Origin of the sequence: Novosphingobium resinovorum, from assembly GCF_001742225.1 — a bacterium.
GTDB lineage: Bacteria > Pseudomonadota > Alphaproteobacteria > Sphingomonadales > Sphingomonadaceae > Novosphingobium > Novosphingobium resinovorum_A.
The window spans coordinates 115,343-173,013 of sequence record NZ_CP017075.1 but is presented as its reverse complement, the minus strand read 5'-3'; the positions used below and the strand labels follow the sequence as shown (position 1 = coordinate 173,013).

Genomic DNA, 57,671 nt, shown 5'->3' with positions numbered 1-57,671 from the left:
ACAGCATAACAGTGGGGCACAGCGCGGCCATGTTCATGGCATCGTGCCCGGCGCCCGACACCAGACGACGCACCGGCTGCCCGGCGGCTGCGAGCGCATCGTCCATCAGGTCCATCAGCGCGGGATCGCTGGGGCTGGCGGCAAGGTCGTGGATCAGGCTGACGGCCAGTTCCAGCGCCCGCGCCTCGGCGATTTCTCCGATCCGCGCGAGGATAGCCTCGGCCACCGCGTCGCGCCGTTCTTCCGCGCCCGAGCGAACGTCGATGGTGAAGCGGACCTCGCCGGGGATGACGTTGGGGGCGCCAGGCAGCGCCTCCAGCACGCCGACGGTGGCGACGACGTCGGAGTTGTCCGCGCGGGCGATCTGCTCCACCGCCAGCACCATCGCCGCCGCACCCGCCAGCGCATCGCGGCGCAGGCGCATCGTCGCGGTCCCCGCGTGCCCGGCCATGCCCTTGACGGTGACGCGGTAGCGCAGCTGCGCGGCGATGCCGGTGACGGTGCCGACCGCGAGGCCGTCCGCCTCCAGCACCGGCCCCTGCTCGATATGTGCTTCGAGGTAAGCCAACGTGGTATCGGGCGAGCGGGCGGCAGTGAGATAGTCGGGCGTCGTCACCAGCGCCTCGGCCAGCGTCACGCCCGCCGTATCCGTGATATCGAGCGCGGCGGCATCGAGGGTCCCGGCCACCGCACGGCTCGTCAGCATCGCGGCGGGAAAGCGCGATCCTTCCTCGTCGCCGAAGGCATAGACCTCGATCGGGAACGGCAGTCGGCGCCCTTCGGCATGGAGCGCGGCGACCGCCTCGATGCCGAGCATGATGCCCAGCGGGCCGTCGTAAGGCCCTGCGTCACGCACGGAATCGAGGTGGCTGCCGATCACCAGCGCCGGGGCATGGCCGAGGTGGCCGTCATAGCGGCCCACCAGATTGGCGGCGGCGTCGACGTGGACGCGCATGCCTGCGGCCTCCATCCACCGGGCCAATTGCTCCTGCGCGGCGGCATAGGCCGGAGTGAGGTAGGCGCGGAACAAGCCGCCCTCCATGTCGCTGTAGGGCGCTATCCGCAAGGCATCGCACCGTGCGACAGCGCGGGTGCCACCGGGGATGTCGAGGGCGGTCATGCGATTGTCTCGGCATGGAGGAGAAGACAGTGCCCGGGCTTCGACAAGCTCGGCCTGAGCGGCTTGGAGGAAATGCCGACAGGTTTGACATACTCCGCCCAAATCCCGCTCAGGCTGAGCTTGTCGAAGCCCCCAAGGCGAAGCGCAAAGCTCACCATCCGGCTGCCTCGCCATCGCTGCGGGGGTCGGATGCGCCCTCGAACGAACCGCCTGCAAGGCGCACCACCGCACCCGCATGCCCCATCGTCGCGGTCAGGCCACCGACGCGCTCGACGTCGTGGCCAGCATCGGTGAGCTGCGCGTAAAGCCCCTCGTCGAAACCGTCCTCCAGCTTGAGCGAGGTCGTGACGTCCCCCCAGGTCCGGCCGAGCAGCCAGCGCGGGGCGTTGATGGCGTCCTGCAGGTCCATGCCGAAGCGGGCATAGCGCGTGAACAGCGCCGCCTGCGTCTGCGGCTGGCCCTCGCCGCCCATCGTGCCATAGGCCATGACGCGCCCGTCCTCGAACACCGCCAGTGCCGGGTTGAGGGTATGGAACGGCTTGCGGCCGGGTTTCAGGGCATTCCAGCCGGACTCGGCAAGGCGGAACGAACTGCCCCGGTTCTGCCAGGTGATCCCGGTCTGCGGCAGCACGAGGCCCGAGCCGAACTCGAAATAGGTGGACTGGATGCACGACACCACCCGGCCCTCGGCATCGGCGGCGCCGAACCAGCAGGTATCGCCCCACTGCGGCGGCTGCGGCCATTCCAGCGCCTTCGCCGGGTCGATCCGCGCGGCGAGTTCGTCCAGCGCGGCGGGGTCGGAGAGCAGCGCCTGAAAGTCGAAGTCCGTATACGCCGGGTCGCCGACATGCACGTCGCGCATCAGGAATGCCTGCTTGGTCGCCTCGACAAGGCCATGGACGTGGTCGAAGCCTTCGGGGGCATCGGCCTTGAGCCGGTCGAACAATGCCAGGATCAGCAGCGAGGCAAAGCCCTGCGTCGGCGGCGTCGCGTTGTAGAGCGTCGCACCGCCGACGCGCGTATGCAGCGGGTCCGGCCAGGTCGCCGTGTGCGCGGCGAGGTCTGCGGCGGAAACCGGGCTGCCTAGCGCCTCCAGATCGGCGGCGATCAAAGCGGCCAGTTCGCCGGTGTAGAAGTCCTGCAGCCCGTTCGCGGCCAGCTTGCGCAAGGTCTCCGCCAACGCGGGGAGACGCAGCGTGTCGCCCTCGGCCAACGGGCGGCCTTCCGGCTCGAAGGTCGCGGCGTAGGCGCCGGGCTGTCCGCGCAGTTCGTCGCCCTTCCCTGCCGCGATGGCCGCGCCGCCCTTCGTCACCGTCATGCCGTTCTCGGCATGGGTGATCGCATCGCGCAGCAGCCGCTCAAGCGGCAAGGTGCAGTAATCTGCCTCCAGCGCCGCCGCCCAGCCGGAGATCGTCCCCGCCACCGTATTCGCCGCCAGAGGCCCGCGCGTCGGCACCGCCTCCAACCCGGCATAGAGCGACAGGTCGGCCGTCGCCGCCGCGCCGCCGCAGCCGTGGATCGAGTGCACGGTGCCGTCCGGCTCGCGGATCACCCAGAAGCCGTCGCCGCCGATCGCGGTCATGTGCGGGTAGACGACGGCCAGCGTCGCGGCGATGGCGACGCAGGCCTCCACCGCACTGCCGCCGTGGGCAAGCACGTCGCGGCCCGCCTGCGCGGCGAGGAAGTGCGGCGCGGTGGCGATGCCGTTGCGGGCGGTTACGGTCTGCATAGAACCTCTCAGTCCGGAAGCGCCGCCACGAAGGCGCGCACCACGTGGGCGGAGTTCACCGAGGCGAGGCGCTCGTAGGTGTCCTCCATGTTCTTGTGCTTGTCGCCGCCCGCAAGGTCCGACAAGGATCGGAACACGATTGTCGGCACCTGGTTGGCATAGGCGACTTGGGCCACCGCCCCGCTCTCCATGTCGAGCACGCGGGCGTGCCAGGCCTTGTAGAGATATTCGCGGAACTCGGCATTGTCGGCATAGACCCCCGCGCTGACGCCCGTGCCGCCGACGACGACCTTGGGCGGCTTGGCGAGACACAGTTCGCTGCCGGGAAGCTGGTGCTCCGAAGGCGGTACGCAGCGTTCCATCGCGATCGTCGGCGCGACTTTGCGCGCCAAATCCAGCAATGCCGGGTCCATAGCGAAGGTGAAGAACCGCTTCGACGGGGTAGCGGCATTGGGCACCGTAACCCCGCGCGGGAAGATGAAGTTCCAGTTGCCCGGTGCCTCGGGCGAGACGGCCTCAGGCGACTTCCAGCCCTTGCGGCCTGCCTTGCGCGCGAAGTTGACTTCCAGATACTGGCCCCAGTCTTCCGCCACGATGACGTCGCCGATCGTCAGTGACGGATCGACACCGCCCGCGATGCCTGAAAAGACGATGCGCTTCACGGTGAAGCGGTCAATCACCAGCTGGGTGTTCATCGCCGCGTTCACCATCGACACGCCGCTCTGCATCAGCAGCACCGGTTTGCCCTCCAGCGTACCGGTCAGGTAAGTCGCCCCGTTGAGGCTATGTTCCTTCTGCTCGCTCACGGCATGGACCAGCGCGTTCCATTCGGGCTGATAGGCCGTCATCACCAAGGTACGGGGGGTGAGGTCCAGCCGCTCGTCCGCCAGCGCAGGCGAAGCGAGGCACGGGGCGACGAGGGCAAGAGCCGAGGCGATGACGCCGCGCATCAGGCGCCGCCCATCCACACGAAGCGGGCGACGAACAGCAGCGCCAAGACCAGCAGGAAGCCGTCCTTCTTCGTGATCGTCCCGCGTACGATCTTGAGCACGGCGTGGGCGGTGATGCCGAAGGCAAGCCCATTGGCGATCGAAAACGTCAGCGGGATCATCGCCACCGTCAGGAACGCGGGGATCGCCGCCAGCGGGTCCTCCCATTCCACTTCGGTCAGCGGCAGCAGCATCAGGCCGCCGACGATGATGAGCGCGGGCGCGGTGGCGGCCAGCGGGATCACCTGCGCGTAAGGCGCGACGAACATCATTGCCAGGAACAGGACGCCGGTCACCACCGAGGTCAGGCCGGTGCGCCCGCCCACTTGCACGCCCGCGGCGCTCTCGACATAGCTGGTGACGGTGCTGGTGCCCGCCATCGAGCCGACCATCGTGGCGACAGCGTCGGTCACGAGGATGCGATTGAGGCCCGGAATGCGGCCCGCCGCGTCCATCAGCCCGGCGCGCTTGGTGACGGCGACGAGGGTGCCGATATTGTCGAACAGGTCGACGAAGAGGAAGACGAACAGGATTTCCAGCAGGCCGAGGCCATGCTTGCCGGAAAGCCCGAAGACGCCCGCAAGATCGAGCTGGAACGCGGTCCCGGTCAGCGCGGAGAGCGAGTAAGGCTCGGGGCTGATCGAGACCATGCCCGCGATCCAGCCGACCACGGTGGTGGCAAGGATGCCGATCAGCATCGCCCCGCGCACGTTCCACACCGACAACGCGCCGATGACCAGCAGGCCGAACAGCGCCAGCGCCGCTCCGGGCGCCTTCAGGTCGCCAAGCGCCACGAACGTCGCCGGGTTGGCGACCACGATGCCGGAATCCTTGAGGCCGATGAAGCCGATGAACAGACCGATGCCGCCCGCCACCGCCGCGAAGAGGTACTGCGGGATCGAGGTGACGATCAGCTGGCGGATGCCCGTCAGCGTCAGCAGCAGGAATGCCACGCCCGAGATGAACACGCAGCCCAGCGCCACCGGCCAGGGCACGCCCATCTGCTGCACGACGGTGAAGCTGAAGTAGGCATTCAGCCCCATGCCCGGCGCCAGCGCCAGCGGGGTGTTGGCCACGAAGCCCATCAGGATCGAGGCGAAGGCCGCCGCAAAGCACGTCGCCGCCGCCACCGAGGCGACCGGCATGCCCGCGCTGCCCAGGATCGCCGGGTTGACCAGCACGATGTAGGCCATTGTCAGGAACGTGGTCATGCCCGCCAGCACTTCCGTGCGCGCGGTGGTGCCGCGCGCGGTCAGCGAGAAGTAGCGGTCCAGTTTGCCCGAAGGCACGACCTCCGGTGCATCGATGGTGGTTGCGGTCTGCGTCACGCCTGTTACCCCCTCGCCGCCACAGGCGGCGTAAAATCAATAATACGCGCCGCCCCCAGCGGCATGGAAAATCCGATCGTCCCGTTCGCTTCGAGCATGGCGGCGAAGGCGAACAGGTCGGGCTCTCGCCCTGGTCCGCCGATCAGTTGCAGGCCGATCGGCAGCATGCCCGGCCGGTAGAGCGGAACCGCCAGCGACGGCAATGCCGTGAAGGTGATCGGCTGGGTATGAATGCCCAGATCCGCCCGCGCCGGAGACGGCGCGCCATCGATCAGGATGCGCGGATCGGCGATCGGCGGCGCGAAAGTCGGCGTCGCCGGGGCGAGCAGCACGTCGTAATCGGCCACCAGTGCCTCGATCCGGGCGCGGTATTCGGCGCGGAATGCCTGCGCCTCCTCGTAAAGCGCATCGGGCAGCAGGGCACCGGCCAGCAGGCGGTCGCGGACCTGCGGGTCGAAACCCATCGCATTCACCGCCAGCGCCTGGCGGTGAAGCGTGCCGCCCTCATAGGCGGTGATGATGAAGGCGGCAGAGCGCGCGCGAGCAATCTCGGGCAGTTCGATCAGCGGTGCATCGGGGGCGATGGCATCGATGGCGGCAAGCTGCTCGCCTTGCGCGTTCTCGCGGAAACGGCCGCCGAGGCGGGCGATGCGAAACTCGCTGCGGCTTGCGGGCTCGCGCCCTGCGAGTACCTGCCAGACCAGCGCCATATCCTCCACCGAGCGAGTGAAGGGGCCGATGTCGTCGAAGCTCTCGGCGAAGGGGAACACGCCGCCCAGCGGCAGGCCCTCATGCGTGGGCTTCAGGCCATAGAGACCGCACAAACTGGCGGGCACGCGGATCGAGCCGTTGGTGTCCGATCCCAGCGCGAAAGCGAGCAGCCCGGCCGCGACGACCGCAGCCGAGCCGCCCGAGGAACCGCCTGCGAGGCGGGAGGAATCGTGAGGATTGCGGGTCGTGCCGTAAGCCGCGTTGATCGTCGCGAAGCCGTAGGCGAACTCGTCCATGTTGAGAGTGGCGAGGCAGATCGCGCCCGCAGCCTTGAGCCTGGCCACTGTCTCGGCGTCGGACGTGGCGGGGGCGGCATCGACGTAGATCGTGGAGCCTGCCGTGGTCGGCAGCCCTGCGAGGTCGAACAAATCCTTCACACCATAGAGCACGCCCGCCAGCGGCCCCGGATCGCGCCCGGCAGCCACCATCGCATCGACCGCGTCGGCCTCGGCACGAGCACGGTCGTGCAGGACGCGGGTGACGGCTACATGCTCGTCGGCGACCAGGGCGATCAGCACTTCTTCCACCATGGCGCGGGCACTGAGCGTCCCGGCGCGCACGGCAGTGGCGGTTTGTGCGATCGTCCTCATGCCGGTTCGCCGCGCATCGTGCGGACATGGCGCGCCAGCAGCGCGAGGTTGGCGGCAACGCCAGGGGCACACTCGGGCAGGATCGGCAAGGCGCGCGCGACAGCCGCGGTGGCGATCTCCGCTTCGCCCTGCGGTACTTCAGGACGGGGGGAATTGGCGGGATGTTCGGCCATGGTCTCGCGCGGTCGGAAGGGTCAGGAAGGTGCGCCACGCGACCGTCAAAGTCCACGCCCCGCACCCGGGTCCTAACTGCCTTGCCAGACCTGCGCGATCAAACGCAATGATCGGAACGGATCGTTGCAAAAATGAGAGCGGGGTTCTGTATCGACGGGGCTTCGACAGGCTCAGCCTGAGCGGGTGGAGAGAGAACTTCCAAATTTCGCTCAGGCTGAGCTTGTCGAAGCCCCAGCCGGTCACACCATCGTTTCGGGCCGCACCACGCGGTCGAACGTCGCTTCGTCCACCAGCCCCAGTTCCAGCGCCGCCTGCTTGAGCGTCTGGCCCTCGGCATGCGCGTGCTTGGCGATCTTGGCGGCGTTGTCGTAGCCGATCTCGGGTGCCAGCGCGGTCACCAGCATCAGCGAGCGGTCGAGCAGTTCGGCGATCCGCGCACGGTTCGGCTCGATGCCGTCGACGCAGCGCTCGGCGAAGCTGACCATGCCGACCGAAAGCAGGTCGATCGAGCGGATCACCGCCGCGCCGATCAGCGGCTTGAACACGTTGAGTTCGAACGCGCCCTGCAGGCCGCCGATGGTCGCCGCCTGATGATTGCCGATGACTTGCGCGGACACCATCGTCAGCATCTCGCACTGGGTCGGGTTGACCTTGCCCGGCATGATCGAGCTGCCCGGCTCGTTGGCGGGCAGATCCAGCTCGCCAAGGCCGGAGCGCGGGCCCGAGCCCAGCCAGCGCACGTCGTTGGCGATCTTGGTCAGCGCTACCGCCAGCGTCGAGAGCGTGGAGGACAAGTGCACCAGCGGATCGTTGGAGGCGAGCGCCTCGAACTTGTTCTCGGCAGTGCGGAACGGCAGACCGGTGAGGCTGGCGAGTTCGGCCGCCACGTCGACGTCGAAGCCCGGCACCGCGTTCAGCCCGGTGCCGACCGCCGTACCGCCCTGCGCCAGCGCGCTCACTTCGCCCGAGACGGCCGGTTCGATGCGGCCGCGCGCAAGGTGAAGCTGCTGGACGTAGCCGGAGAATTCCTGCCCCAGCGTCACCGGCGTCGCGTCCTGCAAGTGCGTGCGGCCGATCTTGACGATGTCCTTCCACGCTTCCGACTTGGCCTGAAGCGAGGCGTGCAGCTGCGCCAGCGCGGGGTAGAGCTTGTCGTTCGCCGCGCGCGCCGCCGCCACATGCAGCGCGGTGGGGAAGCTATCGTTCGAGGACTGGCCCATGTTCACATGGTCGTTGGGATGGACCGGCGACTTGCCACCGCGCGTACCGGTCAGGATCTCGTTGGCGCGGCCCGCGATCACCTCGTTGACGTTCATGTTGGACTGCGTGCCCGAGCCGGTCTGCCAGATCACCAGCGGGAACTGGTCGTCGAGCTTGCCCGAGACGACTTCCTGCGCGGCGCTCTCGATGGCGTCGGCCACTTTCGCGTCGAGCCCGTGCTTGCGATTCACCCGCGCCGCCGCCTGCTTCACCAGCGCCAGGGCATGGACGATGGCGATCGGCATGCGCTCGGTTTCGCCGAAGGGGAAGTTCTCGATCGAGCGCTGGGTCTGCGCGCCCCAGTAGGCGCTGGCGGGTACGTCGATTTCACCGATGCTGTCGGATTCGCGGCGGGTTTCCATGGCTTCGAGACCTCCTTCGCTCATACAATGTCGTCAGCGGGTTAGATAAGGCACAAGTTCATCATGTCCATCGCTATTGCGACTTAGTTGCATATATTCACATGCAATCTCTGCAAGCCTGCTGCGTCCCACGCGCTTGACTGGCCAAGCAATTTGGCCGACCTCTGCGGTTCCCCCGAATACAGGATACCCCATGACCAAACGCCTTCTCGCCGGCCGCGAAGTCGCCGCCATCGGCCTCGGCTGCATGAACATCGCCTGGGCCTACGGCGAGGCGCCCGACCGCGCGGATGCGGTTTCGCTATTCCGCCATGCCCTGGACGCCGGTTGCGACCATTTCGACACCGCGAATATCTACGGCATGGGCGTCAGCGAGGAGACCCTGCGCGAGGCGATCATGGACCGGCGCGACGAATTCTTCCTCGCCACCAAGACCGGCATCGTGCTCGAAGGCGAGCGTCGCGGCACCGACTGCCGCCCGGAGAGCATCGCCGCCTCGATCGACGCCAGCCTCAAGCGGCTGGGCACCGACCATGTCGACCTGTTCTACATGCACCGGCTCGACCGCGACACGCCTATCGCGGATTCGGTCGGCGCGATGGCGCGGCTGATCGAGGCAGGCAAGATCGGGGCCTACGGCGTCTCCGAATGGTCGAGCGCCCATATCCGCGAGGCCCATGCAGTGCACCCGATGGCGGCGGTGCAGACCGAATATTCGCTCTGGACCCGCAACGTCGAACTGGGCGCGCTGGACACCACGCGCGAACTCGGCATCGCGCTGGTCGCGTTCTCCCCGGTCGGACGCGGCGCGCTGTGCGGCGAGATCACCGCGCCCGAGCAGCTGGGCGGCAAGGACATCCGCCTGAGCATGCCGCGCTTCTCGGCAGAGCACTGGCCGGCCAACCTCGCGCTGATCGAGCAGCTTGCCGCCCTCGCCGCAGAAGCCGGGGCGACGCCCGCGCAGCTGTCGCTGGCCTGGGTACTGGCGCAGGGCGAGCACCTGCATGCGATCCCCGGCACCCGTTCGATCGCGCACTTCGACCAGAACCACGGGACGATGACGCTGGACATCGCGCCGGAGGTGATCGCGCGCGCCGGAGAGATCATCAACCAGCAGACGGTCAGCGGTCACCGCTACTCGCCGACCATGAATGCCTCGATCGACACCGAGGATTATTGAGGCGGGCGCAGTCTTTCCCGATGGGGCTTCGACAAGCTCAGCCTGAGCGGATTGGAAGGTTTACACCAATTCCGCTCACCCTGAGCTTGTCGAAGGGTCTGCTCACCCCAGCGGCTTCATCTCGCGGATCAGGTCGATCAGCAGGCGAAGGCCCCTCGGCACCTGGCGCCGGCTGGAATAATAGATGAAGTAACCCGGCCCCGGCGAGGCCCACTCCTGCAGCACCGCGCGCAACGAGCCGTGGGCCAGCAGCGGGGCGATCGCCGGTTCCGCCGCGTACATCAGCCCCATGCCGCTCAGGGCCAACGCGCGGCTGACGCTGCCGTTGTCGACGATGATGCCGCCGGGCACCGCCAGCGCGAGGGACTCCTCGCCCCGGTCGAAATCCCAATTGTACATCCGCCCGTTGCCGAGCCGCAGGCGGATGCACTGGTGCTGCATCAGGTCGTCGGGATGCTGCGGCTCGCCGTGCTTTGCGAAGTAGGCGGGCGCGCCTGCCACCACCCAGCGGAAATCGGGTGAAAGGCGCTGGGCGATCATGTCCTCGGGCACGGTGCCGCCAAAGCGTATCCCTGCGTCGAAGCCCGCCTCGATCACGTCCACCATCGTGTTGTCCACGCTGATATCGAGTTCCACGTCGGGATAGCGCGTGACGAATTCGGGCAGCACCGGCGCCAGCATCCGCATCGCCGCCTCGTCCGGGACGTTGAGGCGCACGCGGCCGGTGGGGGCATCGCGGTGGAGGTTGAGCAGATCCTCGGCCTCGTGGATCGCGGCGAAGGGGTCGCGGATCGCGGCCTGCAGGTCCTCGCCCGCCGCCGTCAGCGTGACCGAGCGGTTGGTGCGGTTGACGAGCCGGACCTTGAGCCGCTCCTCCAGCCCGCGCAGCGAATGGCTGAGCGCCGAGGCGCTGACGCCCAGTTCGGTCGCCGCCTTCCGGAAGTTGCGGTGCCGCGCGATGGCGAGGAAATACGAAAGGTCGGCAAGATCGGAACGCCGGAAGGGCATTTATGCGGTAATCCCGAATACGAGGAGGGCGGCATTCTAGGACCGGAAGTCGCCCGCTGCCAAATTTTCTCATCTTTCCCGTCATTGCGAGCGAAGCGAAGCAACCCAGGGCAGCACTACGCCGCCCTGGGTTGCTTCGCTTCGCTCGCAATGACGAAGAGTGGCTGAATGACTGACCGGCTGACGCCGGTAGGATCATGCGGCGGGGCTGAAGCCATCCTTGTGGGTATGCTTTTCGAGATACCGCATGATGATGTCATCGGTGATGTTGCCGGAGGTAGTCGAGAAGTAGCCGCGTTGCCAGAAGCGTTGCCCCCAATACCGCTTGCGGATGTGCTCGAACTCCTGCTGGATTTTCCGTGACGATCGCCCCTTGGCACGGCGGACGAAATCGCTGACGGAAACGTGCGGCGGGATTTCGACGAACATGTGCACGTGGTCCTTCGACAGTGCCCCATTGATGATCGTCACGCCCATCTCGGCGCAAACTTGCCTGATAATTTCCCGGACCCGCAGGCGCACGTCGCCATGGAGCACCTTGAAGCGATACTTGGGTGCCCAGACGAGATGATAGCGATGATGGAATGTCGTGTGACAACCGCTCTTGTAGCGCATAGCCTGTAACCTCGGGAAAAACGGAAGACTTACGCCCTTCAGGCGGTCTTCCGTTTTTCCCGAGGTTACAGGCTTGCACGCGAGTCTACGGCTGAAGCCAGTATCCGACTGGAAGTCGGAGGGGTTCCTCCCCGAAAGAGGACTCTAAAGGCTCAGACCACTTCGCCCAGCTTGTCGAGGTGCTTGTCCAGCGTGATGGGATAATCGCGCACGCGCACGCCGGTGGCGTTGTAGATCGCGTTCGCCACCGCCGCGCCGACGCCGCACAGGCCCAGTTCGCCCACGCCCTTGGCCTTCATGGGAGAGACCTTGTCGTCCGCCTCGTCGAGGAACACGACCTCCTGATGCGGAATGTCGGCATGGACCGGCACTTCGTACCCGGCGAGGTCGTGGTTGACGAAGAAGCCGAAGCGCTTGTCGACCGCCAGTTCCTCCATCAGCGCGCCGCCCACGCCCATGGTCATCGCCCCGATGACCTGGCTGCGCGCCGCCGTGGGGTTGAGGATGCGCCCCGCCGCGCAGACCGCCAGCATGCGCCGCACGCGCGTCTCGCCGGTGTAGCGATCGACGGCCACCTCGACGAAGTGCGCGCCGAAGGTGGACTGCTGGAACTTCTTGCCTAGATCGCCGAACTCGATCGAGTCTTCCACCACGATCTCGCCGCCCTTGGCCGCAGCAGCAATGTCCGCGACGCGGTTGCCGACATGGACCTGTCCGTTCTCGAACACTGCCTCGCCCGGCCCGAGGCCCAGCTTGCTGACGATCGCCTCGCGCAGCTTGACGCAAGCCGCGTAGAGCCCCGCCGTCGAGGAGTTCGCCCCCCACTGCCCGCCCGATCCGGCCGAGACCGGGAACGAGGAATCGCCCAGCTTCACCGTCACCTTGGCAAGCGGTACGCCCAGCATCTCGGCCGCGGTCTGCGCCATGATGGTGTAAGTGCCGGTGCCGATGTCGGTCATGTCGGTCTCGACCGTGACCTGCCCCGAGGGGCTGAGCCGGACGCGCGCGCCGGACTTCATGTTAAGGTTGTTGCGGAACGCCGCCGCCACGCCCATGCCGATCAGCCAGCGGCCGTCCTGAACCTGGCCCGGAGCCTTGCGCCGCGCCCAGCCGAAGCGCTCGGCGCCCTCCTCCAGACAGCGCACGAGGTTGCGCTGCGAGAACGGGCGCTCGGGCTTTTCGGGATCGACCTGGGTATCGTTGATGACGCGCAGCTTCACCGGGTCCATGCCCAGCTTCTCGGCCAGTTCGTCGACGGCGATTTCCAGCGCCATCAGGCCGGGCGCCTCGCCCGGCGCGCGCATGGCGTTGGCTTCGGGCAGGTCGAGAACGGCGAGACGCAGCGCGGTCATGCGGTTTGCACCCGCGTAGAGCAGCTTGGTCTGCTGCGTGGCGCTTTCCGGGCCGCCGCCTTCGAGATCGCCCGACCAGCTTTCGTGACCGATGGCGGTCAGCTTGCCGTCCTTCGTCGCGCCGAGGCGGATGCGCTGGATCGTCGCGGGGCGGTGCGTGGTGTTGTTGCCCATGAACGGACGCGGCAGCGCGACCTTGACCGGACGCTTCGCCGCCTTCGCACCCAACGAGGCCATGAGCACGTCCGAGCGCAGGAACAGCTTACCGCCGAAACCGCCGCCGATATAAGGCGCAATCAGGCGGACGTTCTCAGGGGGAATCTGCAGCGTGCGGGCAAGATCGCCCGCGCCCCACGCGACCATCTGGTTGGCGCTCCAGACGGTGAGCTTGTCGCCCTCCCACGCGGCGATGGTGGCATGCGGCTCCATCATCGCGTGGCTCTGGTCGGGCGTGGTGTACATCTGGTCGAGCTGCACCGGCGCGGCGGCGAAGGCTCCCGCGAAGTCACCCACGGCGGTCGGCGCGTCGGAGCCGGTGGCGTCCGGCGCATCCACCTTGGCGGCGGCGAGGTCGAAGGCGCCGCCGTCGCGCGCATAATCGACGTCGATCAGCGCGGCGGCGGAGCGGGCCTGCTCGAAGGTTTCGGCGACGACCACGGCGATCGCCTGATGGTAGTGCTGGATCTTCGGCCCGCCGAGCAGCATCGCGGTGTTGAAGTTGCCCTTGGCGATCTTGCCCGCGTTGCGGTGCGTGACCACGGCGACCACCCCCGGCGCGCGTTCGGCGCGCGAGGTGTCCATCGAGCGTATCGTGCCCTTCGCCACCGCCGAGCCGACGACGTAGCCGTAAGCCGGTTTCCCCGGCAGTTCCTGATGCTCGTAGGCATAAGGCGCGTGGCCGGTGACCTTGAGCGGGCCGTCGATGCGCGTGGTGGGCTTGCCGACGACCTTCATGCGGTCGATCGGGTTGGTCCCTGCGGGGGTATCGAACTTCATGCTTTTGCCTCCGCAAGAACCGCCGCGATGGTGCGCTGGGCGAGGGTCAGCTTGAATGCATTGTCCTCGCGCGGGGTGGCCCCGGCGAAGAGTCGGTCGGCGACGGCCTTCGAGCCCTTGGGCAGCAAGGCGTCGGCTTCCTCGACACGCCACGGCTTGGGCGCGACACCGCCGAGCGCCACGGCGCCCTTCCCGTCCTTGCCGATCACCGCCGCGACGGAGACGAGCGCGAAGGCGTAGGACGCACGGTCGCGGACCTTGCGGTAGATATGCGTGCCGCCCCTGGGCTTGGGGAGCGCGACGGAGATGATCATCTCGCCCTTCTCCAGCGCGGTTTCCACGTGCGGGGTCTGGCCCGGCAGCGTGTGGAAGTCGGCGATGGGAATGGCGCGGGTGGTGCCGTCGGGGCGGATCGTCTCGACCGAGGCATCGAGCACGCGCATCGCCACCGCCATGTCGCTGGGATGCGTGGCGATACAGGCGTCGCTGGTGCCGATCACGCCGAGCGGACGACTGAAACCGCCGATCGCCGCGCAGCCCGAGCCGGGCTTGCGCTTGTTGCAGGGCATGTTGACGTCGTAGAAATACGGGCAGCGGGTGCGCTGGAGCAGGTTGCCCGCCGTCGTCGCCTTGTTGCGCAGCTGGCCCGAAGCGCCCGCAACGAGCGCGCGGGTGAGCACGCCGTAGTCCTTGCGCACGCGCGCGTCGGCGGCGAGGTCGGTGTTGCGGACCAGCGCACCGATGCGCAGGCCGCCGCCGTCTATAGGCTCGATCTTGTCCATACCGAGACCGTTGACGTCGATCAGGTGCGTCGGCGTCTCGATCTCCAGCTTCATCAGGTCGAGCAGGTTGGTGCCACCCGCGATGAAGCGCGCGCCCGGCGTCGCGGCGACTTTCGCAGCCGCATCCTGCGCGCTCGTGGCGCGCTCATAGGTGAACGGCCTCATGCCTTCACTCCTGCGACCTGAGCCATGGCTTCGGCGATGTTGGAGTAAGCGCCGCAGCGGCAGATGTTGCCGCTCATGCGCTCGCGCATCTCGGTCGTCGTCATCGGCGAGGGCTTGGAGACGTCGGCCGTGACGTGGCTGGGCACGCCGGCGCGGATCTCCTCGAGCACCGCGACGGCCGAGCAGATCTGGCCCGGTGTGCAGTAGCCGCACTGGTAGCCGTCATGCTCGACGAAGGCGGCCTGCATCGGGTGCAGGTTGTCGGGGCTGCCGAGGCCTTCGATGGTGGTCACCTCGTCGCCCTCGTGCATCACCGCCAGGGTCAGGCACGAGTTGATGCGGCGGCCGTTGACGATGACCGTGCAGGCGCCGCACTGGCCGTGGTCGCAGCCCTTCTTGGTGCCGGTCAGCTTCACATACTCGCGCAGGGCATCGAGCAGCGTGGTGCGGGTGTCCAGCTCCAGCCGGGTCACCTTGCCGTTGATCTTGAGGCTGACGGCGGCATGCGGCGGCGCGGCGGTCTGAGCCTGTGCCATCGCCACGTTGCCCGGGCCGAGCGAACCGGCGATCGCCGCGCCCGTCGCACTGGTCTTGAGAACGTCGCGCCGAGAGATCGCTCCGTATCCTTCCGTCATGGGTGATGCTTTCTTTTAAGAGACGACCACGGCAAAACCGCAGCCGATTCACGCCTTCCTTGCCCAAGGCGCGCCCTATGTGACCATCAACCCACTCTGCCCGGATAAGTTGCCCGGCGCTACGGCGTCACGATTGCATGCGATGTTGAGTAATGTTCATCACTGTGCACAGCATAACTATACACAGCAGGATATAGTACCGTCCCGCATGTCGATGTTGGATTACATCTCTTCTCGTCATTGCGAGCGCAGCGAAGCAATCCAGAGCGGCGCAAGACTGCCCTCGATTGCTTCGCTGCGCTCGCAATGACGATGCAGGCTCTAGGCCGTGGCCACGCGGTCCAGCGGATTTTCGCGGCGGGTGTCGGGCAGCATCAGCGCCGCCACCAGCGACACCACGCAGAACGCAGTGACGTACCAGTAGAAGCCGTGCTCCATGCCGATCTGCTTGAAGGCGAAGGCCACGTTCTCCGCTGTGCCGCCGAACAGCGCGTTGGCCACACCATAGGCAAGGCCCACGCCCAGCGCGCGGACATGGACGGGGAACAGCTCCGCCTTGAACAGCCCGCTGACGGAGGTGTAGAAACTGCAGATCGTCAGCCCCGCCGCGATCAGCAGGAACGCGGTGACGGGGCTTTTCGTCACCGCCAGCGCGCTGAACAGCGGCACCGTGAACACCACGCCCAGCGCGGCGAAGGCGACGATGTTGTTGCGCCGCCCGATCCGGTCGGAGAGCAGGCCCATCAGCGGCTGCTGGATCATGAACACGATCAGCACCGCCGTCATCATCAGCGTCGCCGTCTCCTTGGCCATGCCGACGGTCAGGACGAGGAACTTCTGCATATAGGTGGTGAAGGAATAGAACATCAGGCTGCCGCCCGCCGTCAGCGCCGCAACGATCAGGAAGGCGCGGGTCGAGTGGCGGAATAGTTCCGCTAGGCTTCCAGCCTCGGCGCCTTCACGGTCCCTGGCGTCTGCGGTCTCGTGCATGTGATCGCGCAACAGCACGATGCACCCGGCGGCGACGGCACCGATCAGGAAGCCGATGCGCCAGCCCCACGCCTTCATCCCGGCATCGCCCAGGAGCTGCTGAAGCAGCAGGATCACCAGCGTCGCGGTCAGCTGCCCGCCGATCAGCGTGACGTACTGGAACGAGGACCAGAACCCGCGTCGCTTCGGCCCGGCGATCTCGGAGAGATACGTAGCCGCCGTGCCGTACTGCCCGCCGGTCGAGAAGCCCTGCAGCATGCGTCCCAGCAGCAGCAGCGCCGGAGCCGCGACGCCGATCGTCGCGTATGTCGGAAGCGACGCGATCAGCAGCGCCCCCGCACCCATCATCAGCACCGAGACGACCATCGCCTTCTGGCGCCCGTGCCGGTCGGCATAGCGCCCGAAGAACCATCCCCCGATCGGCCGCATCAGGAAGCCCACCGCGAAGATGCCGCTGGTCGCCATGACCTGCACCAGCGCGTCGCTCTTGGGGAAGAACTCGGAGGAGAAATAGAGCGCGGTGAAGGCGTAGACGTAGAAGTCGTACCACTCGATCAGATTGCCCGCAGAGCCCGCGACGATGGCCTTGAGGCGCATCCTGTCCGTCAGTTGCGGCGCTTCGGGGGTGGGTTCGATCGTGAGGGGGTGCGACATCCAAAACCTTTCATCATCCAGAACCGCTGGCAGGTTGTACCGAGGGGGCTTCGCCAAGCTCAGCCTGAGCGGAATTGGGAATTTACACTACCCCCGCTCACCCTGAGCCTGTCGAAGGGTCAGGCACAATTTGTCGAAGCCCCATCAGATCGGCAACGCCGTCGTCGCCTTGATCTCCGACAGCGCGACCGTCGAGGTAATTTCCTGAACGCCGGGAAGCTGGGACAGCTTCTCGAAGAAGAAGCGCTCATAGGCGCTGATGTCCTCGGCGACCACCCGGATCATGAAATCGACCGAGCCCAGCAGCACGTAGCAGTCCAGAACCTCCGGATATTCGCGGATCTTGGCGGCGAATTCGTCGAGGTTGGCGCGGCCGTGGGCGTTCAGCTTCACCTGCACGAAGACATGCGCGTTGAGGCCGACCTTGTGCCGATCGACGATCGCCACGCGGCGCTGGATGAAGCCCTCGCGCTCCAGCCGGTCGATCCGCCGCCAGCAGGGCGAGGGGGACAGCCCCACCCGCTCGGCGATCTGCGCCGTGGTCTGATTCGCGTCGCGCTGCAGTTCGCGGAGAATTTTTCGCTCATATGGATCAAGCTCGGTCATTTTCACCGAATATCACGGCACACCCGACTTCGTCGCGTCGAATTTTCCGTAAATCACTCCAAATGAGGTCAGAACGCTCTCGCCTGCAGCGGCATAATGCAGGGGCTAACACCACTCCCGCATGGAGCCTTGACGATGGTTGCCCAGACCCGGCGCATGATGCCGCCGATCGAATATGTCCGCCTGTCCGACGAAGCCGCCGGTCTTGACGGCATCATCGCCATCCACTCCACCGCGCGCGGGCCTGCGGCGGGCGGCTGCCGCCTGTGGACATACGACGACCCCGAAGCCGCCATGCGCGACGCCTTCCGACTGGCCGAGGGCATGAGCTACAAGAACGCCATGGCCCACCTGCCGCTCGGCGGCGGCAAGGCCGTGCTACGCCGCCCCGCCGGTGACTTCGACCGTCGCGCGCTGTTCGAGGCATTCGGCGAGGCGGTCGAGAAGCTCGATGGCCGCTACGTCACTGCCGAGGACGTCGGCACCGGCGTCGCCGACATGGAGTGCGTGGCGCGCCATACCCGCCATGTCGCGGGCCGCACCGCGCTGCCGGGCCTTGCCGGCGGCGATCCCTCGCCCTGGACCGCGCTCGGCGTGTTCGAGGCGATGAAGGCGGCGGTCGAGTTCCGCTACGGAAGCGGCCTTGCGGGCGTGACGGTGGCGATCTCCGGCGTCGGCAATGTCGGCGCGGGGCTGGCGCGGCTGCTCCACGGCGCGGGCGCGAAGCTGGTGGTTGCCGACATCGACCCGCTGCGCTGCGCGCGTCTCGCCGAGGAAACCGGCGCGCGGATCATGGGGATCGCGGGCATCGCCGCCGTGGAGGCCGAAGTCTTCGCGCCCTGCGCGCTGGGCGGTGCGCTCGATGACGCGACGGTCGAGGCATTGCACGCAAAGGTCGTGTGCGGTGCGGCCAACAACCAGCTTGCCGCGCCGCATGTCGCGGACCTGCTGATGGAGCGCGGCATTGCCTATGCCCCGGACTATGTCGCCAACGCGGGCGGCATCATCAACGTCGCGGCCGAATACCTCGGCGAGAGCGAAAGCGAAGTGCGCGGCCGGGTCATGGCGATTGGTCCGCGCATGCGCGAACTGCTGGATACCGCCGCCAGCGACGGCCTGCCGCCGCCGGTCGTGGCCGATCGCATGGCCGAGGAACTGATGCGGCCGGAGACGGTAGCTGCTTAATAGAGGCCCACCCTTGCCCCCTCCCGCAAGCGGGAGGGGAATGAGAGGTCACTCTCGTTTACACGTCGTCATTCCCGCGAAGGCGGGAACCCAACTGATGACAGAGCCTGTTGCACCGGCATCAGATGGGTCCCCGCCTTCGCGGGGATGACGGATTTTAGAACGAGGGGGTGGGCAACCCCCACCCCTCCCCCATCAGAACGCCGCGTCTTCCAGCGCCATCATCGAGGCCTTGCCCGCCTTGATCGCCAGGAACGCTGCCGTCGCCTGCGGCAGGATGCGGTCGAAGTAGAACTGCACCGTCGCCAGCTTCGCCTTGTAAAAGCCCGCGTCCTCGCTGCCTTCGCCCAGCCTGTCCCGCGCGATCAGCGCCGACTTCGCGAAGCAGTAGGCCATCGCCACTAGCCCCATCAGCCGCAGGTAATCAGTCGCCGCAGCGCCTGCTTCCTCGGGATCCTTCATGCCCTTCTGCGCGATGGTGCCGGTGGAAAGCTGCAGCGCACCGAACGCCTTCTCCAGCGCGGCGATCATCGGACCGAACTGCGCATCCGCCTTGTTCGCTTCCACGAAGGCCGACACCGGATGGAAGAAGCTGCGCAGATAGCGCCCCATGTGCGCGGGCATCTTGCGGCCCACCAGATCGAGCGCCTGGATGCCGTTAGTGCCCTCATAGATCATCGCGATGCGCGCGTCGCGGGCGTACTGCTCCACGCCGCTCTCGGCGATGTAGCCGTGGCCGCCGTAGACCTGCACCGCCAGATTGGCGCTCTCGTGGCCGAGGTCGGTGAACAGCGCCTTCACCACCGGGGTCATCAGCGCGATGAAGTCCTCGGCGTTCTGCTTCACCGCCGGGTCGGTCGCGTGCTTCTCGGCATCGAGCGCGCGGCTGACCCAGCCGCCCAGCGCGCGGCAGCCTTCGTTGTAGGCGCGCATCGTCATGAGCATGCGGCGCACGTCGGGGTGGACGATGATCGGATCGGCCGGGCCGTTCGGGTTCTTCACGCCCGACAGCGAGCGCCCCTGCAGGCGGTCCTTCGCGTAGTAGACCGCCGACTGATAGGCCGCCTCGCCCACGCCAAGGCCCTGCACACCCACCGAGACGCGCTCGGTGTTCATCATCTTGAACATGGCCTCCATGCCCTTGCCCGGCTTGCCGACGATCCAGCCGGTGGAATCGTCGAAGTTGAGCTGGCAGGTGGCCGAAGCCTTGAGCCCCATCTTGTGCTCGATCGCCGCCACCGAGACGCCGTTCGACGGACCCGGGGTGCCGTCGTCCTTGGGCAGATACTTGGGCACCAGGAACAGGCTGATCCCCTTCACGCCCTCGGGCGCATTGGGCAGGCGCGCGAGGACGAGGTGGACGATGTTGGGCGTCAGGTCATGCTCGCCCGCCGAGATGAAGATCTTGGCGCCGGTCAGCTTGTAGGAGCCATCCTCCTGCGGCACCGCCTTGGTGCGCAGCATGCCGAGGTCGGTGCCGCAGTGCGGCTCGGTCAGGCACATCGTGCCCGACCATTCGCCCGAGACCATCTTCGGCAGGTAGAACTGCTTCAGATCCTCGCTGGCGTAAGCCTCGATCGCGGTCGTGCCGCCGTGCGTCAGGCCGGGATAGAGGCTGAACGAGAGGTTGGCCGAGCAGATCATCTCCTCGGTCATCTTGTTCACCGCTTCGGGAAGGCCCTGCCCACCCCACTCGGGGTCCGACGCGAGCGCGCACCAGCCGCCGTCGCGGAACATTTCGTAGGCTTCCTTGAAGCCCTTGGGGGTGCGGACCACGCCGTTTTCCAGCACGCAGCCCTCGATGTCGCCGGAGCGGTTGAGCGGCAGCAGAACTTCCTGCGCCACCTTCGCCGCCTCTTCGAGCACGGCATCGACGAGGTCGGGGCTGAATTCCTCCAGCGCCTCCAGATTGCCGAAGCCGTCGTCCTGATGGAGTTCGTGGATCACGAACCGCATGTCGCGCAGGGGCGCCTCATAGACTTGCATGTGTCACTCTCCTCGGGCGGCGCGGTGGCCGCCCTGTTATCTTAATTGCGCAGCGGCTTGCCGGTTTCGAGCATGTGCTCCACCCGGGCGATCGAGCGCGGACTCCGGACCAGCCGCATGAACGCCTCGCGCTCCAGCTTGAGCAGTTCCTGTTCGCTCACCACATCGACCAGATCGGCCTCGCCGCCGGTCAGCACCGTCGCCAGCGCATCGGAGACGACCATGTCGTAGTCAGTGGCCTTGCCCTGCTTGTGGAAGCCCTCGGCCGCCATCGACAGCGCGGTGCGGCCACTCTCGCCGGGCAGGCGGAAGTGCGGGGCCTCGCGCGGTTTGTAGCCCTCGACCAGCGACAACGCCTTCTGCTTGGCGTCGTAGAGCAGGCGATCGCGGTTCATGGTGATCGCGTCGTCGGCGCGCAGGAACAGCATCTCCTTCGCCTGCGCCGCAGACTTCGACACCGAGGCGGTGGAGACCGTCTCGAACACCTTGGCGACGGCGGGCATCGGGCCCTTCGGCATCATGGGATTGCTCTGCCAGCGGTCGAGCAGTTCGCCATTGCCGCCCCAGCCCGGGACAAGGCCGACACCGCATTCGACGAGGCCCATGTACAACTCGGCATGGGCCTGGATCGCATCGCAATGGAGCAAAATCTCGCACCCGCCGCCCAGCGCCATGCCCGCCGGCGCGCCGACCACGGGGAACGGCGCGTACTTCAGGCCCTTGTACGCCATCTGCCCACCGGCGACGAGCTTCTCGATCTCGCTCCACGCGGCGATGTTCACCGCGAAGATCGCGAGGCCGAGGTTGGCGCCCGCCGAGAAGTTGTCGGCGTCGGTGTAGACGACCAGAGCCTTGTACTTCGATGCCACCAGCGGGATCGCCTCGACGATCAGCTTCATGACCTCGCCGTCGAGCGCGTTCATCTTGCCGGTGAATTCGAGGGCGGTGACACCGTCGCCGATGTCCCACAGCGCGGCGGACGCATTCTTAAGCAGCGGTTTGCCTGCCAGCTTCACGTCGGCGAGGCTGAGGACGCCTTGGGGGCGTTTAATGTCCCCGTAGGTGCCGTTGAGTGCCAGTGCCTGTCGCACCCCGTTTTCGATGCGATAGAACGGCCTGTCGCCCGCCACCTTGAGGATTTCAGGGACAGGTTTTCCTTCGGATTCAAGGCGCTGCGCCAGCCAGGCGGCGCCCAGCTTGTCGATCATCTCGAACGGCCCGGCCTTCCAGTTGTAGCCGAGCTTCATCGCATCGTCGATCGCCACCACATCGTCCGCCGCCGACGGAATCAGCGAAGCCGCATAAGCCAGCGTCCCGCCCAAAACCGCCCAGGCGTATTCGCCGATCGGCCCCTTGGTCTCGACCAGCGCACGAAGGTCGCCGCGGGCCGCCTTGCCCGAGGGACCGGCAGCGCGGATGGTCTCGCGGTACTCGCCGGTAGCAAGGTCGATGGCCTCCTTACGGCGGCTCATCTCCTTGTTAAGTCTGTAGAATCCACCCTTGCCCTTGCGTCCGATATAGCCGTCGGCGATCATCTTTTCGATAAGCGGATGGCTGCGCGCGATGGCGTGGTAGGGGTCGTCCTTGGGCAGCGTCGAGGTCAGGCTGGCCTGCAGATGCGGCATCAGATCGATGCCGACGAGATCGACGAGGCCGAAGATCCCGGTCTTGGGCACGCCCATGGGCTTACCCGCAACGGCATCGGCCAGTTCGACGCTCAAGCCCTGATCGAAGGCCGCGTTGAGGCCCAGCTGGATCCAGTAAGTGCCTATGCGATTGGCAATAAATCCCGGCGTGTCCTTGGCCTTCACCACCGTCTTGCCCATCGCCACGTCAGCGAATTGCTCGACCTTAGCGGCGACACCGGCATCGGTATCCGGCCCGGTGACGATCTCCAGCAGCCGCATGTAGCGCGGCGGGTTGAAGAAGTGGGTGATGAGGAAGTCGCGCCTGAACGCCTCGGAACGGCCATCGACCAGCTGCGCCAGCGGGATCGTCGAGGTGTTGGACGACACCGCCGTCCCCTCGCGCTTCACCGCCTCCAGTTTGGCATAAAGGCCCTGCTTGATGTCGAGGCGTTCGATGACGGCCTCGATCACCCAGTCGCATTCGGCAATCTTTTCAAGGTGATCCTCGATGTTGCCGGTCTCGACGAGCTTCGCGGCAGCCTTGCTCATGAAAGGCGCGGGCTCGGTCTTGAGCATCTTCGCCACCGCGCCTTCGGCCACGGCATTGCGGTTGCCGCTTTCCTTGGGCACGATGTCGAGCAGCAGCACCGGCACGCCCGCATTCGCGACCTGCGCGGCGATCCCGGCACCCATGGTGCCCGCGCCGATGACGCAGACTTTCTTGATCGGCTGGCTCATTCCACGGCCTCCAGAACGGTGGCGATGCCCTGACCGCCGCCGATGCACTGGCTGGCGAGCGCGTACTTGCCGCCCTCGCGCTTGAGCAGCGATGCCGCCTTGCCGACGATGCGCGCACCGGTCGCGCCAAGCGGGTGGCCGATGGCGATCGCGCCGCCGTCGATGTTCACCTTGGCGGTGTCGAGGTTCAGGTCCTTGATGCAGGCAAGTGCCTGGGACGCAAAGGCTTCGTTGAGTTCCACGACGTCGAGGTCGCTGGCGGAAATCCCCGCGCGCTCCAGCGCCTTCTGGCTCGAGAGGATCGGGCCGAGGCCCATAGTCTCGGGCGCGCAGCCGGAGATCGCGACCGACTTGATGCGGGCGAGGATCGGCAGTCCGTGAGCACGCGCGTATTCCTCGGTGGTCACCAGCACCGCGCTGGCGCCGTCGGTCAGCGGGGAGGAGGTGCCCGCCGTCACCGAACCGTTGGCATCGAACGCGGGCTTCAGGCCAGCAAGGGCTTCGGCGGTGGTTTCGGGGCGGATCGTACCGTCTTCGCTGACGGTGCCACCCTTGGTTTCGATGGGCACGATCTCATCGGCCAGCTTGCCTGCTTCGCGCGCGGCGGCGGCCTTCTTCTGGCTCTCGACGGCGAGCGCTTCCTGTTCGCCGCGCGAAATCTGATACTGGGTGGCGACGTTTTCGGCCGTCTCGCCCATGCCGATATAAGCGGCGGTCGACTTAGCCAGCGCCGGGTTCGGCAGCGGGTTGAAGCCGCTCATCGGCACCCGGCTCATCGATTCGATACCGGCGCAGATGAATACCTCGCCAGCCCCTACGGCGATCTGGCCCATGGCGATGTGAATCGCGCTCATCGAGGAGCCGCAGAAACGGTTCACCGTCATCCCGCCGACCGACTGCGGCAGTCCCGCAATCTGGCCGATCAGGCGCGCGACGTTAAGCCCCTGCTCTCCCTCGGGAAAAGCGCAGCCGACGATGATGTCCTCGATATCGGCGGGCTCCACGCCGGTCTTGGAAATCAGCCCCCGGATCACCTGCGCGGCGAGGTCGTCGGGGCGGACGCGGGCGAGTGCGCCCTTGTTGGCCAGGTGAAACGGCGAACGGGCGTAGCCCGCGATCACGACGCTTTGCATGCATTCCTCTCCATGGGCGGACCCGGCCGGCTTGAGTGCCGAATCCATAGCGATCCTCGTTCTCCCGAACGTCTTCCCTTAAGGTGCGAATCTTTCCCTATACGTCAAGCAAATTTTGGGATATGCCGAGTCCATCCGGTCGGGATCGGTCGTCACCTGCGAAGTCAGGGGCACGGTTCCAGCAGAGAAATCCGGGCGAGAGAGATGGAGAGGTCGCAAATGCACTTCCTTAAACTTACAACGCTGGCGTTGGGTTCCAGCGCTGCGATCGTCGCCGCATCGCCGGTGCTGGCGGCGGATCCGGGCGCGCTGGCCGGCTCGTGGCGTACGCCTGCCAAGCACGGCGTGGTCGAGATCGAACGCTGCGGCGGTTCGATCTGCGGCAAGCTGGTGTCTTCCGAGAACATCCTGAAGAACCCGGAACTCAAGGACATCAACAACAAGGACGCGTCCAAGCGCGACCGCCGCCTCAAGGGACTGCAGATCCTCGGCGGCTTCAAGCAGGACGGCAACGCCTGGTCGGGCGGGACGATCTACAACCCGGAAGACGGCGGCACCTACAAGGCCACGATCACCCCGGCGGGCGCGGACACCCTCAAGCTCAAGGGCTGCATCGTCTGGCCGCTATGCAAAACCCAGACATGGACGCGGATCAAGTAGGCCGCGCGGCAGTTAAGTAGCTGCCAAAAAGCAATTACCTAGGGAGAGTACCGAATGCATACCAAGTACAACCGCATCTTCCTTGCGAGCGCGGCCAGCGTCGTCGCCTTCGCGTGGAGCGGATCGGCGAGCGCGCAGGCGTTCTACCTTCAGGAGCAGTCCGTCCGCGGACAGGGCCGCGCCTTCTCGGGCGAGGCGGCTGATACCGGCGTCGATTCCCTCTGGTGGAACCCGGCTTCGATCGCGGGCATGCAGGGCGGCGAGGCATCCGTGCGCGCCAGCGCGATCCTGCCGCGCGGCAAGGTCGTGGACAACGGCACCGTGATCGTGCGCCCGCTGCAGGCCCCGGCCTCGGTCGGCGGCAATCCGGTGGCGAAGAACCCGATCGATAACGGCTACCTGCCTTCGGGAGCGATCGCCTATGGGTTCGGCCGCGTGGCGGTGGGCCTGTCGCTGACGGCACCCTATTCGTTCACCACCGACTACGACGCCGACAGCTGGGCGCGCTACAGCGCCGACAAGACCAAGCTGCGCACTTACGACATCCAGCCCTCGATCGCGGTGGAACTGGCCAAGGGCCTCTACATCGGCGGCGCGGCGAACATCGAGTACGTCGATGCGACGCTGGGCAACTACCTCCCCAACCTGTCGCCGCTGCTCGCGGACGGGCACCAGACGCTCAAGGGCAACGGCTGGGATGTGGGCTGGTCGGCCGGTGTGCAGTACCATGACGGCCCGGTCTCGCTGGGCTTTGCCTACAAGTCCTCGATCAAGCACAAGCTGGATGGCACGGTGACGCTCGAAGGGCTGGCCGGTCCGCTCGCAGCGCAGAACGGCACGATCGACGCCAAGGCTTCGTTCAGCACGCCGTGGATGTTCATCGGCAGCGCCCGCGCGCAGATGAGCAAGAGCCTGACCCTCAACGCGCAGGTCGTGCGCATGGGCTGGAGCGAGTTCGACACCATCGACATCGGCGCGCCGATCAACCAGTCGATCCCCGAGAACTACCGCAACAGCTGGACCTGGGCGATCGGCGCCGATTATCAGGTCAACCCGCAGTGGGTCCTGCGCACCGGCTTCCAGCGCGGCATCACCCCGACGCAGGACGGCAACCGCGACGCGCGCGTGCCGGACAGCAACCGCTGGAACTTCTCGGCAGGCACCAGCTATTCGCCGAGCCCGGCCTTCACCATCGACGCGGCGGCCTCGTACATCACCTTCAAGGATGCGCCGATCGACCGCATCACCGCTGCCTACGCAGGCACGGCGGTGCAGACCCCGGTGATCACCAACGGCGAGTTGAAGGACGCTTCCGCTCTCGTATTCTCCCTTGGCGCAAGGATGCACTTCTAATGATCGACGCGGCGACGATCGGCGGGGTCGCTCCCGCCACTGCCTCCTCAACGACGGACGAGATGCCGCCGATCGCGCCGCGTCTTCTGACCGACCTGCTCGACCATGCCGTGGATGCCCACGGGCCATGGCCGGCGGTCGATTTCATGGGCCGCAAGTGGACATATTCGGAAATCGGCGCGCTTGCGAAGCGTGCCGCCCGCGGCCTGCAGGACCTTGGTGTCACCAAGGGCACCCGTGTCGGCCTGTGCCTGCCCAATACGCCTTATTACGTGGTCGCTTACTTCGCGGTGCTGCGGATCGGTGCGGTCGTGGTGAACTTCAACCCGCTCTACACCGAGCGCGAGATGGCGCATCAGGTCACCGACTCCGGCTGCGAGGTGATGATCGCCACCGACCTCGCGCTCTGCCTGCCCAAGCTGGAGCCGCTGGTGGGCAAGACCTGCCTCAAGCGCGTGGTCGTCTGCCCCTTCGCCGACGCCCTGCCCGCGATCAAGCGCCGCGCCTTCCTGCTCTTCAAGCGCCACGACATCGCGCATGAGCCGCACGACTTGCGCTATGCGCGCTGGGCCAACCTGATCGCCCGCGATGCAGAGCCGGACCCGGTCGAACGCCATCCCAACGACCTCGCGGTGCTGCAGTACACTGGCGGCACCACCGGTGTGCCCAAGGGCGCGATGCTCAGCCACGCGAACCTGGCCGCCAACTCGGCGCAGATGATCGCGCATGTCGGCCACATGCCCGAGCATCAGGAGCGCACGCTGGGTGTCTTGCCCCTGTTCCACGTCTTCGCGCTGACGACGGTGCTGAACTACTCGGTCGACACGGCGGCGGAGATGATCCTGCTGCCCCGCTTCGAGATGAAGTCCTTCCTCGCCACCGCCAAGCGCACGAAGCCGACGCAGTTCTTCGGGGTGCCCACGCTCTACACCGCGCTCAACCACCAACAGCTTCACGGCGAGTTCGACAACGTGCGCGTCTGCATCTCCGGCGGCGCGCCGCTGCCGCTGGAGGTTCGCCGCGAGTTCGAGGAGAAGACCGGGGTGAACGTCGTCGAGGGCTACGGCCTCTCCGAAGCCAGCCCGATCATCGCCTGCAACCCGCTGGAAGGGCTGGTCAAGGACAACGCCTGCGGCCCCGCCTTCCCCGGCACCGCGCTGGAAATCCGCGATCCCTCCGACCCCACCCGCCTTTGCGCGCCCGGCGAAAAGGGCGAAGTCTGCGCGCGCGGCCCGCAGATCATGCAGGGCTACTGGGGCCGTCCCGAGGACACCGAGAAGACCTTCATCTACGGTGCCCTGCGCACCGGCGACATCGGCTATCTGGATGAGGACGGCTATCTGTTCCTCGTCGACCGGATCAAGGACGTGATCCTCTGCGGGGGCTATAATGTCTATCCGCGCATCATCGAGGAAGCGCTTTACGAGCATCCGATGGTCGCCGAGGCGGTCGTGATCGGCATCCCCGATGCCTATCGCGGGCAGGCTCCCAAGGCATTCGTAGTGCTGCACGGGGGGGACATCCTGGATCAGGAGACATTGCTGGACTTCCTGCGTGAACGGCTGAACAAGATCGAGATGCCCGCCTCGATCGAGTTCCGGGATTCGCTCCCCAAGACCATGGTAGGCAAGCTGTCCAAAAAAGACCTCGTCGCGGAAGAAGCTGCCAAGCGTGAGGGCCAAAACTCTGGCCAAGGCTCGGGCGGAACCACAGCTTGAGCGCCGCGCCCGCTCCCGAACCGCCGCAACTTCTGGGCATCCAGGAAGCCGCAACCCTGCTCGGCGTGACGATGCGCACCTTGCGCTTCTATGAGGACAAGGGCCTGATCGCGCCGCAGAGGGTCGGCACCACCCGCATCTATTCGCGGCGCGAGGTCGGGCGGATGCAACTGATCCTGCGCGGCAAGCGGCTCGGTTTCTCGATCCGGGAGATCAAGGAGTTCCTCGATCTCTACGACGTCGATCCCGAGCATCACGAACAGGTCCGCGCCCTCAAGTCCAAGGTCGGCGAGCGTATCGCCGACTTGCGCAAGCAGAAGCGGGCGATCGACCAGACACTGGAGGAACTGCTCTCGATCGAGCGGCAGGCCCTTGCGTGGCTCGAGGGCTCGCCGCTAAGGCCCGTCGATGATTGACCCTGCTGCTGCCGTCGCCGAACTGCGCGCCCTCCTCGAAGTCGAGGAGATCGACACCGACCTGTTCCGCGGCGGCGCCTCGGAGGAACGGCCCGGCCGCGTGTTCGGCGGCCTCGTCGTGGCGCAGGCGCTGGCGGCCGCCGCACGCGATCTGGCGGGCAGCGATCGGCAGGCCCATTCGCTCCACGCCTATTTCCTGCGTGCCGGGGACACGACGCGGCCGATCATCTACCGCGTGCTGCGCGACTTCGACGGCGGCAGCTTCGCCAACCGGCGCGTCGTGGCGATGCAGGGCGGCAAGCCGATCCTCAACCTGGCGGCCTCGTTCCATCGGCGCGAGGACGGCTTCGCCCACGCCGCCGCCATGACGCAAGTGCCCTCGCCCGAGCAGTGCCCGGACCTCGTCACGGCACTCGCGGCGACGGGCCAGAAATTCCCGCAGGCCATGCTCGACCGCCTCGCCGCGTTCGAGATCCGGCCCGGCCCGCCTGCCGTGCAGGGCTCGGATACCCCTCACCAGTTCCTGTGGTTCAAGCTGGCCGCGCCGATCGACAGCGACGAAGTGCTCAGGCGCGTCGTGCTGACTTACGCCAGCGACTTCGCACTCGTTTCCACGGCGATCCTGCCCCATTCGAAGGCCATTTTCTCGCCCGGCATGCAGGTCGCCAGCCTCGACCATGCGGTGTGGTTCCATTCCACTCCGCCGGTGGACGACTGGCTGCTCTATGCGATGGACAGCCCCTGGGCCGGTCACGCGAGGGGCTTTGCGCGCGGCGCGCTTTACGACCGGGCGGGAACGCTGGTCGCCAGCGTGGCGCAGGAAGGACTCTGCCGCGCCGTCCCTACTCAGGAACCGACCGCGTAGACCCCGAGGATCTGGTCGGCGACTTCATCGAGGGTGAGGCGCCCCGGCCGATACCACTCGCTCGCCGAATTGAGCGTGGCGAGCAGCAGGATGCGATAGATCGCCGGGTCGCGCCCCGGCTGCGGCGGCAGGGCATTGACGAGGTCCGCGAACAGTAGCTCGAACGCATCGCGCCGCGCGACCAGTTGCACGCGCACGGAGTCTGGCACCGCGCGAAAGTCGTTCATCAGCGGCATCGTCAGGGAGGCCGGGTCGAGCTGGATCGCCAGCAGCACCCGGCACGCCCTGGCCAGCCGCGCAGCGGGCTCCTCCACCCCTTCGATCGCCGCGCGGATGCGGTCTTCCGCCGCCTGCAGCGCCGCATCGTGGATGCGCACGAAAAGCGCGTCCTTGCTCTTGATGTAGTGGTAGAGCGAGCCGCCCAGCAGGCCCACCCGCTCGCCGATGTCGCGGATGCTGGTCGCGGCATAGCCCCGCTCGGCGAAGAGGGCGGCGGCGGCGGCCACGACCTCGTCCTCGCGCGACGGGTTCGACTTGTCGGGATGGCGTGCGTTCATTCGGCCTGCGTTGGCGCGCGGCCGACCGATCGGCAAGGGAATTCAAGGGTCACTGCGCCACCACCTTGATTGTAACGATCGTTTGGTACATTGACACCCAAAGCCGCGCAAGCGCGCAAGGACCACCGTGGAGACGATCATGCCCTCGACCTACCAGCCCCCCGTCGCGACGATGCGTTTCCTGCTGGAGCACGTGCTCGATTTCGACGCGCAGATGGCCGCGCTGCCGGGACTGGAGGAAGTGACGAGCGAACTGGCAGGCGAAGTGCTGACGATGGCAGGCCGCATGTGCACCGAACGCCTAGCCCCGCTGAACCTGCCGGGTGACGCGGCGGGCACGAAGCTCGTCGATGGCAATGTCGTGACCGCACCGGGCTTCGCGGAGGCTTATGCGGAATTCGTCGAGGCGGGCTGGCCCGGCCTCGCAGGCGATCCCGAGTTCGGCGGACAGGGCCTGCCGCGCACAGTGCAGATCATGCTCGACGAGATGGTGTCCGCCGCCAACTTGTCCTTCGGCCTGTTCCCCGGCCTTACCCGGGGCGCGGCGGAAGCGCTTGCCGCACACGGCTCGGACGAACTCAAGGCCACGTACCTCGGCAAGCTCGTTACCGGCGAGTGGTGCGGGGCGATGGCGCTGACCGAGGCTTCGGCGGGCACCGACCTCGGCCTGCTGCGCACCCGCGCCGAGCCACGCGGCGACGGCAGCTATGCGGTGACCGGGACCAAGATCTTCATATCCTCGGGCGACCAGGATTTCGGCAACAACATCGTCCACCTCGTCCTCGCCCGCCTGCCCGATGCTCCGGCCGGAGTGAAGGGGATCAGCCTGCTGCTCGTCCCCAAGTTCCTGCCCGGAGCCAGCGGCGCCTTCGACGAACGCAATGCGATGTCGGTCGGCGCGCTCGAGCACAAGATGGGCATCCATGCCCAGCCCACTTGCGTCATGAACTACGACGGCGCGACCGGCTGGCTGGTCGGCGAGGCTGGGCGCGGGCTCAACGCGATGTTTACGATGATGAATGCCGAACGCCTGTTCGTTGGCATCCAGGGGCTCGGCCTTGCCGATGCGGCGACGCAGAACGCGGTCGCCTATGCCCGCGAGCGCCTGCAAGGCCGCGCCGCTGACGGCCGCCCCGGCCCCGTGCCGATCATCGCCCATGCCGACGTGCGCAAGATGCTGCTCGCCTGCCGCGCCTTCGTCGAGCCCGCGCGTGCCCTCGCCGCATGGACCGCGATCCGCATGGACAGCGCCGACCGCCACCCGGACGCCGCGACGCGCGATGCGGCCTCCGCAGACGTCGCCCTGCTGACGCCGGTGGTGAAGGCCGCCTTCACCGACTTCGGCTTCGAGACGACGGTGCTGGCGCAGCAGGTCTTCGGCGGCCACGGCTACATCCACGAAGCCGGGATGGAGCAGTTCGTCCGCGACGCACGCATCACCCAGATCTACGAGGGCACCAACGGCGTCCAGGCCATGGACCTCGTCTCGCGCAAGGTCACGCTGAACGGCGGCGCCCCCTTGCGCGCCTACCTCGACGGAATCGCGGCCGACATCGACAAAAGCGACTCAGGCGACCTCGCCGTGCAGATGCGCGCCGCCCTCGCCATGCTGGAAGAAGCCAGCGCCACCATCGCGGCCGCATCGGGCGATGCCGATGCCCTCGGCGCGGCGGCCACGGAGTACCTCAACCTCTTCGCGCTGGTGTCGCTGGGCTGGATGTGGGTCCGCATCCTCGCCGCCGCCCCGGCGCTGGAGGATGCGCACAGCCGCGACACCTACGCCGCCCTCGCCGCCTACTACGCGAGCTACGTGCTGCCCCGCGCAGGTCTGCACGCGGCCCGCATCGTCGCCGGTCCCGCCACGGTCATGGCGCTCGACGAAGCGCTGTTCTGAAAGCCTTTTCCCTGCCCCTCTCCGCTCGTCCCGCCGCCCGCGCGGCGTGACGCATAGGCTTGGCATCGTCTCCGCGAGGCAACCACTGCGCCTCGCAGGCTTTATGATGACAAAAGCACATACGGAGCACGGATGATAATGGGCGGGACACGGCTTGGCTGAACCGAAGAGCGACATGCAAAGCCGGCGCTCCGATGCGATCCGCATCGCGCGCGTCATCTGCATCGCGGGCATCGTCTACGTCCACGCCTGGACGGGACTCTCCGGCTACGAACTCGATCTGGCGCGCGGGACTCCGCAGGAGACCTTGCGCTGGGTCCTGATGGAAGGGTTCGGCCGCAGCGCGGTGCCGCTGCTGGGACTGATCTCCGGCTGGCTGGTCGCGGGCTCCTCGCGCACCCGTCACTGGGGACCGCACGTCGCCCGCAAGGCGCGCACGATCCTGCTGCCGATGGTGCTGTGGAACGCGCTGGCGGTGCTGCTGGTATCGGGCGCGGCATGGCAGTTCGGGCTCGCCGCGCCTATGCCGCAATCGGTGCGCTGGCTGGTCGAGGAACTGTTCATCGTCACCCGCCCGCCCGACATCAACGTGCAGATGCCGTTCCTGCGCGACCTGTTCCTGTGCATGGTGCTGGCCCCGCTGCTGGTGCGGTTGCCGTCGAAGGCGCTGGCTCTGCTCGCGCTGGCGGCGGGAATCTGCCACGTACTGGGCATCGGCCCTCCGGTGATCCTGCGCGCCTCGATCCTGATGTTCTTCACCATCGGCATCATCGCCCGCCGTGCCAACCTCGCCGAGCGCGTGGCCGCATGGCCAGCCGTCGTCGCGCTCGCGCCCTTCGTGGTGCTGATGCCGCTGCATCTCTACGTCTCGATCGGCGATGCCCGGCCGTTCGACGATGCCTCGACGGCGGCGGTGGACCTGGCCGCGCGCGTTGCCGCATCGCTGGCGGTGTGGTGGCTGGCATGGCGCCTCGTCGCCACTCGCGCCGCGCCGCTACTGCGCCGGATCGAACCGTACATGTTCTTCTATTTCTGCGCGCACCTGATCCTGATCTGGCTGCTGGGGCCGGTCGTCGGCAAGCTGACCGGAAAGCTCGGCTCGCCGCTCTATCCGGTCTACCTGATCGGCCAGCCGTTCCTGATCCTCGGCGCGGTGGTGGCCATCGCCAAGGGGTTGCTCATGGTGGCGCCGGGTCTGGCGGGGACGCTGAGCGGCGGGCGACTGAAGCGCACCTGACCCTCACATCCGCGAGAACAGCGGGATCGGCGCGAAGACGAGCGAGATCAGACCCCACAGGCTGAGCGCGATCATCACCCCGCCGATCCACTGCGTCAGATCGCGCGAGGAGGCACGCCGCGTCACCAGCGCCCCGATCGGCGCGGCTACGATCCCGCCGATCAGCAGGCCCGACGCCGCGATCGAGAACGACTGCAGGCCCAGCGTGCCGATGAAGGCCGACAGCACCGTCACCGTCACGAAGAACTCGGCGGCGTTGACGGTGCCCACCGCCACGCGCGGGGTCATCCCCTGCGCGATCAGGCTGCCCGTCGTCACCGGCCCCCAGGCACCGCCGAAGGAATCGAGGAACCCGGCGACGAAGCCCAGCGGCCCCACCGCGCGCATCCGGCGATAGGCCTGCGCCCGCCGCGCTCCGCGCCAGATCAGGTAGATGCCGACCGCCGCCAGATAGACCAGCAGCACCGGCCGCAGGATCGAGAGGCTGAGGTGCGAGAGCGCCCACACGCCTGTCAGCCCTCCGGCGATGCCCGGAATGACGAGGCGCGCGAAGAGCATCCAGTCGACGTTGCGCTGCAGGGCATGGGCCGCGCCGGAGACGCCGCTGGTGAAGCTCTCGACCGCGTGCGTCACCGATGACGCGGCGGCGGGCGGCAGGCCTAGCAGGATCAGCAGCGAGTTGCCGATCACCCCGAAGCCCATGCCGACCGCGCTGTCCACCAGCTGCGCCAGGAACCCGGCGACGATGAACGGCGCCAGCGCCGCCCAGGGAATCGCGGAAAAGTCGATCATCCGTTGCTCCTGCGTCGGCGCGCGGAGCCGGCTCCGAACCGTCCGGCCGGGGAAGTCAGCAGGAACAGCACCGGGAAGATGAGCGCGAGGACGGAGAGCACCCCGCTCACCACCGCCTCGGCCCCGGCGAGCCAGGGCATGACCGCCGCCCAGATCGCGACGGCCAGAACCACCATCAGCGTGCGTTCATGCGCCCGGTCGTTAAGGCCGGTGAGGTCCACCTTGGCGCGCCCCTCGAACAGGCTGCGAAGGCCAATCCCGGTCGGGCTGCGGCGATCCACCAGCGGACGCGGAAACGAGCCATGGACGAGGCAGCCGATCCCCGCCGCCACCATGCGCAAGCCCACCGCGCTGGCGAAAGGCCGGAACTCGGCGTTGCGGTCGCTAAGCGCGCGCAGGCCGGTGCGGCCGCCGAAGATCATGTCGGCCAGCGCAGTGCTCTCGGCCGGGGCAGGCTTGCTTTCCTGCACGGCGGCCTGCGTAGAGATCACCCATTCGAGGATCGCCGTCGGCACGTCGAGCCCGGTCGCCCGCTCCAGCCCCTGGAAGCCGGGGGCGGAATTGGCCTCGCAGATGCGGTAGCCGTCCTCGTCGAACAGGATGTCGATGCCGGTGATGTCGAGTTCCAGAACGTCGGCCGCCTGCACCGCCAGTTCCGCCATCTCCTGCGGCGGGTTGTAGGCGACGCCGACGCCGCCGAGCGAGACGTTGGACTTGAACCCGCCGGTCAGCGAGCGGCGCTCCATCGCCGCGATCACCCGCCCGCCGACCACCAGCACGCGCACGTCACGGCCATGGCTGGCGCGTACGTAGTGCTGGAGGATGAAATCCGCCTTGGCCTCGGCGCTTTCAAGCAGGCCCGCCAGATCCTCGAACTGGCTGCGGTCCTCGCACTTGAGGACGCCCGCGCCGCGCGTACCCTTGAGCGTCTTGACGATGACCGGAAAGCCCAGTTCCCGCTCGACCAGATCGACGTCGATGGGGAACGTGCCCAGCATCGTGCGCGGGATCGGCAACCCTGCACGGTTCAGCGTCTGCAGGGTGTGCAGCTTGTCGGACACCGTCTCGATCGTTGCCGGGCCGTTGACCAGCCGCACCCCGCGCCGCTCGAAGTGGCGCAGCAGGGCCAACGTGAAGTAGTCCGTCTCCGCGCCCGTCCGGCAGATGACGAAGTCGGGCTTCTCGATCTCGCGCCCCTGATACTTGATCGCCCAGTCGCCGACGGTGCCGACCACCAGTTCGAAGCTGTGGGGCTGGAGGACGTGCAGTTCGATGCCGAGCGCGCCTGCAGCCTCCTGGAAACGGAAGACTTCGGGCACCTCGGGAATCGACGGGTCGAGTTGATGCTGAAAGAGAATCCAGCCGCGCAATGCGATATGCTCCCCGGTTTTGGCGGTAATGCGAAAGTTGCAGATGGCCTTCGCGCGTGCGTTCGGCCGGGTGTCAGGTCACAGAATGGCATTGGCCCGTCTTGGTTGCAAATCCATGGCAGCGCCGCGCCTCGATCCTCACCCGACATTGCCGAAAAAGCAGCAGCGGCAAGCATGGTTTACGGCCCATCCACCTTTTGTTTAGGAGATTGGCGTAACTTCCTCGCGCAAGGGGGTTCCGGGTTCTTCATGTCGGTCGATGCGCAAACCATGTTGCTGCTTTCGAACGCAATTGCGTTTGTGGCCGCGACGTTTCTTCTTATCGAATGGCGGTCCCTGCGCGAGCGGTTCCTCCTGAGCTTCGCGCTCGGGTTCCTCTGCATCGTCGTGGGTTGCACCCTTGCGCCCCTGCGCCAGAGCGGGGATTTCCTCCTCGGCGTCTGGCTGTCGAACTCGATGGTCCCGCTGGCCCACTTCATGTTCCTGCTCGGCGCTGCATCTTTCGCCCAGCGCAGGCTGAGCCCTGCCTGGTTCGCCGCCCCGTTGCTCTGCTCGGCACTGATGGCCATCCCCGGGCTCGGCGACCGCGATCAGGTCATGTCGCTGTTCAACGCCGCATTCGTGGCGGTGTTCTGCCTCAGAGCCGCCGGCGTGCTGCTGGAGGCGCGCCGCACTACGGGTTCGGAAACCCGTACTTTGGTTGCAACCTTCGTTGTCCACGGCTCCTTCTACGCGGTGAAGGCGGGCTGCGCGTTCGTGCCCGGCGCCTTCGTCGATTTGTCCTCCTACTCCGGCGTGCTGATTCCGATCTCGCTGTTCGAGGGGATCCTCGTCGAAGTCGCCCTCGCGATGTCGATCGCAGGCGCGCTGCGCCGCCGCCGCGAGGAACGCGCCACACGCCTTGCCGAAAGCGACCCCCTCACCGGCCTGCTCAATCGCCGCGGCTTCGAGGCCCGCACCCGCGACGTGCAGCAGCAGGGCGGCTCGCTGCTGCTTATCGACATCGACAATTTCAAGACGATCAACGACTGCTTCGGCCATCAGGACGGCGATCGCCTGCTCGTCGATCTCTCGGCTTTCCTGGCGGTGCGCCTGCCCGCATCGGCGGTGACCGCACGCCTCGGCGGTGACGAATTCGTGGTGCTGCTGCCCCGCATCGACGAAGGGCGCAGCCTGAGGCTGGCCGAGGATCTCTGCACCGGATTCGCAATTCGGCAGGGGGCGGACAACTGCGGCACCCTGAGCATAGGCTGCGCGCCTGTCCTCCCGGGCGTGCAGGACTTGTCTCCGGCGATGCGGCAGGCCGACCGGGGCCTTTACGAAGCGAAAAGCAAGGGACGCAACCGCGCCTGCCTCGCCCCCTGTTTCTCCGGTTCGGAGGCACGGGCCGGGATTCTCCCTTATCCCATCGCCGCTTCAGGATAAGTGCTCGCCTTCCATTGACCGGGAACCGTCCTGCGCGCGATGTGTTGTCGTGCGCACGGAAGGGGTGGTCGGCCCGGCGCGAAGGGATCGGTTAGGGGCATGACGCGTAGCGAAGCGAACGGCGACGGGTTCATGGGACTCGAAGGCGATCTCGCGCGCCGCATCGCCGCGCACGACTGGTCCTCCACCCCGATCGGGCCGATCGAAAGATGGCCGGTAAGCCTGCGCCATACCGTCGCGATGATGCTGCCATCGCGCGTGCCGCTGGTGCTGCTATGGGGCCCCAAGGGCGTCATGCTCTACAACGACGCCTATGCGGAGTTCGCGGGCGGGCGCGATAGCCGCCTGCTCGGGTCCAACGTCCTGGACGGTTGGGAGGAAGTCGCCGAATTCAACGCCAACGTCATGAAAATCGGCCTGGCGGGCGGGACGCTGAGTTACCGCGACCACATGCTGACGCTGCATCGCCACGGCAAGCCCGAGCAGATCTGGCTGAATCTGGATTATTCACCGGTCCCCGGCGACGACGGCACGCCCGCAGGCGTAATGGCCGTCGTATTTGAGATCACCGAAGCGCACCATGCCCGCGAAGCTCTGGAGGAAAGCGAGACCAAGCTGCGCTTCCTCGACGATCTTGCGCAGGCGATCACGGATTGCCGCGGGGCAGGCGAAATCCTGGCGATCACCACCCGCATGACGGCGCAGCATCTCGGCCTGGCCAACTGCGCCTATGCCGACATGGACGCCGACGAGGACGGCTTCACCATTCGCGGCAACTGGCATGCCGACGGTGCGCGCTCGATCGTCGGGCATTATCGACTGGCGGATTTCGGCGCGCTCGCCGTGCGCGAGTTGCATGCCGGGCGGCCGCTGATCATCAACGACAACGCCAGGGAAATCGCGCCCGAGGAGGCCAGGACCTTCCAGGACATCGGCATCGCGGCGACCATCTGCATGCCGCTGATCAAGGAAGGCCGCCTCACCGCGCTGATGGCCATCCATGACAGCCGGGCCCACCACTGGACCCCTTACGAACTGGGCATCATCCGCGAGGTAACGGAGCGGTCCTGGGCGCATGTCCAGCGCGTCGGTGCGGAAGGGCAACTGCGCGAGCGCGAGGCCTACAATCGCCAGATTCTCGACGGCGCGATCGACTATGGCATCGTCGCCACCGATCTCGACGGACGCATCACGCTGTGGAACGCCGGCGCGGCGGCGATGCTCGGCTGGAGCGAGGCGGAAATGCTCGGCCAGCCGATCGACATGTTCTTCACCCCCGAGGACCGGGCGAACGGGCGACCTGCCGCCAAGCGCCGGGAAGCGCTCGACACCGGCCGCGCTCACGATGCCCGCTGGCATCTGCGCAAGACCGGCGGGCGTTTCTGGGGGCTGAGCGAGATGACCCCGCTGCGCGACGGCGATGGTCGGCCGACAGGCTTCGTCAAGCTCATGCGGGACCGCACCTTCGAGCACGACGCGCAGGAAGCCCTGCGCCTCAGCGCCGAGCAGTTGAGCCGCGCACAGGTCGCAGGCGGCGTGGGTCTGTTCTCCGTCGACATCGTCGCCAACACGATAACCGGGACCGACGAGTTCTACCGCCTGTTCGGCGCGCCGCAGACCGGTGCGGTGAGCGCCGGGGTGCTCGAAAGCATCATCATTCCCGAGGACCGCCACCTTTCGTCCAACCATGCCCGGCGCAATTCGGCGGATGCGGCGCTCGACGTCGAATATCGCATCCGTCGTCCCGATACCGGCGAAGAGCGCGTGATCGCGCGCAAGTCCGAGTTCGAATTCGACACCGCCGGCAAGCCGGTGCGGATGATCGGCGCCGTGCGCGACGTGACCGAGCGCAAGCGCACCCAGCTGGCGCTGGAAAAGAGCGAAGCTCAGTTCAGCGCCCTCGCCCAGAACCTGCCCACGCAAGTCTGGACCGCGCGGGCCGACGGTAAGATGGAATGGTTCAACGAACGCGCCTACGCCTATTCCGGGGAGCCCCGGGGCAGCCTCGACGGCGATGGCTGGACTCGGCTGGTGCACCCGGAAGACCGCGAGACCGCCATAGCGCGCTGGGCGCAGGCCGTCGCGACGGGCGAGGTCTACGACACCGAACTGCGCCTGCGCGACTGCGAAGGGCTCTATCGCTGGCACCTCTCGCGCGCCATGCCGCTCAAAGACGCGCATGGCACGATCTCGGCGTGGATCGGCACTAATACCGAGATCGAGGCGCAGAAGCAGGCCGAGGCCGCCTTCGCGCAGGACCGCGACCGCCTCTGGACGATCAGCCGCGACCTCATGCTGGTCTGCGACTTCGAGGGCGTGATCACCGCGGTGAACCCCTCCGGCGAGCGGCTGCTGGGCTGGCATGAAGGGGAAATGCTCGGGCAGCGCATCGCCTCCTTCGTCCACCCCGACGACCTCGAGGCGACCGCCGCCGAAGTCGCCAAGCTCGCCAGCGGACGCCGCACGATCGCGTTCGAGAACCGCTATCGCACCAGGGACGGCGACTTCCGCCTGATCGCCTGGACCGCCGTGCCCGACGACCGCCGCATCCACGCAATCGGGCGCGACATCACCGAGCAGCGCGCCATCGAGGAGGCCCTTCGCCAGAGCCAGAAGATGGAGGCCGTCGGCCAGCTGACCGGCGGCATCGCGCACGACTTCAACAACCTGCTACAGGGCATCACCGGCAGCCTCGACATGATGCACGCCCGGCTCGCGCAGGGCCGCACGCAGGACCTCGAGCGCTGGCTGGGCGGCGCGCGCACTTCGGCCGAGCGGGCAGCGGCTCTGACCCATCGCCTGCTCGCCTTCTCGCGCCGCCAGCCGCTCGACCCGCGCCCGGTGCGCAGCAATCCGCTGATCGCCTCGATGGAGGACATGCTGCGCCGTACGCTCGGCGAGCATATCGAGCTCGGCTTCGTGCTGGCGGGCGGGCTATGGCTGACGCGCTGCGATCCCAACCAGCTGGAAAGCGCCATCCTCAACCTCGTCATCAACGCGCGCGATGCCATGCCGCAGGGCGGCAAGCTGACCATCGAGACCTGCAACGCCCACCTCGACGACCGCTACGCCGCGCGCGAGCGCGACGTGGAGCCAGGCGAATACGTGTGCATCGCCATCAGCGACACCGGCGTCGGCATGAGCCGCGACACCGCCGCGCGCGCCTTCGAGCCGTTCTTCACCACCAAGCCTATGGGCCAGGGCACCGGCCTTGGCCTGTCGATGATCTACGGCTTCGCGCGCCAGTCCGAAGGCTATGCGCGGATCTATTCCGAGGAAGGCGTCGGCACCACCATCAAGTTGTTCCTCCCCCGCCATCTCGGCACCGACGCCGCGGCCACGGACGCCCGCGAACCGCTGGCGCTGCCTACCGCACGCGATGGCGAAGTGGTGCTGGTGGTGGAGGACGAACCGGTCGTACGCGCACTGATCCTCGAAGTGCTCGACGGCCTCGGCTACCGGGCGATCGAGGCTGCCGACGGTCCCGCCGGACTTGCCATCCTGGAGTCGGACGAGCGCCTCGACCTGCTCGTCACCGACATCGGCCTGCCGGGGCTCAACGGCCGTCAGGTCGCCGACGCGGGGCGCGCCTGTCGGCCGGGTCTGAAAGTGCTGTTCATGACCGGCTATGCCGAGAACGCGGCACTGGCTTCGGGCTTCCTCGAACCGGGCATGGCGATGATTACCAAGCCGTTCGCGATGGACATGCTCGCCGGACGGATACGCGAAATCATCGAGAGCTGAATGGCCGCTTGATCACGCCGCAATCGGCTGGCAATAGCTTTGCCGCGCAAGGCGTTGTCGCGAACGCAATTTCCAGAGTGGCACCATGCCTGACGAGACGCCTCGATTCGACGGAATGCGGGTTTTGGTTGCCGAGGACGAGTTTCTCGTATCGATGCTGCTCGAGGAAATGCTGACGGACCTCGGCTGCGAGGTCGTCGGACCTTTCGCGACCCTCTCCGCCGCGCTCGAAACCGCCTGCGCCGGCGAATACGATGTTGCCGTGATAGACCTCAATCTTGCGGGCGAGAAAGCAGACCCGATCATCGCCGAACTCGCATCCCGCGAGGTGCCGGTCGCCATCGCCAGCGGCGGTTTCGAGCCCGACCTTGAGCATCGCCCCACGGTGCGGCTGGACAAACCCTACAGCGCTACCCAGCTGGAGCAGGCGATGGCGACCCTGCACGCCGCGCTGCAGGGAAGCGACTGACGCCTCTCAGACGTTGGTGAGCACGAACGGGATCGTGACGTAGCCCCGCACCGCAGTCGCCGCACCGTTGCTCATCATCGGCGACCAGCGCCAGTGCTTCACTGCGCGCAGCGCCGCTCCGTCGAGCCGGGAACTGCCGCTGCTCGATACGACCTGGATATCCTTCACGGTCCCGTCGCTGCCGACCAGCAGCAGTAGCTTCACCGTGCCCTGCTCATGCGTGCGCCGCGCATCGACCGGGTAAGTCGGCGGCTTGGCGAACAGCACCTTGCTCGAAAGGTCGCCGCCTTCCAGCGTCGTCGCGGCTGGCGGCGCCACCGAGGGCGGCGCGCTTACCTTGACGCCTTCGCTGGTCATGCTGGGCGGAGCGGGCGGCGGCGGCGCGTCCACCATGACCTGCTGCGGCCCGGGGCTCGGCAGTTCGATCATCGGCTTGGGTACGACCGTCTGGGTGACGGCGGCCTGCGGCGTCTCCAGCTTCGTCGGCTCGGGCGGCGGTGGAGGCGTGACGTCCAGTTCCTGCACGTCGACGGTGGTGAGATGCGCCCTTTCCTTGTGCGACGCCACCATATTGAGCGTCGCCAGACACGCAGCCATGCCCAGGATCATTCCCGCCGACGCCAGCAGAGCGACCGGGTTCGCCCTTGCCGGACGATAGACCGAGCGGTCCGCGCCAGTCGCGGAAAGTGATTCGCCAGTCGAAGCCGAATGGGGCAACGGCTCATGCGCAACGGCCGAAACCGGTGCGAACGCGAGTTCGTCCGGTGCGATCGCGGCAACTGTCGCCAATTGTAATCTCCTGCCAACCACTATTGCGAGTGATTTGCATATACACTAAGCAGCTCGTCGTCCAGAGGGCACTCGATATCACAGCAACGTGTGGCGGCACGTTTCCGCCGAAGAGCGCCCTTCACCGATATTTGAAGTCCGACATTTACAAGGATGCGACATTTTGGAAGTTGCCGACGCCCGAGACCGCCACGCCGACGATATGCGTGACGCAGCGTCGAATACCGCCAATCGCGCGACCACGGTGTCTTCGCATCTCGCGAAACCGAAACCCGCGGTGAAAAAGAAGAAGAATAAGAAGGCCCGCGCCTTCTGGCTCAAGCAGCTGCACACCTGGCACTGGGTGAGCGCGGCGATTTCGCTGGTGGGCATGCTGCTGTTCGCGGCGACCGGCATCACGCTCAACCATGCCGCCTCGATCGGCGCCGAGCCTTCGGTGACGCAAAGCCAGGGCAAACTGCCGACGGCGCTGCTGGCGAAACTGCCTGCCCCCGGAGACCGCACCGATCCCCTGCCCGCCGAAGTGGCGAAGGCGATCGCGGCGGCGGTTCCGCTCGATCCTTCGGGCCGCGCGGCGGACTGGACCGCCGAGGACGAAGTCTACGTCGCCATGCCCGGCCCCGGCCGCGACGCCTGGGTCAGCATCGATCGCGCGTCAGGCGAGGTGCAGGCCGAAGTCACCGACCGGGGCTGGATCTCCTACCTCAACGACCTGCACAAGGGCCGCAACAGCGGCGCGGCGTGGTCCCTGTTCATCGACCTGTTCGCCGTGGCCTGTCTCGTGTTCACGATCACCGGCCTGTTCCTGCTCCAGCTTCACGCGAAGCACCGGCCGATGACCTGGCCGATGGTGGGCCTGAGCCTGCTGATCCCGCTGCTGCTGGCCCTCCTTTTCATCCACTGACGAGAAAGCCCGTGATGACCCGATCCAAGATCCTGCCCGCGCTGCCGTTGCTGGCCGCCGGCACCGCAACCGCTCTTGCCGCCACGCCCGCGCTCGCCGCGTCGGTCACCGTCACCGTCCCGCAGATCAAGGTGGCCGAATACCACCGCCCCTACGTCGCAGGCTGGGTCGAGCCCGTCGCTGGCGGCGATGCCCGCACCCTCTTCGTGTGGTTCGACGGCAAGAAGCGCGGCGCGGAACCGGGCACCAAGTGGCTGGCGGACTTGCGCACCTGGTGGCGCAAGGGCGGCCGCTCGCTGAAGCTGCCCGCCGACGGCATCAGCGGCGCGACCCGCGCGCCCGGCAGCTACACCGTCACCATTCCCGCGAACCTGCCCAAGGGAGACTACGTCCTGAAGGTCGAGGCCGCGCGCGAGACCGGCGGGCGAGAACTGGTTTCCGTGCCGTTCACCGTCGGCGGCAAGGGTGGTTCCGTCTCGGGCAAGACCGAGCTGGGCACCGTCACCGTCCGCTGATCCGACTACTTTCACTTTATATAACAGGGGAATACGAATGCGCTTCCGCTCCATCCTGATCGCCGCCGCGGCATCTTCCATGCTGGCAACGCCTGCCCTTGCGCACCGCATGTGGCTGCTGCCCTCGACCAGCACGCTTGCCAGCACCAACGAATATGTCACCGTCGACGCCGCCGTGTCGAACGACCTGTTCTACCCCGACCATGTCGCCATGGACCCGGCGCAAGTCTCGGTCTGGGCACCCGACGGCACCGATGGCAAAGTCGAGAACGCGTCCAAGGGCCGCCATCGCGGCACTTTCGACGTCGCGCTGAACAAGGCGGGCACCTGGAAGATCGGCATGGAGCGCGCCTCGGTGATGGGCACCTTCAAGGTCGGTACCGAGGAATGGCGCGTGGGCGGTCGTGGCCGTCCGCAGGGCGCACCGGGTGGTCCGGGCGCGGGCGCACCTGCCGGAGCCCCTCCGGCCGGTGGTCCCGGCGGCCCCGGAGGTCCGGGTGGCCAGCCGCCGCGCATGGTGCCGACCGTAGCCGACATCCCCGCCAACGCGACCGACATCAAGCTGACCGAAGTGACCTCGCGCAACTTTGTCTACATCACTGCCGGTGAGCCGAGCAAGGTCGCCCTCACCGGCAAGGGACTGGAATTCGATCCGGTCACGCACCCCGACGAACTCGTCTCGGACGAGGAAGGCAGCTTCCGCTTCCTGATCGACGGCAAGCCCGCCGCCGGCATCAAGGTCGAAGTCGTCCCCGGCGGCAAGAAGTACCGGACGGCCGAGGATGCGCAGGAGCTGACCACCGGCCCCGACGGCGTCGTCAAGGTCAAGTGGCCGGTCGCCGGCTGGTACTGGCTGAACGCCAGCGTCGAGGACACCAAGCCCGCCGACAAGAAGGCCAGCGCCCGCCGTATGTCCTTCACCACCACGCTCGAAGTCGTCGCGCCCTGACGACGTCCTGAGCCTGCCAGCCATGCGCCTCGCCGTTCCGCTTGAAATCGACGCAGCCTCGCTCGCCACATGGCGGCAGGGCGTGCCGGTGATCGAACTGGGCGGCGAGACCATGGGCACGACATGGCGCATCCAGCTCGCCCCGCCCCCCGGCTTTGACCGGGACGCGGCGAGCCGCGCGATCGAGGCGCGGCTCGAGGACATCCTCGCGCAGATGAGCCACTGGCGTGCGGATTCGGTGCTGGGCCGGTTCAACCGGGCGAGCGCAGGCGAATGGTTCACCCTTCCCGCCGACTTCAGCGCGGTGATCGAAGCCGCCCTCGCCGTGGCAGAGCGATCGGCCGGGGCCTTCGATCCCGCGATCGGCGCCCTCGTCGATGCCTGGGGTCATGGTCCGGTAACGATCGACCGCCCGCCCACCACCGAAGAGATCGAGCAGGCCCGCGCGGTCTCCGGCTTCCTACGCCTCGCCTACGAACCGGACACGCGGCGGCTTCGCCAGGCCGGCGGCCTGCGGCTCGACTTGTCGGGCATCGCCAAGGGCTACGCCGTCGATGCGCTGACCGCGCTGCTCGCCGGGATGGACTGCCACCATGCGCTCGTCGAGATCGGCGGTGAACTGGTCGGACGCGGCCTGCGTCCCGATGGCGACCCGTGGTGGGTGGACCTCGAAACGCCGACGCAGGACGTCGCCCCGCTGCGGGTCGCGCTGCACCAATTGGCAGTGGCGACCTCGGGCGATTACGTACGCGGTTTCCACACGATCGATCCTCGCAGTGGAATGCCGGTCGAGCATGCCATGGCGGTCAGCGTGATCCACTCCAGCGCTATGCTCGCAGACGCCTGGGCTACCGCGTTCAGCGTGCTCTCGCCTGCCGCCGTGCACGCCTTGGCGACCCGTGAGTGCCTTTATGTACGCTCTACGTGCCGTTATGGCACCGGCTCAACCGAATGGATCAGCCCCGCCCTTGCCGCCATGATCGACGCCGAGGACGAAGTTCCGGCTTGATGCAGGTCATTGTCAGCATCACCTGACTGCGCGAATAGAGACACCATGGTCATCGAAATCCCCGATCTGTTCGACTCCGCCGAAGTGCGCGAAATCCGCAGTGCACTGGGAGCCGCCGACTGGGCGGACGGCCGCGCCACCGCCGGTCACCGCGCCGCAAAAGTCAAGGAAAACGAGCAGTTACCGCTCGACCATCCCCTCGCCAAGCAACTGGCCGAGCGCGTCCTCGCCCGGCTGGCGCAGACCCCGCTGTTCATCGCCGCCGCCCTGCCCGCCCGCGTCCTGCAGCCCCGTTTCAGCCGCTACGACGGGCGCGGCCACTACGGCAATCACGTCGACAACGCGATCTTCCCGATCCCCGGAACCGGCGAGCACCTCCGCTCCGACGTATCGAGCACCCTGTTCCTCTCCGACCCCGAGGAATACGACGGCGGCGAACTCGTCATCGAGGACATGTTCGGTACGCACACGGCCAAATTGCCCGCCGGAAGCCTGATCGTATATCCCGGTTCCAGCCTCCACCGGGTCATGCCGGTGACGCGCGGCGTGCGCTTCGTCTCGTTTTTCTGGACCCAGAGCTTCGTCGCCTCGCCCGAGAAGCGGCGGCTGATGTTCGAACTGGACGGCGCGATCCAGTCTGTCGCGACGGATCATCCCGAGCATGCCTCGATCGATACCCTCACCCAAGTCTACCACAACCTGCTGCGCCAGTGGTCGGCGACGTGAGCCCGCAGCCGCCGTTTTCCGCCATTCCCGCGGACTTGCGCACCCTTGCCGATTACGAGCGACGCGCCGAAGCCCACCTGATGCCCGAGGTCTGGCGGCACATCCAGGAAGGCGCGGGCCGCGAGATTACGCTGTCCGAGAACCGCGCCGCCTTCGACCGCATCGGCTTGCTCCCCCGCGCCATGGCGAGGCTCGACGGCAGCACGGAAATCGAGCTGTTCGGCCGCCGCCATGCCTCCCCGATCCTGCTGGCCCCGCTGGCCTACCAACGCCTTGCCCACCCCGAGGGCGAACTCGCCTGCGTCCGCGCCTCCACCGCGCTCGACACCGGCATGGTCGTGAGCACGCTGTCGAGCATGCCGCTGGAGGACATCGCCGCCGCCGCCCATGCCATCGCCCGCGATCTCGGCAAGGCGCCCGCTCCACTGTGGTTCCAACTCTACCTCCAGCCCGAGCGCGAGCACAGCCTGCAACTCGTCCGCCGGGCGGAGGCGGCCGGCTACGAGGCCATCGTCCTGACCGTCGATGCGGCGCTGAAGCCCGCCGGGATCAGGCTTCCGCCGGGCGTCGATGCGGTCAATCTGGCCGGAATGCCGCGCCCGACCCAGACTTCCGTGCCCGGCGGCCGGATCCTGCTCGGCACCCCGCTCTCCGATGCGGCGCCGGGGTGGGACGACCTCGCGTGGCTGCGCGAAGCGACCCGTCTGCCGATCCTCGTCAAGGGCCTGCTGCTGGGCGAGGATGCCGCCCGCGCCGTCGACGAAGGCGCCGACGCCCTCATCGTCTCCAACCACGGCGGCCGTGTTCTCGACGGCCTGCCGAGCCCTGTCGATCTTATCCAGACCGTCGCCGAAGCCACGCAAGGCCGCGTGCCGCTGCTGCTCGACGGCGGCGTGCGCATGGGGACCGACGTGGTCAAGGCACTGGCTCTGGGTGCTAGCGCCGTGCTCATCGGCAGGCCGCAGATGCATGCTCTCGCGGTGGCCGGGATGCCCGGCATCGCGCACATGATCCACCTGCTGCGCACGGAGCTGGAAGCGGCGATGGCGCAACTCGGCTGTCCGAACCGCGCCCTGCTCGGCCCCGACCGGCTGGTCGCGCTCGGACGCTGAGCCCTACTTGTCGAGCGCGAGCTTTACCACGCTGGCGGGAGCATCGCGCAGGCGCAGGCGCAGCGCGCCGTCAGCGGGACGACCGCTGACCTGGAGCGTCCGCCCCGTATAGCCGGGTTGCACGGTCGCGGGCTTGGCAAAGCCGTCCTCCACCGCCACGGCATCGATCAGGAACAAGTTGCGCCCGGCAACCGTGCATGGTCCATCCTGCCCCTCGCACGTGACGCTCTCGATACGCGGCAAGCGCACGACGGTGGTGAGCGGCATCCAGTCTCCGCGTTCCTCGCGGCCGTCAGCCGCCTTGCTCACGAAGCGCAGGCGGATCGCACCGAACGTCGCGGGGGGCAGGTCGGCTGCCCTGAGCGTCGCCACCACGACTTCCGGGCTCTCCAGACTGAGACCCTTGCCGATTTCGAGCCGGGCAATGGACTCGCCTTGCGCCGGGGCGATCTCGATGGCGGAACCCGCCCCGAACCGCGCCCCGCCGGCAGCCTTGAGCGAGAAAACCATCTCGCCATTGTCGGGCAGCAGATCGCCCGATCCGATATCCAGCGTTTTCGTCCCCTGCACCGCCGGGCCGGGGTAGACCGTGCGCTGCAGCAGCGCCACCTGAGGGCGCGGCGCTGCGATACGCACCGGCAGCGTCAGGTTGCGCCCGTCCTCCAGCTTTACCGTAGCCTTGTCGGGCACCGCGGCCGCGTTCGGAACCTTGCCTGTCCCTTGCGCGATCAGGTGCAGGCGATCGCCGCCGCCCTCACGCGTCAGCTCATCGGGGCGAAATTCAACGTCGCCCAGCATGACCGAGCGCACCTGATCCAGCCGCTGTCCGGTCAGGAAGCCCTGCGCGTCCCCGGCATGCAGCTCGAGCGCATCGAGCCGGCTGGCCTGAACGCGGGCACGCAAGGTGACCGTCTGAGCCTCCGCCACCCCGCGCTCGCGGATTTCCAGCCGCACGTCTCCTGCCGCGGCATCCGCCAGCGGGACGGTGACATTCAGGCGCCGCCCTTCCTGCGCCTTGAACTTGAGCGGCCTTCCAGCGCCGTTGCCCTGCCGCAGCGTCACGTCCTCGACGCAGCCCGGAGCCATCCCCTCCAGCGCGACATCGTTGTCGCGCCCCACGATCAGGCCGTCGGCATCGCCGGCCGCCTTCCAGGCATCTCCTCCCGCGCGCTGGAGCAGGTAATCCGGCCCGTCGAAAGGCGCAAAACCCCAGATGCCGTGGAGATGACCGCGAACGTCTCCGGCGAAAGCGGCGGGCAACGTATCGACGGCAAGCACGTAGCCGCCCTTGTCCGCGCGTGCCTTGACAGGCACTTCGAGCACCTGCCCCGAGGCAGACGTCAAGCGCACTTTCATGTCGTGGGCAAAGTCGGTCGAGAACATCAGCGGGGCCCCCTCCACCGGCAGTACAGCGCCTTGCGCCATGCAGATCGGCCCTTTGGCCGTGCTGCGCAGCTGCGGGGGGATATCCGCCTCGACCGCAGGCATCGCCGCAATCATCACCGACTTGGGCTTCTTGAACGAAGGCGCCGCGTTGAGCAGGAGCGACATGCGATCCGCATTGCGCACCGTCAGTGTCGGCAGATAGTTGAACTGCGGATTGTTGAACGCGCCGAAGATCTTCGCCACATCGCGCGCGACCGCAATGTAGGCGCTGTAATACCCCGCCCCGCCCTCACGCGTGTTGGCAAGCTGGAGCGCGAGGTCGGTCGGCGTACCGGTGATCGTTTCCGCCAGCGAACTGGTGTGTACGTCGGTGAGCACCAGAGAATCGCGGTTCTCCACGAGGCAGGAAGCCTGAGACTGGATCACCTTGTTCAGGCAATCCTCCTGCAACTTGATCGACAAGCTGCTGGCAAGAACCGGCGCGACGGTGCGCAGATACTCCGGCCCGCTATCGTCCTGCGCGCGGATCGCGGCCATGAAGGCATTGAGGCGCGAATGGTCGAGCGAGGCCTGGTTCAGGTCCTGGCTGGCGCGCACGAATTCGCCCGGCTTGCCGCGAACAGCATCCATCAGGACGCCTTCGGCTCCGCCCGTCTCGGGCACCATGAGCAGCACCATCTGCCGCGCATCGCGCGGGACGGTGAGCGTCAGAGCCTTGTCCTTTTCCTTCTCCTTCCAGGTGCGGGCAAGGTCGATCCAGTCCTTGGGCGGAGGGTTCGTCGCACCGCGCAGGAAGGCCGACATGAGCACGAAATTGGCGCCCTGGCTTTCCGGGAATGCGCCATGGACCACCACCTTGTCACCCACTGCAAGGCTGGGCACGCGCGAAATCGGCAAGGTTTGCCCGCCGCGTGTGACCTCGATACTCAGGTCCGGTCCGGACAGTTCGAACGGCGCAGGATCACCCAGCGCAGGGGCAGCCAGCATGAATGGTGAAACGAACAGCCCGATGCTGCAGGAAATGCGCGAAATGCGGCGCGTTGGCGATCTCTTGCGCAAAAAGCCGGAATCCTGTCGTTGTTTCAGACCAAAGCGCCCCCGTGGCTGGCCTTAGCCGGTTCGGATGGAGCGGTTCAACCCCGCCCGGTCCGAAACGAGCCGCAATCGCGCCCGTCGATGCTAATTCAACGAAGGCGTGAGTTGTTCCTGCTGACGACCATCCTCTTCGACCCCATCGGCGACGAGACCTTCGAGGGCGAGGCGGCAGTGGCGATCCCAACTGAAATTCTCGCGCGCAAACAGGCGACCGTTTTCGGCAAGGCGGCGCCGATAGACGGCATCGCGCGCGAGCAGCGCCAGTGCGGCGCGGACCGCTCCGGGATCGCGACCATCGACGACCAGCCCGGTCACGCCGTCGCGCACGAGTTCGCCCGGCCCCCCGTCCTGGCCGACGATGCAGGCGATGCCATGCGCCATCGCATCGGCGACACTGATACCGAAGCCTTCCATCTCCGCGCCGTCCTCCAGCGCGATCTGTGGATGAAGGAATATGTCGGCGGTCCGGTGATGCTCCGCCAGTTCCGCATCCTCGACATATCCGGTCATCACCGTAATGCCCAGTTCGCTCCCGGCTGCGGCCCCAGCGGCTTCCAACGCCGCGCGAATGGCATCCTCGTCAGGACCGCGACCGATCACCGCGTAATCGAGCGCCACGCCTTCGTTCCGGCAGTTGGCAACCGCATGCACGGCGGCGGGCACATTCTTGCGAGAGACCAGACGGCACACCGTCATGACGCGCGGCCGGGCATTGGCGGGCTCCTGCCTCTCCTCTACCGGCAGGACCACGCCATTCCAGGCAATAGCGCATCGAGCGGCAAGGTCCGGCGCACGAGCGAGCAACAGGCGGCGCGTGGCGTCACTGACCGCAATGATCCGCGTCGCGTGCGCCAGCACCGCACGCATCAACCGGAATGCTCCCTTCGAGGGACGGCCGACTTCTCGACCGTGCACGGTGACGATAAGCGGGCGCGGAAACAGGAGGGCCGGTATCGCCGCGCGCCATGTGCACGCATGGATCACACAAGGGCGTGCCCCGGCCATCCATGCGCGTATCATGGCTATTGCGAGCCGTAGATAGACCATCATTTGCGCACCCGGGCCGACATCGACAAGAGTGATGTCATCCTCCGTTATCCGGCGCGGCCCTGCCGAAGACTTTGCGAAAACGGTGACCCGTCGCCCACCGCGCGCATAGGCGCGCGCAACCTGTGCAACGTACGTCTGCACCCCGCCTTCGTCCGGCGCGTGAACCCGCGCGACGAGCCATATGGCAGCAGCATCATTCATGGGCGAGCGCACTCCCGCGACCAAAGCCGAACGACGTCGTCCGCGGCATGGTCCCGTGTCTGAGGCGTGAGGTCAGGTAATCCGCGACCGCCCGTCCCGCCCGCTCCGATGCACTGCGCCCCTCGCGGTCGAAAGTATCCTCGATCCCCTTCTGCTGGACTGCGGCATAAGCGCCGTGCGAGGCGATGGCATGGGCGACTTTTTCAACGATATGATCCGCGTCTTCGTGAACGGGGCCGTAATGCCAGTGCCGATAGCTCGGATTGCCCTGCCAATTGGCACCATGCGCGTTGAGAAACAGACAGGGACGCGGCCGCACGACGAATTCGTAGATCTGGCTGCTGACGTCACCCAGATAAACCGCGGCCATCCGGGTATAGCTCATATCGACGCTCGCCGCACTGCCGAGATCGATATGGACGTGCGGCAGACGGGAGAATTCCTCCAACCGGCGTTCCATCCGTTCGCGGCGACGGCGACCGTCATACATCCGGATATGCGGCGCCACGATCAGGTTGAAGCGCCCGTCCTCGGCGAACTGGCGCACGACGTCGAGACCCATGCCCGGCCATGACGACAGCTTCGGGGAAAAATGCGGGTTGTACAGCACCACCGGCCGATCCTGCGGGAACAGCCGCGCGGGCGCGCGATCCCGGGTCAGGTCGAACTTGCCGTAGCCGACGACGGCATAGTGGCCCTCTCGAATGAGGCCCTTGTCCAGCATGCGGCGACGCTGCTTGTCACCGGCCAGAAGAACGAAGTCGAACTGGCGGATGCGGCGGTCGTAGCCGACCGCCCTGTCACCGGCGCCGTGGCAGGTGTGAATGAAGCAGGTACGCTTCAATCCGGCATGCCGCAGCAGCAGCGAAGTGCGCTCGGGCACCACGATCGCATCATATTCGGCAAGCCGCCCCCGCGCGGCGGCGAGCGCGACCAGCTTGGGCGGCGTGGCGGAACCTGCCAGTCGCGTGAAGGCAGAGAGCATCGGCCCTTCGACCTGCACGAAACGGATCGTCGAAGCCCCATGCCGCCGCGCTATGTCGCGCGCCATCGCGATATGATCGTGCGTCATCGCAACGACGTCCACCGCAAAGCGCGGATCGCGGGCAAGTTCTATGGCAAGCGGCATCGCGTGCAGGACGTGGTGCAACTGCGCGTTGAAGAAAAAGCAAAGTTTTTGCGGCACCGCGGGGTCGGCAAGCCGCTCGATCGCTCCTTGGAGCATGGCGTCCTCCATTGCAGGCTTCGGCTACCCGATCCTTGGCCCCATCGGTTTGCCGACGCATTTCAGAAGGTCGCAGCGTCCCTGTCACCCTGCAACAATTGCGCGGTGGAGTGCCCCGTGAACCGGCCTGCCGGTCCGGACGAACCCGTCAGCGCCCGCCCTTGCGCAGCGTCGCCAGGTCGATCCCGTGCTTGTGAACCTTGTAGTAGAAGGTCTTGCGCGGGATGCCGAGCCGCTTGATCGCCGCGCCGATCTCTCCCTTCGTACCCAGCACGGCCGCGACGATGGTATCGCGCTCGAACGCATCTAGGCGCTGCGGCAGCGTGTCGCCGGCAGGGACGCTTGCAGGCTCGGCTGCGGCATCCTCCAGCCCCAGCACGAAGCGCTCGGCGAAATGGGCCAGTTCGCGGACGTTGCCGGGCCAGTCGTGGCTGGAAAGATGGTGCCGCACGGCCCCGGTCATCATCGGCAAGGGCAACCGCAGCCGGGTCGCGGCGGCTCCTGCGAGGTGGGCGAACAACGCCGGTACGTCCTCCCGCCTCTCACGCAAGGGCGGCATCCGCAGGCGCAACGCGGCAAGGCGATAGAACAGGCCCGGCGTGATCTTCTCGGACAAGTCGCCTTCGTCCGTCCCGCCCGTCGCGATCACCCGCAAGTCCAGCGGCAGCGGCTCGCGCGCGCCGGGACTGCGCAGCACCCGCTCCTCGACGAGCGGGGTCAGCCGCGCCTGCAGGCGCCGCGAAGCCTGGTCGATATCGTCGAGGAACAGCGTGCCCCGCACGACCGAGGCGATGCTTGCCTCCCCCATCGGCGCGAAGAGTTCATCCTCCAGCGCCTCGGGCAGCGCGCCGCAGGCGACAGCCATGAAGCGCTGGCGCGAACGCTTGCCTGCGCGGTGGATGAGGCGCGCCAGCAGTTCCTTGCCGGTTCCCGTCTCCCCCTCGATGAACAGGTCGATATCGGCATTGGCGAGGGTCGGGATCATTTCGCGCAGGCGGCGTATGGCGGCGGACTCGCCGATCAGCCCCGAAGCAGCATCCCCCTGCGCCGCCGCGCGCAACCGCCGGTTATCAAGCGCCAATCCCCGCGCAGTCGCCGCCCGGTCGGCCGCCGCGACCAGCGCCTGCGGATCGAAAGGCTTGGTCAGGAAGTCCCATGCCCCCGCCTTGAGCGCATCCACCGCCATCGCCACGTCGCCATGCCCGGTGACGAGGATGACCGGCAGGTCCGGATCACGCTCGTGCAGCGCTCGAAACAGTTCGGTCCCCGACATATGGGGCATACGGACGTCCGACACGACGATCCCCGGCCAATCGGCGTCGATGGCCTCCAGCGCGGGTGGCGCAGCGGCAAAGCTCTCGACGACGAAGCCCGCAAGCGACAGCACCTGCGCCGTCGAGATGCGCAGATCCGCATCGTCCTCGACAAGCGCCACGCGCCTCGCCTGTCCCGGTGCGCGGTCGTTCATGGCGCGCGCCTGAGCACGATCGCGAAACATGCCCCGTAGTCGGAGGGCTCCAGTTGCAGGGTGCCGCCGAAGTCCTCGACGATGTCTTTCGAGATGACGAGGCCAAGCCCCAATCCGGTCGGCCGACTGGTGGCGAAAGGCGTGAACAGGCGGTCGGCGACTTCCGGTGCGATGCCCGGGCCATTGTCGCTTATGGTTAGGCGCACGCTCTCCGCTCCTGCATCCAGTGCAAGCTCGATCCGGGCGTCGGCGCGTCCTTCCAGCGCCTCGAGCGCGTTCTGCAGGATGTTGACGAGCACTTGCTCCAGCCGGACGTGCCCGCCGAACACGAACAGGCCGGGCGGCACCTCGGGAACCACAAAAACGACGCGCGACAGGCGCTCCTTGAGGAGCAGGCAGGCGCCTTCGACCACCTCAGCCAGCGGGATCGGGCCTCCAGCACGGCTACCTTTGCGCGCAAAGCCGCGCAGTTCGGCAGTGACTGCTCCGATACGCTCGGCCAGACGGTCGATTGCCGAGAGATTATCACGCACGGCATCCTCGGCACCCATGTCCAGCAATTGCCGCGAGGTGGACGCATAGTTGCGGATCGCGGCGACGGGTTGCGCCGTCTCGTGCGCGACGCTCGCCGTCACCTGCCCGAGCGTGGCAAGGCGGTTGGCCTGCCGCAACCCTTCGCGCAGTTGCGCCGCGTGAGCCTCGGCGGCGGCGCGATCCTCGATCTCCCGGCGCAGGTCGATGGTGCGCTCGGCGACTGCGGCTTCGAGTTGGGCGGTGTGCTCGCGTCGGCGGCGGCTTCGCTCGCGCACAAAGGCCGCGAAGGCGAACAATGCCAACGTCACCAGCGCCGCGCCGATCTGCGCGGCGCGCACGACGGCATCCACCGCGCCTTGCAGCGGCAACGCCAGATTGACACGCCAACCCAGCGCATCCGCCGCCGTGGTAGTGAGCAGATGGTCGCCCTTCTCCCCCAGAAGGGTAATGCGTCCACCGTCATGTTCGCGAAAAGGCACTGGGCCAAGGTTCCCGACGCCGATGAGCTTGCGTTCGCGCAGGCTGCGTTCGGACGGGAGCGGCCGCGTCGCGGCGTAACGCCAGTTACGACGACTGGTGACCAAAATCACTCCATTGGGATCGGTGACGAAAGTAACCCCGTTCGCCTCGCGCCATTGTGCCTCGACGCGGTCGAACTCCATCTTCATCACGACGACGCTGCCCCCCGCCGCCCGCCGTGCAAAGAACAGACCGGGCCGATGACTGACCGTACCGAGCGCGAACTGCTCACCGAGCCCGCTGCGCAATGCCGCCCGGAAATACGGACGAAAACTGTAGTCCTTGCCCAGGAAACTGCGCGGATCGCGCCAGTTGCTCGCGGCCAGGGTCAGGCCGTCCTTGCGAATGATGTAGATGATGGGCGAGCCAAGATCGCGCGACAGTCTCTCCAGCTTGGCGTTCATCACCGCTTCGGCGCCCGGCCTGCCCGCGACGAGTGCGACAAGATCGCGGTCGTCTGCCAGCGCAAGCGGAAGAAGCCGGAACCGGGCGATTTCGCTCGCCAGCAGTGCCTGCCGCAGCCGGGCGTCGATGGCTGCCTGCGCCGCGAAACGGGCGGTCGCGGCCTGCCTCACCGCAAGTCCGGTCAGGAATGCCACCGCAGCAGCGCAAGCCAGCGCCGCCGCCAGCCACCAGAGATAACGCGATCGAACCACACGAATCCGCCTAAGCCAACGGGACCTCATGTGCAAGTTTCTGCACTATCCAGTTATGAGGAGGGCAGATTTTCAGACATGGTGTGAACAACATCACCCTCATATCATTGATATTAAAGACATTTACAAAAATGCAATTTGTCTTTGCGCGCAATGAAACGGGCGGCATTTTGACCCTAGGCACGAGCGTCACCCCCGGGGTGTCGTCGGCGTCCCGAGGATGACGAAGGCTTTTGACATATGCAGTATGATCCGTCGCACATTCAGCCCGTCGCTGCGAAGCGCTGGTACACGCACCTTTACGTCCAGGTTCTGGCCGCGATCACTGCGGGCGTACTGGTGGGCCATTTCTACCCGGCGGTCGGCGAATCGCTTAAGCCGGTGGGCGACATGTTCATCAAGCTGGTGAAGATGGTGATCGCTCCGGTCATCTTCCTCACCATCGTCACCGGCATTGCCGGGATGCGCGATCTCGGCTCGGTCGGGCGCGTGGCGGCGAAAGCCTTCGCCTACTTCCTGTTCTTTTCCACACTGGCGCTGATCGTCGGGATGACCGTCGCCAACGTCGTGCGTCCGGGCGCGGGCTTCAACATCGATCCCGCCACGCTCGATGCCGGCAAGGTCGCCCAGTACGCCGAAAAAGCGCACGAGACCTCGCTGCTTGGCTTTCTCAATGCGATGATCCCGGACACGCTGGTCTCCGCGCTGGCGCAGGAGAACATCCTGCAGGTGCTGGTCGTCGCGATCCTGTTCGGCTGCTCGCTGGCCGCCATCGGGGAACGCGGCGACAAGGTGCTTTCGCTCCTCGACGACATCTCGATGGTGGTGTTCAAGCTCGTCGCCATCGTGATGAAGCTCGCCCCGATCGGTGCGTTCGGCGCCATGGCCTTCACCATCGGCAAGTACGGCGTCGGCAGTCTTGCCAACCTCGCGCAGCTGGTGGCGACGTTCTACCTCACCTCGATCCTGTTCGTGGTCGTCGTGCTCGGCGCGGTGGCGAAGCTGTGCGGGTTCTCGATCCTCAAGCTGATCGCCTATCTCAAGGCCGAACTGCTGCTGGTCCTTGGCACCTCATCCTCGGAAAGCGCCCTGCCCGCCCTTATCGAGAAGATGGAGCGCGCCGGCTGCCCCAAGGCCGTCGTCGGCCTCGTCGTTCCCACTGGCTACTCGTTCAACCTCGACGGCACCAATATCTACATGACGCTGGCGGCGCTGTTCATCGCGCAGGCCTGCAACGTCGATCTGACGCTGGGCCAGCAACTGCTGCTGCTGGGCGTAGCCATGCTCTCGTCCAAGGGCGCGGCGGGCGTCACCGGCGCGGGCTTCATCACGCTGGCGGCCACGCTCTCGATCGTGCCGGACGTGCCGGTCGCGGGCATGGCGCTGATCCTGGGCGTCGACCGCTTCATGTCGGAATGCCGCAGCCTGACCAACTTCATCGGCAACGCCGTCGCCACCGTCGTCGTCTCACGTTGGGAGGGCAAGCTGGATCACGCCCGCCTCGACGCCGCGCTCTCCGGGCATTCCCTGCCCGAACCGGCACTCGTCCCAGCCGAATAAGCAAGCACGCTAAAAACAAGAACTACGGAGAGGTCGCCCCATGGGCACTGTTGCTTCGCGGCTGCGCGCCGCCACCCTTTCGCTCGCCCTGATAACCCCTGCTGGAATCGCGCATGCGCAGGATGCCGCATATCCCCAGGCCCACAACGGCGACGGCGCGGTCAACAATGGCTACGCCCTCTCCCGCTGGGCCGAAGACTGGACCGAGAAGGCCGATCCCGCCAAGCGCGACGACCCGCTCGACCGGCTCAAGTACATTCCGCTCGACGACGACGGCGATATCTACCTGACCCTGTCCGGCGAACTGCGCCTCCGCGTCAACCAGACCACCAACCCCAACTTGCGCGAGGCCGAGGCCCAGCGCCAGGACATCAACCGCGTGGTCGGCGGCGCAGATATCCACATCGGCACCCACTTGCGCTTCTACGGCGAGATCGCCCACGGTGGAATCTCCGGCCGCAACCTCGGCGTGCCCGCCGCGACGCTGCGCAACGACGTGGTTATCCAGCAATCCTTCGTCGAGGCCCGCACCGACATCGGAGAATTCGACGTCGGCGTGCGCTACGGCCGCCAGGAATTCACCGAGGGCCCCAACCTGCTCGCCTCGCAGCGTGACAACAACACGATCCGCTACACCATGAACGGCTGGCGCTTCTACGCGCGTGGATCGAAGCTGCGCTTCGGCGCCTTCGACTTCCGCCCGACGGCCTATGGCGACCTCGGCACCGGCGACGACGTCGACGATCCGGCGCGCCGCTTCTCCGGCGCCACGGTCGGGGTGATGCTGCCCAAAACGTTCCTCGGCAATTCGAACCTTGCCTTCGATACCTTCCTGTGGCGGCGCCACAACGACGTCGGTGCCTGGGGCGGGCGGATCGGCCCGGCAACGCGCTGGTATCTGGGCGGATGGCTGCGCGGAGACGTGGGCCGCGTGAACCTCGACTGGTCGGTGAACCGCCAGTGGGGATACTACATGACGCAGGACATCTCCGCCTGGCAGGCGTTCATCGCGCAGACCTACAGGCTGGGCAAGAGCAAGACCGCGCCGCGCGTCGGCGTCCACTTCGACTATGCCAGCGGCGGCGGCGGATATGGGAACGGCAAGCTGCGCAACGCCTATTCGCCCTTCGGCAACAACATCTACTACAGCTACCAGCTCTACTTGACGCCCTCGAACTTGCGCGCGGTGACGCCGAACGTCAGCTTCTCGCCGGTCAAGGACGTGCGCGTGCTGGCGGAGTACGAGTTCGCCTGGCGCGACAATGTCCATGATGCGGTGTACCGCGCCAACGGCCAGCCTTTCGCGGGAACGCAGAACGGCACCGCGCGCAAGATCGCGGAACTGGCGCGGCTGCAGGCGGTGTGGACGATCACGCCGCGCCTGTCGTTCACCGGCCGCTACGAGCACCTGAAGGCCGGCGCGGCACTGACCGACGCGGGGTACAAGAGTTCGGATTTCCTCGCGGGCTGGCTCAGCTTCCGGTTCTGACCGGCAGC

General features: G+C 67.0%; 47 protein-coding genes (2 of these 47 running past the window's edge). 20 read left to right on the top strand and 27 right to left on the bottom strand.

Features of this window, described 5'->3' with window-relative positions; genetic code table 11:
* The 7 genes from BES08_RS00630 to fumC all read right to left on the bottom strand — a co-directional run.
* On the bottom strand, nt 1-1,120 hold the 5' portion of the coding sequence (locus BES08_RS00630) for an allantoate amidohydrolase (protein WP_069707409.1). Its footprint begins 125 nt before the window's first position; 1,120 of the gene's 1,245 nt are visible here — the first part of the coding sequence; the start codon lies at nt 1,118-1,120; its stop codon lies off the left edge, out of view.
* Nucleotides 1,121-1,271: 151 nt separating this feature from the next.
* Nucleotides 1,272-2,849: a gamma-glutamyltransferase family protein gene (locus BES08_RS00625; RefSeq protein WP_069707408.1), complete on the bottom strand. Its 1,578-nt coding sequence runs from the start codon at nt 2,847-2,849 to the stop codon at nt 1,272-1,274.
* Nucleotides 2,850-2,857: 8 nt separating this feature from the next.
* Entirely contained in the window at nt 2,858-3,799 is a 942-nt protein-coding gene (locus BES08_RS00620; RefSeq protein WP_069709098.1) for a 5'-methylthioadenosine/S-adenosylhomocysteine nucleosidase, read from the bottom strand.
* Nucleotides 3,799-5,166 (bottom strand): NCS2 family permease, encoded by a 1,368-nt coding sequence (locus BES08_RS00615; protein WP_069707407.1) that lies wholly within the window; start codon nt 5,164-5,166, stop codon nt 3,799-3,801. The genes BES08_RS00620 and BES08_RS00615 overlap by 1 nt, the downstream gene beginning before the upstream one ends.
* A gap of 5 nt (nt 5,167-5,171) precedes the next feature.
* On the bottom strand, nt 5,172-6,527 hold the full coding sequence (locus BES08_RS00610) for an AtzE family amidohydrolase (RefSeq protein WP_069707406.1): 1,356 nt from the start codon (nt 6,525-6,527) through the stop codon (nt 5,172-5,174).
* Entirely contained in the window at nt 6,524-6,700 is a 177-nt protein-coding gene (locus BES08_RS32595) for a hypothetical protein (RefSeq protein WP_156799747.1), read from the bottom strand. Before BES08_RS32595 ends, BES08_RS00610 begins: the two co-directional genes overlap by 4 nt.
* Before the next feature lie 240 nt (nt 6,701-6,940).
* A complete protein-coding gene (gene fumC / locus BES08_RS00605) occupies nt 6,941-8,323 on the bottom strand; it encodes a class II fumarate hydratase (RefSeq protein ID WP_069709097.1) in 1,383 nt (460 codons plus the stop codon).
* A gap of 193 nt (nt 8,324-8,516) precedes the next feature.
* On the opposite strand from fumC, the gene BES08_RS00600 reads away from it, so the two are divergent.
* Nucleotides 8,517-9,503, top strand: a complete 987-nt coding sequence (locus tag BES08_RS00600) for an aldo/keto reductase (RefSeq protein WP_069707405.1) — start codon at nt 8,517-8,519, stop codon at nt 9,501-9,503.
* A gap of 102 nt (nt 9,504-9,605) precedes the next feature.
* Here the strand turns inward: BES08_RS00600 and BES08_RS00595 are convergent, their stop codons facing one another.
* The 7 genes from BES08_RS00595 to BES08_RS00565 form a co-directional block, all read right to left on the bottom strand.
* The gene (locus tag BES08_RS00595; protein WP_069707404.1) at nt 9,606-10,511 is read right to left on the bottom strand and encodes a LysR family transcriptional regulator; all 906 of its coding nucleotides are present in this window, start codon (nt 10,509-10,511) and stop codon (nt 9,606-9,608) included.
* Between the two features lie 195 nt (nt 10,512-10,706).
* Nucleotides 10,707-11,126, bottom strand: a complete 420-nt coding sequence (tnpA, locus tag BES08_RS00590; protein ID WP_036530815.1) for an IS200/IS605 family transposase — start codon at nt 11,124-11,126, stop codon at nt 10,707-10,709.
* A gap of 152 nt (nt 11,127-11,278) precedes the next feature.
* The gene (gene paoC, locus BES08_RS00585; RefSeq protein ID WP_069707403.1) at nt 11,279-13,474 is read right to left on the bottom strand and encodes an aldehyde oxidoreductase molybdenum-binding subunit PaoC; all 2,196 of its coding nucleotides are present in this window, start codon (nt 13,472-13,474) and stop codon (nt 11,279-11,281) included.
* On the bottom strand, nt 13,471-14,421 hold the full coding sequence (locus tag BES08_RS00580) for an FAD binding domain-containing protein (RefSeq protein ID WP_069707402.1): 951 nt from the start codon (nt 14,419-14,421) through the stop codon (nt 13,471-13,473). The genes paoC and BES08_RS00580 overlap by 4 nt, the downstream gene beginning before the upstream one ends.
* Nucleotides 14,418-15,056 carry an aldehyde dehydrogenase iron-sulfur subunit PaoA gene (gene paoA, locus BES08_RS00575; RefSeq protein ID WP_069707401.1) on the bottom strand — a complete coding sequence of 213 codons (639 nt, stop codon included), beginning with the start codon at nt 15,054-15,056 and terminating at the stop codon, nt 14,418-14,420. The genes BES08_RS00580 and paoA overlap by 4 nt, the downstream gene beginning before the upstream one ends.
* 321 nt (nt 15,057-15,377) lie before the next feature.
* A complete protein-coding gene (locus tag BES08_RS00570; RefSeq protein ID WP_069707400.1) occupies nt 15,378-16,700 on the bottom strand; it encodes an MFS family transporter in 1,323 nt (440 codons plus the stop codon).
* 144 nt (nt 16,701-16,844) lie between these two features.
* Entirely contained in the window at nt 16,845-17,306 is a 462-nt protein-coding gene (locus tag BES08_RS00565) for an Lrp/AsnC family transcriptional regulator (protein ID WP_036522468.1), read from the bottom strand.
* A 135-nt stretch (nt 17,307-17,441) separates the two neighbouring features.
* Between BES08_RS00565 and BES08_RS00560 the strand changes: the two genes are divergently transcribed.
* Nucleotides 17,442-18,491 (top strand): Leu/Phe/Val dehydrogenase, encoded by a 1,050-nt coding sequence (locus BES08_RS00560; protein ID WP_008832263.1) that lies wholly within the window; start codon nt 17,442-17,444, stop codon nt 18,489-18,491.
* 195 nt (nt 18,492-18,686) lie between these two features.
* Here BES08_RS00560 and BES08_RS00555 read toward each other — a convergent pair whose 3' ends face one another.
* From BES08_RS00555 to BES08_RS00545, 3 genes are read right to left on the bottom strand one after another with little or no spacing between them, the layout of a single operon-like run.
* Complete coding sequence (locus tag BES08_RS00555; RefSeq protein ID WP_069707399.1) at nt 18,687-20,477, bottom strand: acyl-CoA dehydrogenase C-terminal domain-containing protein; 1,791 nt, start codon at nt 20,475-20,477, stop codon at nt 18,687-18,689.
* A gap of 41 nt (nt 20,478-20,518) precedes the next feature.
* Entirely contained in the window at nt 20,519-22,843 is a 2,325-nt protein-coding gene (locus BES08_RS00550; protein ID WP_069707398.1) for a 3-hydroxyacyl-CoA dehydrogenase/enoyl-CoA hydratase family protein, read from the bottom strand.
* A complete protein-coding gene (locus tag BES08_RS00545) occupies nt 22,840-23,976 on the bottom strand; it encodes a thiolase family protein (RefSeq protein ID WP_008832266.1) in 1,137 nt (378 codons plus the stop codon). The genes BES08_RS00550 and BES08_RS00545 overlap by 4 nt, the downstream gene beginning before the upstream one ends.
* A 219-nt stretch (nt 23,977-24,195) precedes the next feature.
* Between BES08_RS00545 and BES08_RS00540 the strand changes: the two genes are divergently transcribed.
* From BES08_RS00540 to BES08_RS00520, 5 genes are read left to right on the top strand one after another with little or no spacing between them, the layout of a single operon-like run.
* On the top strand, nt 24,196-24,636 hold the full coding sequence (locus BES08_RS00540) for a DUF2147 domain-containing protein (protein ID WP_036522398.1): 441 nt from the start codon (nt 24,196-24,198) through the stop codon (nt 24,634-24,636).
* Nucleotides 24,637-24,690: 54 nt separating this feature from the next.
* Entirely contained in the window at nt 24,691-25,989 is a 1,299-nt protein-coding gene (locus BES08_RS00535) for an OmpP1/FadL family transporter (RefSeq protein ID WP_008832268.1), read from the top strand.
* Entirely contained in the window at nt 25,989-27,707 is a 1,719-nt protein-coding gene (locus BES08_RS00530) for a long-chain-fatty-acid--CoA ligase (RefSeq protein WP_008832269.1), read from the top strand. Before BES08_RS00535 ends, BES08_RS00530 begins: the two co-directional genes overlap by 1 nt.
* A complete protein-coding gene (locus BES08_RS00525; protein WP_008832270.1) occupies nt 27,704-28,123 on the top strand; it encodes a MerR family transcriptional regulator in 420 nt (139 codons plus the stop codon). Before BES08_RS00530 ends, BES08_RS00525 begins: the two co-directional genes overlap by 4 nt.
* The gene (locus tag BES08_RS00520; RefSeq protein WP_069707397.1) at nt 28,116-28,988 is read left to right on the top strand and encodes an acyl-CoA thioesterase; all 873 of its coding nucleotides are present in this window, start codon (nt 28,116-28,118) and stop codon (nt 28,986-28,988) included. Before BES08_RS00525 ends, BES08_RS00520 begins: the two co-directional genes overlap by 8 nt.
* Here the strand turns inward: BES08_RS00520 and BES08_RS00515 are convergent.
* Nucleotides 28,970-29,545, bottom strand: a complete 576-nt coding sequence (locus tag BES08_RS00515) for a TetR/AcrR family transcriptional regulator (protein ID WP_069707396.1) — start codon at nt 29,543-29,545, stop codon at nt 28,970-28,972. The two genes, BES08_RS00520 and BES08_RS00515, sit on opposite strands and share 19 nt — an antisense overlap.
* A 139-nt stretch (nt 29,546-29,684) precedes the next feature.
* Between BES08_RS00515 and BES08_RS00510 the strand changes: the two genes are divergently transcribed.
* Both BES08_RS00510 and BES08_RS00505 read left to right on the top strand, forming a co-directional pair.
* Nucleotides 29,685-31,439, top strand: a complete 1,755-nt coding sequence (locus BES08_RS00510; protein WP_069709096.1) for an acyl-CoA dehydrogenase — start codon at nt 29,685-29,687, stop codon at nt 31,437-31,439.
* 175 nt (nt 31,440-31,614) lie between these two features.
* On the top strand, nt 31,615-32,676 hold the full coding sequence (locus tag BES08_RS00505; RefSeq protein ID WP_069707395.1) for an acyltransferase family protein: 1,062 nt from the start codon (nt 31,615-31,617) through the stop codon (nt 32,674-32,676).
* Nucleotides 32,677-32,679: 3 nt separating this feature from the next.
* On the opposite strand, the gene BES08_RS00500 is transcribed toward BES08_RS00505, so the two are convergent.
* Nucleotides 32,680-33,468, bottom strand: coding sequence for a sulfite exporter TauE/SafE family protein (locus BES08_RS00500; protein ID WP_036522392.1), 789 nt, complete (start codon nt 33,466-33,468; stop codon nt 32,680-32,682).
* Entirely contained in the window at nt 33,465-34,787 is a 1,323-nt protein-coding gene (locus tag BES08_RS00495; protein WP_231958100.1) for an ATP-grasp domain-containing protein, read from the bottom strand. Before BES08_RS00495 ends, BES08_RS00500 begins: the two co-directional genes overlap by 4 nt.
* Between BES08_RS00495 and BES08_RS00490 the strand changes: the two genes are divergently transcribed.
* The 3 genes from BES08_RS00490 (at nt 34,731) to BES08_RS00480 (ending at nt 40,476) form a co-directional block, all read left to right on the top strand.
* Nucleotides 34,731-36,263 (top strand): GGDEF domain-containing protein, encoded by a 1,533-nt coding sequence (locus BES08_RS00490; RefSeq protein ID WP_231958099.1) that lies wholly within the window; start codon nt 34,731-34,733, stop codon nt 36,261-36,263. The genes BES08_RS00495 and BES08_RS00490 overlap by 57 nt on opposite strands.
* A 99-nt stretch (nt 36,264-36,362) precedes the next feature.
* Nucleotides 36,363-40,007, top strand: a complete 3,645-nt coding sequence (locus tag BES08_RS00485; protein WP_069707392.1) for a PAS domain S-box protein — start codon at nt 36,363-36,365, stop codon at nt 40,005-40,007.
* A gap of 85 nt (nt 40,008-40,092) precedes the next feature.
* Nucleotides 40,093-40,476 (top strand): response regulator, encoded by a 384-nt coding sequence (locus BES08_RS00480; protein WP_036522387.1) that lies wholly within the window; start codon nt 40,093-40,095, stop codon nt 40,474-40,476.
* 6 nt (nt 40,477-40,482) lie between these two features.
* Here the strand turns inward: BES08_RS00480 and BES08_RS00475 are convergent, their stop codons facing one another.
* Nucleotides 40,483-41,265: an energy transducer TonB gene (locus BES08_RS00475; protein WP_069707391.1), complete on the bottom strand. Its 783-nt coding sequence runs from the start codon at nt 41,263-41,265 to the stop codon at nt 40,483-40,485.
* A 163-nt stretch (nt 41,266-41,428) separates the two neighbouring features.
* Between BES08_RS00475 and BES08_RS00470 the strand changes: the two genes are divergently transcribed.
* The 6 genes from BES08_RS00470 to BES08_RS00445 are packed head-to-tail and all read left to right on the top strand — an operon-like array spanning nt 41,429 to nt 46,480.
* The gene (locus BES08_RS00470) at nt 41,429-42,169 is read left to right on the top strand and encodes a PepSY-associated TM helix domain-containing protein (protein ID WP_231958097.1); all 741 of its coding nucleotides are present in this window, start codon (nt 41,429-41,431) and stop codon (nt 42,167-42,169) included.
* 14 nt (nt 42,170-42,183) lie between these two features.
* On the top strand, nt 42,184-42,684 hold the full coding sequence (locus tag BES08_RS00465) for a DUF2271 domain-containing protein (protein ID WP_069707390.1): 501 nt from the start codon (nt 42,184-42,186) through the stop codon (nt 42,682-42,684).
* 37 nt (nt 42,685-42,721) lie between these two features.
* Complete coding sequence (locus BES08_RS00460; protein ID WP_069707389.1) at nt 42,722-43,633, top strand: DUF4198 domain-containing protein; 912 nt, start codon at nt 42,722-42,724, stop codon at nt 43,631-43,633.
* A gap of 22 nt (nt 43,634-43,655) precedes the next feature.
* Complete coding sequence (locus BES08_RS00455) at nt 43,656-44,642, top strand: FAD:protein FMN transferase (protein WP_156799746.1); 987 nt, start codon at nt 43,656-43,658, stop codon at nt 44,640-44,642.
* Nucleotides 44,643-44,687: 45 nt separating this feature from the next.
* A complete protein-coding gene (locus BES08_RS00450) occupies nt 44,688-45,368 on the top strand; it encodes a Fe2+-dependent dioxygenase (protein WP_069707388.1) in 681 nt (226 codons plus the stop codon).
* Complete coding sequence (locus BES08_RS00445) at nt 45,365-46,480, top strand: alpha-hydroxy acid oxidase (RefSeq protein ID WP_231958096.1); 1,116 nt, start codon at nt 45,365-45,367, stop codon at nt 46,478-46,480. The genes BES08_RS00450 and BES08_RS00445 overlap by 4 nt, the downstream gene beginning before the upstream one ends.
* A gap of 3 nt (nt 46,481-46,483) precedes the next feature.
* Here the strand turns inward: BES08_RS00445 and BES08_RS00440 are convergent, their stop codons facing one another.
* The 5 genes from BES08_RS00440 to BES08_RS00420 all read right to left on the bottom strand — a co-directional run bounded on the left by BES08_RS00440 (nt 46,484) and on the right by BES08_RS00420 (nt 54,644).
* Nucleotides 46,484-48,853 carry a hypothetical protein gene (locus tag BES08_RS00440; RefSeq protein ID WP_231958095.1) on the bottom strand — a complete coding sequence of 790 codons (2,370 nt, stop codon included), beginning with the start codon at nt 48,851-48,853 and terminating at the stop codon, nt 46,484-46,486.
* Between the two features lie 192 nt (nt 48,854-49,045).
* Nucleotides 49,046-50,212 (bottom strand): glycosyltransferase family 4 protein, encoded by a 1,167-nt coding sequence (locus tag BES08_RS00435; RefSeq protein ID WP_069707385.1) that lies wholly within the window; start codon nt 50,210-50,212, stop codon nt 49,046-49,048.
* The gene (locus BES08_RS00430; protein ID WP_197524410.1) at nt 50,205-51,437 is read right to left on the bottom strand and encodes a CDP-glycerol glycerophosphotransferase family protein; all 1,233 of its coding nucleotides are present in this window, start codon (nt 51,435-51,437) and stop codon (nt 50,205-50,207) included. Before BES08_RS00430 ends, BES08_RS00435 begins: the two co-directional genes overlap by 8 nt.
* A gap of 148 nt (nt 51,438-51,585) precedes the next feature.
* On the bottom strand, nt 51,586-52,905 hold the full coding sequence (locus BES08_RS00425) for a sigma-54-dependent transcriptional regulator (protein WP_069707384.1): 1,320 nt from the start codon (nt 52,903-52,905) through the stop codon (nt 51,586-51,588).
* A complete protein-coding gene (locus tag BES08_RS00420; protein ID WP_069707383.1) occupies nt 52,902-54,644 on the bottom strand; it encodes a sensor histidine kinase in 1,743 nt (580 codons plus the stop codon). The genes BES08_RS00425 and BES08_RS00420 overlap by 4 nt, the downstream gene beginning before the upstream one ends.
* 210 nt (nt 54,645-54,854) lie before the next feature.
* Between BES08_RS00420 and BES08_RS00415 the strand changes: the two genes are divergently transcribed.
* Together BES08_RS00415 and BES08_RS00410 are read left to right on the top strand one after the other, a co-directional pair.
* Entirely contained in the window at nt 54,855-56,174 is a 1,320-nt protein-coding gene (locus tag BES08_RS00415; RefSeq protein WP_069707382.1) for a dicarboxylate/amino acid:cation symporter, read from the top strand.
* A gap of 40 nt (nt 56,175-56,214) precedes the next feature.
* A complete protein-coding gene (locus BES08_RS00410) occupies nt 56,215-57,663 on the top strand; it encodes an alginate export family protein (RefSeq protein ID WP_069707381.1) in 1,449 nt (482 codons plus the stop codon).
* On the opposite strand, the gene BES08_RS00405 is transcribed toward BES08_RS00410, so the two are convergent.
* On the bottom strand, nt 57,647-57,671 hold the 3' end of the coding sequence (locus tag BES08_RS00405; protein ID WP_069709093.1) for an Rrf2 family transcriptional regulator. 680 nt of this gene lie beyond the right edge of the window; the window shows 25 of its 705 coding nt (coding positions 681-705); its start codon lies off the right edge, out of view; the stop codon is at nt 57,647-57,649. The genes BES08_RS00410 and BES08_RS00405 overlap by 17 nt on opposite strands.

Coding starts and splice junctions, on each gene's coding strand:
- BES08_RS00625 (WP_069707408.1), bottom strand. CDS start 2,849: ATGCAGACCGTAACCGCCCGCAACGGCATCGCCACCGCGCCGCACTTC.
- BES08_RS00620 (WP_069709098.1), bottom strand. CDS start 3,799: ATGCGCGGCGTCATCGCCTCGGCTCTTGCCCTCGTCGCCCCGTGCCTC.
- BES08_RS00610 (WP_069707406.1), bottom strand. CDS start 6,527: ATGAGGACGATCGCACAAACCGCCACTGCCGTGCGCGCCGGGACGCTC.
- BES08_RS32595 (WP_156799747.1), bottom strand. CDS start 6,700: ATGGCCGAACATCCCGCCAATTCCCCCCGTCCTGAAGTACCGCAGGGC.
- fumC (WP_069709097.1), bottom strand. CDS start 8,323: ATGGAAACCCGCCGCGAATCCGACAGCATCGGTGAAATCGACGTACCC.
- BES08_RS00600 (WP_069707405.1), top strand. CDS start 8,517: ATGACCAAACGCCTTCTCGCCGGCCGCGAAGTCGCCGCCATCGGCCTC.
- BES08_RS00595 (WP_069707404.1), bottom strand. CDS start 10,511: ATGCCCTTCCGGCGTTCCGATCTTGCCGACCTTTCGTATTTCCTCGCC.
- tnpA (WP_036530815.1), bottom strand. CDS start 11,126: ATGCGCTACAAGAGCGGTTGTCACACGACATTCCATCATCGCTATCAT.
- paoC (WP_069707403.1), bottom strand. CDS start 13,474: ATGAAGTTCGATACCCCCGCAGGGACCAACCCGATCGACCGCATGAAG.
- BES08_RS00580 (WP_069707402.1), bottom strand. CDS start 14,421: ATGAGGCCGTTCACCTATGAGCGCGCCACGAGCGCGCAGGATGCGGCT.
- paoA (WP_069707401.1), bottom strand. CDS start 15,056: ATGACGGAAGGATACGGAGCGATCTCTCGGCGCGACGTTCTCAAGACC.
- BES08_RS00570 (WP_069707400.1), bottom strand. CDS start 16,700: ATGTCGCACCCCCTCACGATCGAACCCACCCCCGAAGCGCCGCAACTG.
- BES08_RS00565 (WP_036522468.1), bottom strand. CDS start 17,306: ATGACCGAGCTTGATCCATATGAGCGAAAAATTCTCCGCGAACTGCAG.
- BES08_RS00560 (WP_008832263.1), top strand. CDS start 17,442: ATGGTTGCCCAGACCCGGCGCATGATGCCGCCGATCGAATATGTCCGC.
- BES08_RS00555 (WP_069707399.1), bottom strand. CDS start 20,477: ATGCAAGTCTATGAGGCGCCCCTGCGCGACATGCGGTTCGTGATCCAC.
- BES08_RS00550 (WP_069707398.1), bottom strand. CDS start 22,843: ATGAGCCAGCCGATCAAGAAAGTCTGCGTCATCGGCGCGGGCACCATG.
- BES08_RS00545 (WP_008832266.1), bottom strand. CDS start 23,976: ATGCAAAGCGTCGTGATCGCGGGCTACGCCCGTTCGCCGTTTCACCTG.
- BES08_RS00540 (WP_036522398.1), top strand. CDS start 24,196: ATGCACTTCCTTAAACTTACAACGCTGGCGTTGGGTTCCAGCGCTGCG.
- BES08_RS00535 (WP_008832268.1), top strand. CDS start 24,691: ATGCATACCAAGTACAACCGCATCTTCCTTGCGAGCGCGGCCAGCGTC.
- BES08_RS00530 (WP_008832269.1), top strand. CDS start 25,989: ATGATCGACGCGGCGACGATCGGCGGGGTCGCTCCCGCCACTGCCTCC.
- BES08_RS00520 (WP_069707397.1), top strand. CDS start 28,116: ATGATTGACCCTGCTGCTGCCGTCGCCGAACTGCGCGCCCTCCTCGAA.
- BES08_RS00515 (WP_069707396.1), bottom strand. CDS start 29,545: ATGAACGCACGCCATCCCGACAAGTCGAACCCGTCGCGCGAGGACGAG.
- BES08_RS00510 (WP_069709096.1), top strand. CDS start 29,685: ATGCCCTCGACCTACCAGCCCCCCGTCGCGACGATGCGTTTCCTGCTG.
- BES08_RS00505 (WP_069707395.1), top strand. CDS start 31,615: ATGCAAAGCCGGCGCTCCGATGCGATCCGCATCGCGCGCGTCATCTGC.
- BES08_RS00500 (WP_036522392.1), bottom strand. CDS start 33,468: ATGATCGACTTTTCCGCGATTCCCTGGGCGGCGCTGGCGCCGTTCATC.
- BES08_RS00485 (WP_069707392.1), top strand. CDS start 36,363: ATGACGCGTAGCGAAGCGAACGGCGACGGGTTCATGGGACTCGAAGGC.
- BES08_RS00480 (WP_036522387.1), top strand. CDS start 40,093: ATGCCTGACGAGACGCCTCGATTCGACGGAATGCGGGTTTTGGTTGCC.
- BES08_RS00465 (WP_069707390.1), top strand. CDS start 42,184: ATGACCCGATCCAAGATCCTGCCCGCGCTGCCGTTGCTGGCCGCCGGC.
- BES08_RS00460 (WP_069707389.1), top strand. CDS start 42,722: ATGCGCTTCCGCTCCATCCTGATCGCCGCCGCGGCATCTTCCATGCTG.
- BES08_RS00455 (WP_156799746.1), top strand. CDS start 43,656: ATGCGCCTCGCCGTTCCGCTTGAAATCGACGCAGCCTCGCTCGCCACA.
- BES08_RS00450 (WP_069707388.1), top strand. CDS start 44,688: ATGGTCATCGAAATCCCCGATCTGTTCGACTCCGCCGAAGTGCGCGAA.
- BES08_RS00440 (WP_231958095.1), bottom strand. CDS start 48,853: ATGCTGGCTGCCCCTGCGCTGGGTGATCCTGCGCCGTTCGAACTGTCC.
- BES08_RS00435 (WP_069707385.1), bottom strand. CDS start 50,212: ATGAATGATGCTGCTGCCATATGGCTCGTCGCGCGGGTTCACGCGCCG.
- BES08_RS00430 (WP_197524410.1), bottom strand. CDS start 51,437: ATGCTCCAAGGAGCGATCGAGCGGCTTGCCGACCCCGCGGTGCCGCAA.
- BES08_RS00425 (WP_069707384.1), bottom strand. CDS start 52,905: ATGAACGACCGCGCACCGGGACAGGCGAGGCGCGTGGCGCTTGTCGAG.
- BES08_RS00420 (WP_069707383.1), bottom strand. CDS start 54,644: ATGAGGTCCCGTTGGCTTAGGCGGATTCGTGTGGTTCGATCGCGTTAT.
- BES08_RS00415 (WP_069707382.1), top strand. CDS start 54,855: ATGCAGTATGATCCGTCGCACATTCAGCCCGTCGCTGCGAAGCGCTGG.
- BES08_RS00410 (WP_069707381.1), top strand. CDS start 56,215: ATGGGCACTGTTGCTTCGCGGCTGCGCGCCGCCACCCTTTCGCTCGCC.